The sequence below is a fragment of the Streptosporangium sp. NPDC001559 genome (assembly GCF_042893955.1).
Lineage (GTDB): Bacteria > Actinomycetota > Actinomycetes > Streptosporangiales > Streptosporangiaceae > Streptosporangium.
In genome coordinates this window covers 114487-171421 of record NZ_JBIAVG010000002.1, presented here as the reverse complement: position 1 = coordinate 171421, position 56935 = coordinate 114487, and the positions used below count along the sequence as shown (strand labels likewise).

Below are 56935 nucleotides of genomic sequence, written 5' to 3'. Positions count from 1 at the left end.
GACCGCAGTACTCGCGGTGACCCTGAGGAGGCCCCGATGAGTGCCGTGTGGTGGGCGGTGATCGCCACCTGCGCGGGGTGCTACGTGCTGAAGCTGGCCGGGCTCTCCGCGCCGCGCAGACTGCTCGACCACCCCCGGGTGCAGCGTTTCGCCGCGCTGGTCCCGGTCGCGCTGCTCGCCGCGCTGATCGCGGTGCAGACGTTCGCCCACGGCCAGTCGCTGTACCTGGACTGGCCGCGCACCGCCGGGCTGGGCGCCGCCGTCGTCGCGCTGCTGCTGCGCGCGCCCTTCCTGGTGGTGCTCGCCGGCGCGGCCGTCGTCACCGCTGCGCTGCGCTGGCTGATCGGCTGAGCGGAAACCGTACCCGGAGCGTGACGGTTACCCCAGGCGCCAACTATTGCGGTGATCTGCGTAGTTCATCCTGAATACCGGGGCACATCACGGGTAGACGAGGCCCATGTCCGACTCTGGAGAGGTCATCGGCACGCGTTACCGGCTGATCGCACCCATCGGCCGCGGGGGCATGGGCACGGTCTGGCGGGCGAAGGACGAGGTACTCGGCCGTGACGTCGCGGTCAAGGAGGTCATCCCCTCTCCGGACCTGACCGGCCCGGAGCGTGAGGTCTTCACGATCAGGACGCTCAGGGAGGCGCGGGCCGCGGGCAGGATCGGCCATCCCGGCGTCGCGACGGTCTACGACGTGATCGAGGAGCGCGGACGGCCGTGGATCGTCATGCAGCTCGTCGAGTCCAGGACACTCGGGGCGGTGGTCCGTGAGGACGGGCCGCTGCCCGCCTGCAGGGCGGCCCGCGTCGGGCTCGACGTGCTCGGGGCACTGGTGGCCGCCGGTCACGCGGGTGTGCTGCACCGCGACGTCAAACCGGACAACGTACTGATGGCCAGGGACGGCCGGGCCGTGCTGACCGACTTCGGCATCGCGGTGCTCGAAGGCGACTCCTCCGTCACCAGGACGGGCGCCCTGATCGGCACCCCGGCGTTCATCGCGCCGGAACGGGCGGGCGGGGGACCCGCGGTGTTCGCCTCCGACCTGTGGTCACTCGGGGTGACGCTCTACGTGGCGGTCGAGGGACGCTCCCCCTTCGAGCGCGCCCACCCGCTGGCCACGCTCAGCGCGGTCATGCACGAGGAGCCCGCCCCGATGCGGCTCGCCGGGCCGCTCGGACCGGTGATCCACGGGCTGCTTCGCAAGGACCCCGCCGAGCGGATGTCCGCCGAGGACGTACAGGTCGGCCTGCGCTCCATCGTGAACGGGATCGCCCCGCAGGAGACGATGCCGATCGACCTGCCCGTCCCCGCGCCGTCCTCCCCGCCGGAGACCGGACCGGTGGCCGGGCCCGTGAACGTGGCCGTGACCGGACAGGCGGCCGCGTCCGGTCCTCCCGCTCCCCGGAGGGGACGGAGAGGGGCGGCGGTCGTGGCCGCGGCGGCGCTCGCGGTCACCGCCACCGCGAGCGCGGCGGCCTGGGTCGCCATGAACTCCGTTCCCCCGGCGACCCGGGGACCGGTCACCCCGGCCGGGGTCTCTCCGAGCGGGCGCACCCCCGCGACGAAGCCGGAGCAGGCACGGCTGCCCGCGAAGAAGGATCCCGCCCCCGAGCGGACGCGGGAGAGCGGCGAACGCCGTACCGTCCCCGAGACGGCGCCCGAGACGCCGCAGAACCCGGAGAAGCCCGAGAGGACCGAGAAGCCGGAGCCGAGCGAGTCCCCCGCTCCCCCGAAGAAAGAAAAGCCTCCGAAGGACGAAAAGCCAGACAAAAACAAGGACGAGGGGCAGGAGGCCGGTCCGCCCGAGGAAGGTGGCGAGGACACTCCGAAGCCGGCCCCCGAGGACGAGCAGGAACAGGAACCGGTGGGCGAGGTGGCCCCGGGCGACGCCCTGAACGCCCTCGCCATACTCTCCTGACGCCTACCTGGCTACCAGGACTCTTCGCCGACGACCTTCAGCGCGTGCGCGAGATCGTCGGGATAGTCGGTGGTGAAGGTCATCCACTCGCCCGTGACGGGGTGCTCGAAGGCCAGGGAGACGGCGTGCAGCCACTGGCGGGAGACACCGAGCCGCGCGGCCAGCGTGGGGTCGGCGCCGTACATCATGTCGCCGACGCACGGATGGCGCAGCGCCGACATGTGAACCCTGATCTGGTGGGTCCGCCCGGTCTCCAGCTTGATGTCGAGCAGCGAGGCGGCCCGGAAGGCCTCGATCGTGTCGTAGTGGGTGACCGAGTCCTTGCCGCCCGCCACGACCGCGAAACGGCCGTCCCCCGCCGGGTGGCGGTCGATCGGCGCGTCAACGGTGCCGCGCAGCGGGTCGGGGTGCCCCTGGACCAGCGTGTGGTAGCGCTTGTCCACGGTGCGCTCCTTGAAGGCCCGCTTCAGCCGTGAGTAGGCGTGCTCGCTCTTGGCCACGACCATCGCGCCGGTGGTGTTGGCGTCCAGGCGGTGCACGATGCCCTGGCGCTCGGCGGCGCCGCTGGTCGCGACCCGGTGCCCGGTGCCGAGCAGGCCGCCGATCACGGTCGGCCCGGTCCAGCCCGTGGTCGGGTGGGCGGCCACCCCGATCGGCTTGTTGACCACGACGATGTCGTCGTCCTCGTAGACGATCGTCATTCCGGGGACCGGCTCGGCGACCGGGGTGGGCGCGCTCGGCGGAGGCGGGAGCGTGACGTCCAGCCACGCGCCGGCGTGGACCCGGTCGGACTTGGCCGCGGGCGAGCCGTCGACCAGCACGTCCCCGTCGACGATCAGCTCCGCCGCCCGGGTGCGCGACAGCCCGAACAGCCGGGACAGGGCCGCGTCGAGGCGTTCGCCCTCAAGCCCGTCGGGGACGGGAAGACTCCGCTGTTCAGCCATCATTCCTGCTCTCCGCCTTGTCCTGGGAACCTTCCTCGGCCTTGTGGATCTCCGGTGCCTTCTCCTGCCCGCCGTCGCGCGTGCCGTCGAGCTGGTAGCCGCGCCAGGCGAGGAAGACCGCCAGGATCCCCCCGCAGACGATCGCCGAGTCCGCGACGTTGAACACCGGGAAATGGCTGGGGAAGACCTCGACGAAGTCGACGACGTGCCCCTGCAGCCCGCCGGGGGCGCGGAAGAGCCGGTCGGTCAGGTTGCCCAGCGCCCCGCCGAGCATCAGGCCGAGCGTGACGGCCCACGGCAGGCTGCGCAGCTTGCGCGCGGTGCGCAGGATGGCCACCACGACGCCGGCCGCGATGATCGTGAAGACGATGGTCATGCCGGTGCCGATGCTGAACGCGGCCCCCGCGTTGAAGATCACCCGGAACTGCAGCAGCCCGGGGATCAGCACGAGCGGGTCCTTGCCCTCCAGGGTCCGCAGCACGGCCGTCTTCGTCGCCAGGTCAAGGCCGTAGACGACCACCGCGAGAGCCGCCAGCAGCGCGACACGCCGCCTCCTGTGCGGAGGCGTCGGCGAGTCGGCCTCTCCCGTCAGCGCCGCTCCTCCCGCTGCTTGCAGGCCACGCACAGCGTCGCCCTCGGGAACGCCTGAAGGCGCTCCTTGCCGATCGGCTTGTGGCACGATTCGCACACTCCGTAGGTCCCTGCGTCGATCCGGGCGATCGCCCGTTCGTTCTGCGCGACCAGGTCGCGCGAATTCAGGGTAAGGGCGATCTCACGTTCCCGCTCATATGTGCGGGCCCCCGCGTCTGCCTGATCGTCCCCGGCTCCGTCCGTGACGTCACCCGAGGCGATCTCGCTCTCGGCCTTGAGGATCTCCTCGTTCAGCTCGTCGATCTCCACGGTCAGCCTCGTGCGGACCTCGGCGAGCTCCTCGGCCGTCCAGGTGACGGTGCCGCCGTTCCCTGACGGGGCTACCGCGCTCTCGTCCGCGCGTACGGTCGCGGCCATGGCGGCCTCCTTGCTCGATCGGACCGTATCCGGTGTGGTAAACGGTGCGGGCAGCTTAGGTCCCCCATAACGGAACGGCAAACGACCCGCCGGGATGTTTACCACTCCCGTAACATCCGGCCCCCCTCACCGGATTCCGCCCGCGCCTTGACATCGCAGGAGAAAATCGGGAAGTTTCGCGCGGGCCCGTACGTTAGGGTGTGAGCCTGCAAGGCGTTGATGGGGACGAGTACCTCCGAGCCCCTCGCACGAGCGACCCGGGGACGGTGCGAGCCCGGGGCGATGCCCGGAGGGAAGATCACCCCTGAGCCGCCGGAGGAACGGCCGCGCGAACGGCGCCGCCCAGTAGAACCGGCAGCAGACTCAAAGGAAGAGGGCCTTCTCCCGAAGGCCAAGGAGGGTGGTACCGCGGGGCCCTACGGCCTCGTCCCTCCACGCCACTGCCAGCACCAGCGTGGAGGTCCAGCCCGGTCATGTCCGCCTATTTCCGCTCTCTTCCCGCGCAGGTCGATCTGCCCGCGCTCGAGCACGAGGTGCTCGGCCGCTGGCGAGACGGCAAGGTCTTCGAGCGCTCGGTCGAGCAGAACGCCGACGGCCCCAACTGGGTCTTCTACGAGGGTCCGCCGACCGCCAACGGCATGCCCGGCGTGCACCACGTCGAGGCCCGCGTCTTCAAGGACCTCTTCCCCCGCTACCGCTCCATGCTCGGCTACAACGTGCCCCGCAAGGCCGGCTGGGACTGTCACGGCCTGCCGGTCGAGGTCGGCATCGAGAAGGAACTCGGCCTGTCCGGCAAGAAGGACATCGAGGCGTACGGCATCGCCGAGTTCAACGCCAAGTGCCGCGAGTCGGTGCTGCGGCACGTGGACGCCTTCGAAGAGCTGACCGAGCGCATGGGCTACTGGATCGACCTCTCCCAGGCCTACCGCACGATGGACCCCTCCTACGTGGAGTCCGTCTGGTGGTCGCTCAAGGTCATCTTCGACAAGGGCCTCCTCAGCCGGGCCTTCCGGATCACGCCGTACTGCCCGCGCTGCGGCACCGGCCTGTCCGACCACGAGCTCGGCCAGCCCGGCGGCTACGAGACCGTGACCAGCCCGTCGGTCTACGTCCGCATGCCCGCGACCTCCGGCCCGCTGGCCGAGCTCGGCGCCTCGCTGCTGATCTGGACCACCACCCCGTGGACGCTGGTGTCCAACACCGCCGTGGCCGTGCACCCCGAGGTGACCTACGTCGCGGCGCGCCCCGCGGGCTCCGACGAGGTGCTGGTCGTCGCCGAACCGCTGCTGACCGCGGCCCTGGGCGAGGGCGCCGAGGTGCTGGCCTCCTTCCTGGGCGGCGACCTTGAGCACACCACCTACTCGCGCCCCTTCGACCTGGTCGACATCCCCGGCGCGCACTACGTGGTGCTCGGCACCTACGTCACCACCGAGGACGGCACGGGCCTGGTCCACCAGGCGCCCGCCTTCGGCGCCGACGACATGGCCACCTGCAACCGGTACGGCCTGCCCGTGGTCAACCCGATCGGCCCCGACGGGCGTTTCCTGGACGACGTGCCCCAGGTCGGCGGCCAGTTCTTCAAGGACGCCGACGAGGGCCTGACCGCCGACCTGCGGGAACGCGGCCTGCTGTACCGGGGCGATCACTTCGAGCACAGCTACCCGCACTGCTGGCGCTGCCACACCGCGCTGCTGTACTACGCGCTGCCCGCGTGGTACATCCGCACCACCGCGGTCAAGGACCAGATGCTCGCCGAGAACGAGAAGACCAACTGGTACCCCGAGACGATCAAGTGGGGCCGCTTCGGCGAGTGGTTGCGCAACAACGTGGACTGGGCGCTGTCCCGGTCGCGTTACTGGGGCACGCCGCTGCCGCTGTGGGTCTGCTCGGCCGACGACTCCCACATCACCTGCGTCGGCTCGATGGAGGAGCTCGGCAGGCTGGCGGGCCAGGACGTCTCCGCCCTCGATCCGCACCGCCCCTACGTGGACGACGTGACGCTGCCCTGTCCCACCTGCGGCGCCGAGGCGCGCCGGGTGCCGGACGTGATCGACGCCTGGTACGACTCGGGCTCCATGCCCTTCGCCCAGTGGGGCGCGCCGTACCGCAACGAGGAGATGCTCACCCAGGCCTACCCCGCGCAGTTCATCTGCGAGGCGACCGACCAGACGCGTGGCTGGTTCTACTCGCTGATGGCGGTCGGCACGCTGGTCTTCGGCAGGTCGTCCTACGAGAACGTGCTCTGCCTGGGCCTGATCCTCGCCGAGGACGGGCGCAAGATGAGCAAGCACCTGGGCAACGTGCTGCAGCCGATCCCGCTGATGGACAAGCACGGCGCCGACGCGCTGCGCTGGTACATGGCCTGCTCCGGCTCCCCCTGGGCCGCCCGGAGGGTCGGGCACGGCGCTCTTGAGGAGATCGTCCGCAAGGTCCTGCTGACCTACTGGAACACCGCCTCGTTCTTCACCCTCTACGCCAACGCCGAGTCCTGGTCGCCGTCCCGGCTCTCCGAGGCACTGCCGCACGGCGAGCGCCCGCTGATCGACCGCTGGGCGCTGGCCGAGCTGCACCGCACGGTGGCCGAGGTCACCGCGTCGATGGAGGAGTTCGACACCGCCAGGGTCGGGCGGCGGCTGGCCGACTTCCTCGACGACCTGTCCAACTGGTACGTCCGCCGCTCGCGCCGCCGTTTCTGGTCCGGCGACACCTCGGCGTTCGCCACGCTGTACGAGTGCCTGGAGACCGTCACCCGCCTGATGGCACCGGTGACGCCGTTCGTCACCGACTACGTCTGGGACGTGCTCCGCGACACCGGGGCCCCCTCCTCCGTCCACCTGGCCACCTGGCCCACGGTGGACGAGGAGCTGCTCGACGGGGAGCTGTCGGAGCAGATGGCGCTGGTGCGCCGCCTGGTCGAGCTGGGCCGCTCGGCCCGTGCCTCCAGCGGGGTGAAGACCCGCCAGCCCCTCGGCCGCGCGCTGGTCGGGGCCCGTGGCTGGGGCGCGCTCTCCCAGGAGCTGCGCGACCTGATCGCCGACGAGCTGAACGTGCAGCGGCTTGAGGACCTCGGCGGCGTCGAGGCCGACCTGGTCTCCTTCACGGTCAAGCCCAACTTCCGGGCCCTGGGCAAGCGGTTCGGCTCGCAGACCAAGCTGGTCGCCTCGGCCGTCGGCGCGGCCGACGCGGCCGGACTGGCCCGCGCGCTGCGCTCAGGATCGGCCGTCACGGTCGAGGCGGGCGAGCTGGGCACGGTCGAGCTGACGACCGAGGACGTGATCGTCACCGAGCAGCCGAAGGCCGGCTGGGCGGTGGAGACCGGGGCGATCGGCACCGGCACCGGCGAGACCGTCGCGCTCGACCTGGCCATCACCGACGAACTGCGCCGGGCGGGCCTGACCCGCGACGCCATCCGCCTGTTCCAGGACGCCCGCAAGTCCACCGGTCTGGCCATCACCGACCGGATCGAGGTGTGGTGGTCGGCCGCCGACGCCGAGCTGGCCGAGGCCCTGCGTGCCCAGGGCGCGACGGTCGCCGGTGAGATCCTCGCCGACTCCCTCACCGAGGGCACCGAGGACACAGCCGGAGACCTCCCCATCCACCACGACGCCGACCTGGGGTTGACCTTCCGGCTCCGCCGCAGCGTCTGATCCGGCTCAGGAGACCAAGGGGGCGGGTGGCGTCATCGGACGCCACCCGCCCCCTTGTCCGTCTCACGGAAGGTCACGCCTCCCGGGCCCCTCAGGGTTTTTCAGGTGATCGGCCGGCAGACGGAGCAGCTGCGCATGCCCGCCGCCTCTGCGTCGGCAAGGGAGATCGTCTCAAGGCCGCTGCCCTCGACGCCCTTTATGGCGTCCAGGCCCCTGATCAGGGGACAGGTGGGGCTGTGGAAGCGGCGGGTGCCGACGATGATCTTGACCATCTCGGGCTCGCCCGCGTCCGGCTTCTTCTCCGGCGCGGGACCGCCTTCTCCGGCCCCCTTCACGACCGGCACCTGGGTCTCCGGCTTCGCGGGACTCTCGGGTGCGGCGGCCCGCTCGGGGGCCGCGGGGGTGGAGCCGACCGGCACCGGCGGCCCGGCGCGCCCGGGTCCGGTCTCGGCCGGCTCCACCGGCTTGGTTCCCTCCGCGGGTGCCTGTCCGGCGGCGGCGGGCTTCGTGACGGCCGGTTCCGTGGAGGCGGGCTTCACAGGAGCGGACTCGGTCTGGGAGGGCTCGGCGGCCTTGGCCGGGGACGTCGTCTTCCTGGCGGACTCCGCGGGCTCCTTCTGAGCCTCGGCCGCTTCCCGGTCACCCGTCTCGGCGGGGGCGTCCTTCTTCTCCTGACCGGTCGCGGGCTCCTTGGGCTCCGCCGAGGCGTCGTCGGGCACCAGGTGCCGGACGACGTCACGGCTGAACCAACTGGTGGCGTTGGGGTCCTCCGCCTCCTCCGGGCTCTCCGCCTTCCCTGAGTCCTCTGTCTTCCCGGGACCGGGGGCGGGGGCCTGCGAAGGCTGGGGGTGGACGGGTGCTTCCGCGGTGCGAAGCGGCGGCACCGCCCGCTCCTCGGTCTGCGGCCGGTCAGGCCGTCCTGCCGAGGACGGCTGTGCGGGACCCGGCTCCGGCTCCGTCCTGCGGGTCTGCTCGGCGGGAGCCGAGGGACTCTGGACGTAGGGGCGGGTCACCGGGGTGTCGCGGGCGTCCGGCGGGACCGCGGCGTGGGAGGCGAGTCCGGCTGGGTCACGGACGCCCGCCTCTGCGGCGTCCGCCCTGTTGGAGGAGCCCGGCCCCCGGGGGGAAGGGGACACGGGTTCCCGGGTCTCCGGCGGGGCTCCCTGCTGGAGTCCTCCGGTGAACTCGGGCAGGCACGTGGTGCAGGGCGTGAAGCCCTCCTCCCGCGCCTCCTCGTGAGTGAGTTCCTCATGATCCCGTCCGGCCAGCTGGCGGCACCCTGCGACGTGGTACCGCTTACGGCCCGGGATCACCAGGACGATCGCGTCGTCACCAAGGTGACCCCGCCTCGCGGCCGCCGTACGGCCCGGCCCCTGCTGGGGGGCGACGGGAACCGTCTGCCTGACGCCGTGCGGCACCGTAGGCGGCGGTGTCCGCATGACGGGCTGGTTCGGCACGGGCGGCCCCTGCGGGACCGGTCCCCTCGACGGGGGCGGCGGAGCTGCCCCGCCGCGTCCGCCAGCGGGGAACAACTCGTGGCGGCGTAGCAACGCACCGATCACCAGGAAGACCGCGGACAGCACACTGACCGCGATCGACCACATGACCAGGAACGGCTGGGACATCACGAACCCCGCGATGAGCAGGACTATGGCCGTGAGCACCAGCCCAGCGCTGATAAGGATCACAGAGGAACTCCTGGATACGGGTCAGACGGATGACCCGAAACCCTAGCGGCGGCGGTCGTCAGCGGCGGTCGTTGTGCGGGCCGTCGACTCCCTGGAAGGCGCCCGAGTGCTGCGCGGGCTCTCCGCCGAACGGGCTGGCGGCGGCCGGAATGGACGGCTGAACACCGGGGGCGACGGCGTGGGACATCGCGGGCGGGCCGCCCACGATCGGGAACCCACCACTGCCCTCGGCGGCGACGGTCAGCTCGGCGAGCTGGTTCTCCAGGTACAGCTTCAGACGGCTGCGGTACTCCCGCTCGAAGCTGCGCAGCTCCTCGACCTTGCGCTCAAGCTCGTCACGGGTCTGCACCAGCGACCCCATGGCCTGCCTGTGGCGCTCCTGGGCGTCACGCTCAAGCGTCTCGGCGCGGGCGCGGGCGTCGCCGATGACCTGCTCGGCCTGGCGGCGCGCCTTCCCGAGGATGTCGTCGGCCTCGCGACGGGCCCTGGTCACCGTCTCGTCCGCCTCCCGGCGGGCGTCTGCGATCGCCTGGTCGGCGGTCTGCTGGGCGAGGGCGAGGACGCGCGCGGCGGTGTCCATGTTGTCCTCGGCGGGGGGCATGCCCATCGCGACGGGGACGGGCTGCTGGTGCGGCGCCGGCTCGGGGGGCCTGATCGGCTCGGGCTGCTGCATCATCATCTCGGGCTTGGGCTCGGCCACCGGGGCGGGCGCCATGGCCATGCCCATCCCGCCGGGCACCTTGCCCCTGAGGCACTCCGCCAGCTTGGCGCGGAGCTCCTCGTTCTCCTGGATGAGGCGGTCGAGCTCGGACTCGACCTCGTCGAGGAAGGCGTCAACCTCCTCCTCGTCGTAGCCCGGCCTCAGCCGGGTGGTACTGAATTGCTTGTTCCGCACATCAGCGGGCGTCAGCGGCATTTCGGTCTCCTTGGCGCGCTTGGAGTCTGTCCGGAGGACGGTACCCGATCAACGAAGCGCGGACACGAGTTGGATCAAGCCCAAGACCCCAATGAACAGCATGGTGAAGCTTAGGTCAAAGGCCACCGTACCCAACCGGAGTGGTGGAATGAAACGTCGGAGGAACTTGAGGGGTGGGTCAGTCAGTGTGTACACGACTTCCGCCAGGACCAGGACGACCCCGGTGGGACGCCACTGGCGGGCGAACGACTGCACCATCTCAAGCACGATCCTGCCGATCAGCAGAACCAGGTAGAGGGACAGGACGGCGACCACGATCTCGCTAATGATCCCCACGGCCCGTACCCACCTCCATTCCGCTGCTCCGCCGCCCCCGGTCTCGTACGGACCCGTCCGGCCGGTAACTGTTCATGGTGGAACTCTAGCTCTGGTTGAAGAACCCGCGTTCCGCTATTCGAGCCTTGTCCTCAGCGGTCACCTCGACATTGGCAGGGGACAGCAGGAACACCTTGTTGGTAACACGTTCAATGCTGCCGTGTAGGCCAAAGACAAGACCTGCCGCGAAATCCACAAGGCGCTTCGCGTCACTGTCAACCATCTCGGTCAAATTCATGATGACCGGAGTACCGTCGCGGAAATGCTCACCGATCGTACGGGCCTCGTTGTAGGTCCTGGGATGAAGCGTGGTGATGCGTGCCAGATCGGTCGTACGACGCTCCAGAACGGCCGTCGAAGGCCTCGGGGCGGGCACCCCCGGGTCGGTCTCGTCCTCACGGTCGTGGACCGTGCCAGGCCTCTCCTCGCCGGGTCTGCGCGAGTCTTCGAAATCCTCGTACTCGTCGTCGGGATAGCTGTCGTACCTCTCATAACGGTCGTCCTCGACAAGACCGAGGTAGACCGCCATCTTGCGCATCGCGCCGGCCATCGCTACTTCTTCCTCCGCCTTACCTCGACCTGTCTGGGGCGGTAGCCGCACCCCCTTGGAGCTCACCACCGAACGACCTCTGTGTGGGCATGTGGACGCCAAGGTCCACTTGGAGGGACATTACCTGACGAAGGGCTTTCTACGACCGAGCAACGCCGTACCGACACGCAGGTGTGTCGCGCCGTTCGCGACGGCCTCCGCCAGATCACCGCTCATCCCCGCGGAGATGACGACCGCCTCCGGGTGGTCCGCCCGTACGGCCTCCGCGATCTCCCGAAGCCTCGCGAACGCCCTGCCGGGCTCCTGTCCCAGCGGCGCCACGGCCATCACCCCGCCGAGCCGTACCCCCTCGGCCTCTGCGACGGCGTCCGCCAGGGCCGTGACCTGGGCGGGAACGACCCCGCCTCGCCCCGGGTCGTCGTCCAGGGCCACCTGTACCAGACATGTGATCTCCCTGCCCGCCCGGACCGCCTCGTGGCTGAGCGCGGTCACCAGGCGTGGGCGGTCGACCGAGTGGACGACGTCCGCGTAGCCGACCACGGAACGGGCCTTGTTGGTCTGCAACTGACCGATGAAGTGCCAGGTCAGCCCAAGGTCCGCGCACTCGCGAGCCTTGGCGGAGGCCTCCTGGTCACGGTTCTCCCCCACGTTCCGCACCCCGAGCGACGCCAGCAGGCGCACGTCGGAGGCGGGGTAGGTCTTGCTCACCGCGACGAGCGTCAACTCCTCGCGGGTACGGCCCGCGGCCTTGCAGGCCTCGGTGATGGTCGCCTCGACCGCGGCCATACCGGCCGCGATCTCGTCACGTCGTGTTGTCTCCGTCACATCTCCGCCGCTCGAACGCTGGGAAACCGGCGGAGCCCATTCTTCCCGCCACGGCCAGGTGGCCCGTCGCCCGCCTGGCCGTGAGCAATGTCACTTCAGGAAGTCGGGGACGTCGAGCTCCTCCTCCTGCTCCTCGAAGACCACCTGCCGCCGCCTCGCGGGGTCGGGGACCCTGGCGGAGATAGGGGTCGGCTGAGGCGGCTCGGGCGCCGGGCGCGGGATCGACACCGGCGGGGTGAGGGGCTCCTCCGCCCTGGGCGGCTCGGCCTGCTCAGCCGCGGGCGGCGTGTGGGGAACGTGCTGGACCGGCTGGGGTGTGTGGTGCGGCGGGGTCTCCACGACGGGCGGCGGAGGCGGAGGCGTGCTGACCACCGGCCTGACCTGGGCCGCGGGCTGCTCGGCCCTCGGCTCCGCCCTGGACTCGGCCTTCACCGTCGGCGCGGGCGGGCGCATCTGCACGCCCACGGAGGGAGGCGGGGGGACCTGGGCCGGGCGGCCCTGGGGCTGCTGACGCGGCGGCGGCTGCGCCGCGGCCTCCTTCTTGTCCTCCGCCACGGGCTCGTCGAACCCGGCCGCGATCACCGTGACACGCACCTCGTCACCCAGCGCGTCGTCGATGACCGTACCGAAGATGATGTTGGCGTCGGGCGCCGCCGCGCTCGAGACGAGCTGGGCCGCCTCGTTGATCTCGAAGAGACCGAGGTCGGAGCCGCCCGCGATCGACAGCAGCACGCCGTGCGCGCCGTCGATGCTGGCCTCAAGCAGCGGACTGGAGACGGCCATCTCCGCCGCCGCGACCGACCGGTCGTCGCCACGCGCGTGCCCGATGCCCATCAGGGCCGAGCCCGCCCCGGACATGACCGACTTCACGTCGGCGAAGTCCAGGTTGATCAGGCCGGGGGTGGTGATCAGGTCGGTGATGCCCTGGACACCCGAGAGCAGCACCTGGTCGGCCGCCTTGAAGGCGTCGAGCACGCTCACCTGCCGGTCGGAGATCGACAGCAGCCGGTCGTTGGGGATCACGATGAGGGTGTCGACCTCCTCGCGGAGCGTCTCGATGCCCGCCTCGGCCTGCATCGCCCGCCGCCTGCCCTCGAAGCTGAAGGGCCGGGTCACCACGCCGATGGTCAGCGCGCCGAGGGAGCGCGCGATGTTGGCCACGACCGGAGCGCCGCCCGTGCCCGTGCCACCGCCCTCTCCGGCGGTGACGAACACCATGTCGGCGCCCTTGATGACCTCTTCGATCTCCTCACGGTGGTCCTCGGCCGCCTTGCGCCCGACTTCGGGGTTGGCCCCCGCGCCGAGGCCGCGGGTGAGTTCGCGCCCGACGTCGAGCTTGACGTCGGCGTCACTCATCAGCAGCGCCTGGGCGTCGGTATTGATGGCGATGAACTCGACGCCCTTGAGTCCCTCCTCGATCATCCGGTTGACGGCGTTGACTCCGCCTCCGCCGATTCCTACAACCTTGATGACCGCGAGGTAGTTCTGCGGTGCTGCCACGACGAGGGGCCTTTCCGCTCGTTGACTTGCAATTTCATGCGGCACGGGGCCCGTGCCGTCGTTTCCAAAACCCTCACCCTCAAGTTGAGATTTAGATTTATGTCAACCTGAGGAGTGATACGGACAGTAGGAGTTGCCTCCAGGTGGGTCAACTAACCGCGCCGCAAGGCGTGCCCGGCGTGTCGCGGGCCGTCCTTTTCCAGGAAGGCCCGTCCTGCCGTGGATCACTTCACCGTCACGACGTCCGGGGAGCTCACGTCGTAACTGTCGGCAGGACGTTTCAGCAGCGTGAGGAGGATGTCCGCCTTGTCGGCCGGACGGTCGGGACCCCCCCACACGACCTCCCTGCCGTCCTTGAGGCGCAGCGAGACCGTCTCCGATGAGGGCGCGAGAACCTCCGCCACCCTCGGGGCCAGACTCGGCGGCAGCGCGCCTATGACGCTCAGCGCGGCCAGCGTGGCCGGGTCGCCCGTCTGCGGACGGTCGACCCGCAGCAGCGGAAGCATCGGCGGCCTGACGACTGCGACCTCGGTGACCACGCCGTGCCGGTCCACGACCGCGAACTTCCCGCCGACCGGGATCGCGGCCACCGGCTCGCGCTCGACCACCTTCACCCTCAGGGTGCCCGGCCAGTCCCGGCTGACCGAGGCCGACTCGATCTGCCTGATCTGCCTGAGCCTGCCCGTGACCTCGGCCACGTCGACGGTGGCCAGCGGCGCGCCGTCGGCCACCCCCGTCGCCTGCCGGATCTGCTCGGCGGGGATGGTCAGGTTGCCGGCCACCTGGATGTCCCGCACCCCCAGAACAGGGGAGAGGAACACCAGCCAGGCGGCGCTGCCGACCACCCCCGCGGTGAGCAGCGCCAGGAAGGCGGGCCGCCACACGCCGTTCATCGCCTCACCCCGTCCCGCCCCCCGGCCCGGGTCACCGTACGGCCAGCTCCGCCACGATCAGGGGGCCGAGTTCGGTCACGTCACCGGCGCCCATGGTGAGCACGATGTCGCCCGGCCTGGCGCGCCCCGCGATCAGGGCGGGGACGCTCTCCCGCTGCGGCGCGTAGACCACCTGTTCCCCGGGGAGCGGCACCCTTTCCGCGACCATGGCGCCGGAGACACCCGGTTCCGGATCCTCGCGGGCGCCGTAGACGTCCAGGACGACGGCCTCGTCGGCCAGGCCGAGGGCGGCGCCGAACTCGTCGGCGAAGAACCTGGTGCGCGAGTAGAGGTGGGGCTGGAAGACCGCGATCACCCTCCCCGAGCCGGAGAAGGACGCCACGACGTCACGCGCCGCCCGCAGGTCGGCCGCCAGCTCGGTCGGGTGGTGCGCGTAGCTGTCGAAGACCGCCACTCCCCCCGCCTCGCCCTTGGCCTCGAAACGGCGCTTGGCCCCGGTGAATGCGGCCAGCCCGTCCCGGATCTCGTCGAAGGACACCCCGAGCTCCGCCGCGACCGCGACGGCCGCCGCGGCGTTGAGCGCGTTGTGACGGCCGGGGACCGAGAGCCTGACCTCCCCGTGGCCGACGACCGTGAAGCACACACCCAGGCCGTCGGGGACGACATCGGTGATCCTGAGGTCGGCCTCCTCCGCCGCGCCGTACGTGGTCACCTTCAGGCCGCGCGCGCGGGCGATCGGGATGAGGGCGGCCGAGCCGGGGTCGTCGGCACAGACGATCATCGATCGTCCTACCCGCTCGGTGAACCTGGCGAAGCTGTCGTACACCGCCCTGGGGTCGCCGTAGTTGTCCAGGTGATCCGGCTCGACGTTGGTCACCACCGCGATGTCGGGGGCCAGCATGAGGAAGGAGCCGTCGCTCTCGTCGGCCTCGGCGACGAACACCCCGCCCGCGCCCTCGTCCGCGCCGAGACCGGTGGTCACCAGCTGGCCGCCGACACAGTAGGACGGGTCGGTGCCGCACTTCTGCAGCGCGACCGTGAGCATCGAGGTCGTGGTGGTCTTGCCATGGGTCCCCGCGACGGCGATCCCGGTACGGCCCGCCATGACGGAGGCCAGCGCGGCCGCCCTGGGGATCACCCGCAACCCCTGCCGCAGCGCCTCGCCGAGTTCGGGGTTGGAGTCGCGGATCGCGGTCGAGACCACGACGGTGTCGACGTTCTTGATGTGCGAGGCGGCGTGACCGATGTGGATCCTGCCGCCCAGCTCCCGCAGCTCGGTCACCAGCTCCGAACCGCGCGAGTCGCTGCCCGAGACGGGCACGCCGCGCTTGAGCAGGATGCGGGCGATGCCGGACATCCCCGCGCCGCCGATCCCGATGAAGTGCACCCGGCCGAGATCCTCGGCCGCGACCGGGTCGACCAGTTTGACCAGGCTCATCGCTCGCCCGCCCCTCCTCGTCCGCCACGCGGGCGTTCCCGCCCTTCGAGGACCCGCCTTCCCGCCATGAACCGCTCCCCCCGCTCGCTCACCACTCGGCCGGCCTCGTCCCTCGACCGCCCGCTCCACTCACTCCACGGAGCTCGTTCCCCACCCATGGGTCACTCCCCCGCTCGCTCACTCCGCGGCCGGCCTCGTCCCTCAGCCGCCCGCTCCACTCACTCCACGGAGCTCGTTCCCGTCCGTGGGTCACTCTCCCCGCTCGCTCCCGGCTCACCGCTTCGCCTCGGCCGCGATCTGCAGCACCCTGCGGGCGAGCGTCACGTCGGCGTCCTTGCGGCCCATCCGCACCGCGGCCTCGGACATGGCGACCACGCGCTCGGGGTCGGACAGGATGGGCAGCACGTTCTGGATGATCCACTCCGGCGACAGGTCCGCGTCGTCGACCATGAGACCACCACCCGCCTGCACGATCGGCTCGGCGTTGAGCCGCTGCTCGCCGTTGCCGTGCGGAAGCGGGATGTAGGCCGCGGGCAGGCCGACGGCGGTCAGCTCGGCGCAGGTCATCGCGCCGCTCCGGCACAGCGCGAAGTCGGCCGCCGCGTAGGCCAGGTCCATCCGGTCGACGTACTGCAGCACGACGTACTGCGGATCACCGCGAGGCGGCTCGTACTCAAGTGTGTTCTTCGGGCCGATGACGTGCAGCACCTGCACCCCCGCCCTGCGCAGCGCGGCGGCGGCGCCCAGGGCCGCCCCGTTGAGGGACCGCGCGCCCTGCGAGCCGCCGGTGACCAGCAGCGTCGGCAGGTCGGCCTCAAGACCGAACCAGGAACGCGCCTTGTCCCCCATCGAGAGCCGGTCCAGTCCCACGATCTCCCGGCGAAGCGGGATGCCCACGTGCTGCGCCTTGGGCAGCGGCGTGTTCGGGTGCCCGGTGAACACGTGGTCGGTGAGCCGGGCGCCCAGCCGGTTGGCCAGGCCCGGCCTCGGGTTGGCCTCGTGGACCACGATCGGCACACCACGTCTGCGCGCCCCCAGGTAGGCGGGGGTCGCCACGTAACCGCCGAAGCCGACCAGCACGTCGGCCTGGACCCGCTCCATGATGCTCGCGGCCGTGTTGATGGCCCCGGCCAGGCGTCCCGGCACGGTGAGCAGCTGGGGCGTGAGAGCCCTGGGCAGCGGGACGGCGGGCACGAGCTGTAGCTCGTAGCCCCGGGCGGGCACCAGCCTGGTCTCCAGGCCACGCTCGGTGCCGAGGCAGGTGATCCCGATGTTCGGGTCCAGTTGGCGCAGCGCGTCGGCCAGAGCCAGCGCCGGTTCGATGTGACCGGCCGTCCCGCCGCCTGCGAGGACCACCCTCATGTCGGTCCTTTCACTTATCGTCTCTCTCGGGCCGGCCGTCGTTTCCGCGCCGGACCACCCAGGCCAAGCCAGCTTAGGCCCCGCGCAACCGGTCCGGGGCCACGCAGGGCGAGAGCCTCGCGCGCTCCGGGTTCCTGTTTGGCGAAGGAGAGCAGCATGCCGAGGGCGGCCAGGGTCGGCAAAAGCGCCGACCCTCCGTAGGACACCAGGGGCAACGGGATGCCGGTGATGGGCAGCACCCCGATGACCGCCCCGATGTTCACGATCGCCTGTCCGGCGATCCAGGCGACGGCGGCCGCGGAGGCCAGACGGACGAAGGGGTCCTTGACCCTGGTCGCCACCCGCAGTCCCGCGTAGCCGAGCAGGCCGAACAGGGCGATCACCACGAGGGTGCCCATCAGGCCGAGTTCCTCACCGAGGATGGAGAAGATGAAGTCGCTCTCCGCGTGCGGGAGCCTGCCCCACTTCGCCCTGCTCGACCCGAGCCCCAGCCCGAACCAGCCGCCGCTGCCGATCGCGATCTGTCCCTGGACCGCCTGGTAGCCGGTCGTCTGGGCGTTGGCCCACGGGTTGAGCCAGCCCTCGATGCGGTCCGAGCGGTAGCCCTCGGTGCTGATCATGATGACGGTCGCGAGCGACGCGACCGCCAGCACGCCTCCGAACAGCCGCAGCGGGGCGCCGACCACCCACAGCAGCGACAGGAAGATCAGCAGCAGCACCAGCGTGGTGCCGAGGTCGCTCCCCAGCATGACCATGACGGCCAGGATCACGGTGCCCGGCATCAACGGGATGAACAGGTTGCGCCACTCGATCATCCCGCCCCGCGCCTTGCGGGCCAGTAGATCGGCGCCCCACAACAGCAGCCCCAGCTTGGCCGGCTCCGAGGGCTGCAGATAGACGGGGCCCAGGTCGATCCAGCGCTGCGCGCCGAGCTGGGAGGTGCCGACGAACAGCACCAGGACCAGCGCGAGCACCGACAGGACCATCAGCGGGTATCCGGCGAGCCTGAAGAACCGCTGGGGCAGCAGCGAGCAGATCCACATGAGCGGGATGCCGAGGCCGACCGAGATCGACTGCTTGAAGAACCAGTAGAACGGGCTCCCCATCTCCTGCATGGCCTCGACGCTCGACGCGGAGAGCACCATCATCAGACCCAGGGCCAGCAGCAGCGCGCTGCAGCCGAGGATCAGATAGTAGGAGGTCAGAGGACGGTTGAGCAGCTCACGGAAGGCGGTCAGGTGCTCATGGGTCCTCGCCGTCCCCCCGGCCTCCGCGCGGCGCGCGGTCCTGCGGCGCCCGACGTCCTCCTGCGCCGCGGTGCTCACTCCGGCCCGCCGTCACGTCCGTCCGCGAGCCGGTGTACGGCCCGCGCGAACGCCTCCCCCCTCGCTGGGTAGCCGGCGAACATGTCGAGGGAGGCTCCCGCCGGAGCCAGCAGCACGGTGTCCCCGGGGGCTGCGAGCCTGGCGGCTTCGGTGACGACGCGGTCCATGACCCCAGTGTCTTGCCCCGCCACCTCAACCACCGGAACATTCTCGGCGTGTCGCGCCAGAGCCTGACGAATTCGCTCACGGTCGGCGCCCAGCAGCACCGCGCCACGCAGGCGGGGGGCGGCCCGCCGTACCAGGTCGTCCACCTCGGCGCCCTTGAGCTGCCCTCCGGCGACCCAGACGATCGACGGATAGGCGGCCAGAGAGGCCGCGGCGGCGTGCGGGTTGGTCGCCTTGGAGTCGTCCACGTAGTCGACCTCGCCGACCCGGGCGACGTGCGCGATCCTGTGCGGGTCGGGGGCGAAGTCCAGCAGGCCCCGCCGTACGGCCTCGGGGGGGACCCCGTAGGACCTGGCCAGCGCCGCAGCGGCCAGGGCGTTGGCCACATTGTGCGGCGCGAAGGGCCTGACGTCGGACAGGGAGGCGAGTTCCTCGGCCGCACGGGCCGGGTCGGCCACGAAGGCCCGGTCGACGAGCAGGTCCTCGACCACCCCGACCTGTCCCGGCCCCGGCACGCCGAGGGTGAACCCCACCGCCCGCCCCTCCCCCAGGTACGGCAGCGCCAGCCGGGCGGGCCAGTCGTCGTCGGCGTTGTAGACGACCGTGCCCGCCCTGGCGAAGATCTCCCCCTTGACCCGGGCGTACTCCTCAAGGGAGCCGTGCCAGTCGATGTGGTCGGGGGCGACGTTGAGCAGGGCCGCGGCGTGCGGGGCCAGGCCCGGCGAGCGGTGCAGCTGGAAGCTGGACAACTCGACCGCCAGCACGTCCCAGGGGCCGGTGACCGCCTCGACGACGGGGGTGCCGACGTTGCCGACGGCCAGCGCCCGGTGCCCGGCCGCGTTCAGCATCGAGGTGAGCATCCTGACCGCGGTGGTCTTGCCGTTGGTGCCGGTCAGTGCCAGCCACGGCGCGGCGCCCTCGGGCCGCAGCCGCCAGGCCAGCTCGACCTCGCTGACGACCTCGACGCCCGCCCGCGCCGCGGCGAGCATCAACGGGTGGCTCGGCGGCCAGCCGGTGGTGACCACCAGGCCGGTGCCCTCGGGAAGCTCCTGCGCGGGGGCGCCGAGGCGGACCTCGACGCCCGCCTCGGCCAGCTCGGCCGCGGTCTTCCTGACCCGTTCGCCGTCGCCGCTCTCGACGACGACCACCTTCTCTCCCCTGGCGGCCATGGCACGGGCGGCGGCGGCGCCCGAGACGCCGAGTCCGGCGACGCAGATCATCACTGCTTCGGCATCCATTCCACGTAGAACAGCCCGAGACCGGCGGCGGCGCACAGGGCCGCGATGAGCCAGAAGCGGACCACGATGGTCGTCTCGGCCCAGCCGGACAACTCGAAGTGGTGCTGGAGGGGGGCCATTCTGAAGACGCGTTTACCCGTCATCTTGAACGAGCCCACCTGGATGATCACCGACAGGGTGATGAGCACGCACATACCGGCCAGGATGATCAGCAGGAGCTGGGTGCGGGTGGTGATGGCCAGGCCCGCGATCACACCGCCCAGCGCCAGCGACCCGGTGTCGCCCATGAAGATCTTGGCGGGCGGGGCGTTCCACCACAGGAAGCCCAGCAACGCGCCGAGCACGGCCGCCGCGACGACGGCCACGTCCAGCGGATCACGGACCCAGTAACAGTTGGGACCGAGCTGGGTGGTGCAGTTGTTGCGCAGCTGCCAGTTGCCGATCAGCACGTAGGAGGCGAGCACGACGCCGGTCGCGCCGCTGGCCAGACCGTCCAGGCCGTCGGTGAGGTTCACCGCGTTCGAGAAGCCCACGATCATGATGAGCACCCAGATCGTGAACCCGACGATGCCGATGGAGGGCCCGAAGTCCCGCAGGAACGACACGCGGGTGTCGGCCGGGGTGATCAGGTGGCCGTCGGGGAAGCGGGTCACCAGGATCGCGAAGACGGCGCCGACGACGAGCTGGCCCAGGGCCTTGGCGCCGCTGCGCAGGCCGAGGCTGCGCTGCTTGTAGATCTTGATGAAGTCGTCGAGGAAGCCGACCGCGCCCAGGCCCGTCATCAGGAACAGCACCAGGCTCGCGGAGGGGGTCGGCAGGGTCCTGCTGTACAGGTGGGCGCAGGTGAAGCCGAGCAGCGCCGCGATCACGATGACGGTGCCGCCCATGGTCGGCGTGCCGCGCTTGTCGTGGTGGCCGGAGGGCCCCTCCTCCCGGATGCTCTGGCCGTAGCCTCTTCTGGAGAACAGGCGGATCGCCAGCGGAGTGCCGAACATCGACAGCAGCAGTCCGACCGCCGCCGCGATGAGGATCTCCATCATTGGCGCTCACCCCCGGTCAGGGCCTGCGCGACGCGTTCGAGGCCGGTGACGCGCGGTCCCTTGACCAGCACCACGTCGCCGGGGGCGAGCAGCGCCGTGAGCCCGGCCGAGGCCTCCTCGACGTCGGCCACGTGAACGACTCTGGTGCGGGGCGGCCCTCCCGGCGGCGTCTCCTGAGGTGCCCCCGGTGGCGCCCCCGCCTCGGGCCCGTCCGTGACGGACGCCGCGCCCGCCAGAACCGGGGCGGCGTCGGAGCCGACCACGAACAGGGCCTCCAGGCCCGAGCTCGCGGCCATCCGCCCGACCTCGGCGTTCAGCGCGTCGCCGTCCTCACCGAGCTCCCGCAGGGCGGCGATGACCGCGAACCTGCGCCTGCCGCCCGCCAGGGCGTCCAGGGCGCCGAAGGCGGCGCGCATGGAGTCGGGGTTGGCGTTGTAGGCGTCGTTGATCACGGTGACGCCGTCCGGCCTGTCGCTGACCGCCATCCGCCAGCGGCTGCGCGGCTCGGCCTCCGACAGTTCCTCGGCGATGGCGGCGACCGGCAGGCCGAGCTCGTAGGCGACGGCCGCGGCGGCCAGCGCGTTCTCCACGGCGTGCTCGCCGTACAGACGCAGGGCGACCGGCGCGGTCCCCGACGGGGTGCGCAGCGTGAAACGGGCCCGGCCCCGCTCGTCGAGGGTCACCTCCTCGGCGCGTACCGTCGCCCGCGGCCCCCTGCCGAACCAGGTGACGCGGGCGGCGGTGCGCCCGGCCATCCCGGCGACCAGCGGGTCGTCGGCGTTCAGTACGGCCACGCCGTCCGCGGGCAGCGCCTCGACCAGCTCACCCTTGGCCTGCGCGATGGCCTCCTTGCCGCCGAAGACGCCCAGGTGGGCGGTTCCGACGTTGAGGACGACGCCGATCCTGGGCGGCGCGATGCGGGCGAGGTCCGCGATGTGACCCGCGTGCCTGGCGCTGAGTTCGAGCACCAGGTAACGGGTCTCCTCATCGGCCCTCATGACGGTCAGGGGGTGGCCGATCTCGTTGTTGAACGACTCGACGGGGGCGATCGTCGGACCGAGCCTGGCGGCGAGCCGGGCCAGCAGGTCCTTGGTCGTGGTCTTGCCCGCCGATCCGGTCACGCCGATGACGGTGGCCAGCGGCAGCTCGGCGGCCACGGCGGTGGCCAGCGCGGCGAGCGCCGCCAGGATGTCGCCGACGACGACCGCGGGGGCGTCGACGGGCCTGGAGGCCAGAACCGCGGTGGCTCCCGCCTCGACGGCCCCGGCTGCGAAGTCGTGCCCGTCCGCCCGCGTGCCCTTGATTGCCACGAACAGCGACCCCGGCTCCACGGCCCGGGAGTCGATGACGACCGGGCCGCGCACCACGGCACGGGGATCGGCCATGCCGGCGAGGGCGCCCGAGGTGATCTCGGCGATCCTGGCCAGCGGCAACGGGATCATGATGAGTCTTCCCTACTCTCCATACGTGCTTGCGTGCCCGGGCCGGTCGCGTCGCCTGACGATCGCGTCGGCGACGACCCGCCTGTCGTCGAACGGGAGCACCTGGTCCCCGACGTACTGGCCCTGTTCGTGCCCCTTGCCCGCCACGACGACGACGTCGCCGTGGCCCGCCCCGGCGACGGCGAGGTCGATGGCGGCGGCCCGGTCCGGCTCAATGATCACATGTGCGCGTTCGTGCGGGGACACGGCGAGGACCCCGTCCAGCATCTCGGCGAGGATCCGCAGCGGGTCCTCGGAGCGCGGGTTGTCACTGGTGAGGATGGCCACGTCCGCGAGCCTGGCCGCCGCCTCCCCCATCATCGGCCGTTTCCCCTTGTCGCGGTCGCCGCCGCAGCCGAGCACCACGGTCAGCCTGCCCGTGGTGACCTCGCGCAGGGCGTTCAGCACCGACTCGACCGCGCCGGGTTTGTGGGAGTAGTCGACGATCGCCTGGAAGCCGTCGCCGCCCGGCACCCGTTCCATCCGGCCCGGTACTCCGGTCAGCGTCGCGACGCCCGCGACCGCGGCGCGCAGCGGTGCCCCTGACTCGACGAGGGCGACGATCGCACCCAGTGCGTTGGCGACGTTGAACGGCCCCGGCAGGGCCACCGTCGCCTCCTCCTCGACCCCTCCCGGACCCACCACGCGGAAGGCGCCGCCCTCGGCGTCCAGCCGGACGTCCACGGCCCGCCAGTCGGCCTCGGCCGCGCCCGACGCGGAGAAGGTGGTCATCGGGATCTTGCCGATGGCGAGAAGCTCCCGCCCGTGGGCGTCGTCGATGTTGACGACGCCCACCCGGCTCATCTCCGGGGTGAAGAGCCGGGTCTTGGCGGCGAAGTAGTCGTCGAGGTCCTTGTGGAAGTCGAGGTGGTCCTGCGACAGGTTGGTGAACAGCGCGACGTCGTAGAAGACCCCGTCGACGCGGCCCAGTGCCAGGGCGTGGCTCGAGACCTCCATCGCCGCGGCCGTCACTCCCTGCTCCCGCATGAGGGCGAACAACCCCTGCAGGTCGCTGGCCTCGGGAGTGGTGAGCTTCGGGGTGATGCGCAGCTCGCCCGCGTGGATCTCGACCCCGCCGATCAGGCCCGCCCGGTGGCCCGCGGCCCGCAGCCCCGCCTCCAGCATGAAGGCGATCGTGGACTTGCCGCTTGTCCCGGTCACACCGATGACCGTCACGGCGTCGGCGGGCCTGCCGTACACCCAGGCGGCGACCCTGCCGAGGACGGCGCGCGGGTCCGGCACGACGAGGACGGGCAGGCCGGTCGCGGCCGCCGTCTCACGCCCCTCGGGGTCGGTCAGGATCGCGCAGGCTCCCGCGGCCAGAGCCTGCGCGGAGAAGTCCGCGCCGTGGGAGGTGTTTCCCGGCAGGGCCACGTAGAGATCGCCGCGCTGGACCTGACGCGAGTCGATGGTGACCCCGGAGACCGGGGCCAGCGGCGCCCGCGACGCGCCCGAGGGCGCGCCGAGCAGGCTCGCCAGTCCCGAGAGCGGGCGGGGTGAGTTGTTCGAAGGTCGCATGGACGACGGGAAACGCACGGCGAGAGCGTACCTTCCCTGCTCATTCCCCGGCGCGTATCCGCACCGCGGGCGGCTTGGTTCCGGTCGGCGGGATCTTCTTGCTCTTCAACGCGAACGTCATCACTTTCTTGAAGACGGGAGCGGCGATCTCCCCACCGTAGTACCCCCTGTGGGGGTCCTGGACCACCGCGAGAACGACCAGGCGGGGCTTGTCCGCGGGGGCGAAGCCCACGAATGTCGCAGTGTATCCGCAGTAGCCCTGACATTTGGCGTCATAGCGCATCGCGGTGCCGGTCTTACCGGCCACACGGTAACCGTCGATGGCGGCGAGGTTGCCGGTGCCCTCCTCGCTCACGGCGGCCTCGAGCATGCCCGAGATCTGCGCCGCGGTGTCCTGCCCGATCACCCGGGTCCGCTCGGCGGGCGCCGCGGGGGTGAAGGCGCCCTCGGCGCCGGTCGTCCCCGCCACGATCTGCGGGGTGACGCGCACTCCGCCGTTGGCGATGGTCTGGTAGACGCTGGCGGTCTGCAGCGCGGTCACCGAGACGCCCTGGCCGTAGGCGACCGTGCAGCGCTGGCTGCCCGACCACTTGCGCCAGTCGGGCAGCAGCCCCGCCTCCTCGCCCGGCAGGCCGGTGCCCGGCTTGGCACCGAAGCCGAAGCGCTTCAGCATCTCGTAGAGCTTCTGGTCGCCGACCTTCTGCGCGGCCAGGATCGTGCCGACGTTGCTCGAAGTGGCCACGACACCGGAGAAGGTCAGCCGCTCGACCGGGTGCGGATGGGAGTCCCTGAGCACCTGGTCGGCGCAGCGGATGTTGTCTCTGACCGAGAACACGCTGTCCGGGTTGACCGCCCCGGACTCCAGGGCGGCCGCGGCCGTGATGACCTTGTTGGTGCTGCCCGGCTCGAACACGTCCGTCACCGAGCGGTTGACCCAGTCCTCCGGGGCGGTCTTCTGCCAGTTCTTCAGGTCGAGCTCGGGCGCGTTGGCCATGGCGAGCACGTGCCCGCTCGGCACATCCAGGACGATGGCGCTGCCCGTGCGCGCGCCGACGGCCTTGACCTGGTCGGCGATGGCCTTCTGCGCGGCCCACTGGATGTCGCGGTTGATGGTCAGGCGCACGCCCCCGCCGTCCACCGGCGTCTGCAGCGTGTTGCCGGTCATCGGGATGCGCTGCCCGCCGGCGCCCGTCTCGACGAGTTGCTCCCCGTCACGGCCTGCGAGCAGTTTGTTGTAGGTGCTCTCCAGCCCGCTCAGGCCGCTGCCGTCGGCGCCGATGAAGCCCAGCAGGGTGCCCGCGAGGTCACCGCCCGGGTAGTCGCGCCGGTAACGGTGCTTGCTGCCGACGCCCTTGAAGTCACGGTCCATGATCCGCTGGGCGACGACGGGGTCGACCGCCGCCGCCACCTGCTGGTAGCGGCCGCCCGCGGTGAACTTCGCCATGATCTGCTCTTTGGGCACGCCGAGTTCCGTGGCCAGGGCCGTGGCCACCCGGTCGCGCTGCTGCGGGGTGGTCACCACGCCGGGGTCGACGAAGATCTCGCGCGCCTCCAGGGTCAGCGCGAGTTCGTGGCCGTTGACGTCGGTGATCGACCCGCGCCGCGCGGGCAGCTTCTCCGGCCTGATCCGCTCGGCCGCCTTGGCCGCGTAGACCTTGGAGTCGAGGCCCTGAAGCTGGATCAGCCGCCCGGCGAAGATGGACAGCACGAAGGTCATCCCGATCAGGCCGATGCTGATCCGCCGTCCCGGGTTGCCCAGGCGCAGTACGGCGGGCGGACGCGCCGGGGGCCTGCCCCTGCCGGAGCCGGGATCGCCCGTCCAGCCGGCCCTGGAGACGAGTCCCTGGACCATCTGGGAGAAGGGCGAGGGCCGCGGAGGTCTGGGACCTCGCGGCGGGCCCGGTCTGCCCGGCGCCTCCGCGCGTGCCTGCCCCGCCGCCCTCGGTCGTGCCGAGCCGCCGCCCGCCTGCCCCGGTCCGGACGCCTGGCGGGACTGGCGGGCCTGCCCGGAGACGGGAGGAGCCTCCGCCCGTGACCCGGTCGTCCTGGAGCCCGCCGGCCTGCCGCCCCGCGTGGAGCCGTCCTGGGGGGTCCCCTGACGCGGACGGCCCGGCTGCCCGTTCGCGGGCCTGCCCGGAGAACCGCCCTGAGGCCCGCCCCGGCCGGCCGCCGGCCGTTCCTGGCGCGGCCTGCCCGCCGCCTGGGACCCGGTGCCCCTGTCCGGGGAGCCGCTCTTGGAGCCGCCCTGCTTACCGGGAGCGCCCTGCCTGGCCTGCCTGCCGGGGGCGCCCGGCCTGCCCGAGGTGCCCTCCGGGCGGGCCTGCCTGCCCGAGCCGCCCTGGGCTCCCTGCCCGTCCTGCCGTGCCGTACCGCCCGGCCTGCCGGTCGCGCCGTCGGGGCGCGGCCTGCCCGTACCGTCCTTGCGGCCGGAGGCGCCCGGCCGTCCTGAGCCCTGCTTCCTGCCGCCGTCGTGCCCGTCCTGCCCCTCAGGGCGCCGGGGACGGCCGGGCTCGCCCTGCCCGTCCTGACGGGGAGGGCGGCCCTGCGGACCCGGCTTTCCCGTGCCGTCCTGGCCCGAGGGTCTACCGGTACGGCCCGGCCCGCCCGGTCCCCTGCGGCCCGGGTTTCCGGCGGAACCGCCGCCCGAGCCGCCTCTGCCGGGTCTCGGGCCCCGCCCGCCGGTCTCTCTCACCGGCCCGTGCCCGGCGCTCGCTCCTGCCCCGCGGGCGTCTGGCCGTCGTTTCCGGCGGCGCCCACGGGGCTCTCCCCCGCGGCCCCCACCGGGGCGCCCTCCTTGGGCGTTCCCGGAGTCGGGCGGCCGGGGATCATGACGTTCGGGTTGTCCCAGTCGGGTTCGAGTCCCTGCTTCGCGGCGTTGCCCGCGAGCCATTCCGGGGTGTCCATCAGGGCGTTCTGGTGCTTGAGCGACTCCTTCTTCTGACGGAGCTGGTTGTTGCCGTTACGCAGCTCGTTGGCCCTGAAGGAGTCCTGGTTGAGGATCGTGTTCAGCAACTGGAGGCTGACCAGGCCGCCACAGAGCAGGCCGATGACGAGCAGCACGAACGGCGTGCGCGGCGCCTTCCGCCCGCGGGCCGCTGACGGTTTGGCCGCCCCCGCCGTCCCCGTCGCGGGAACGTTCCTGGCCGGACGCGTCCTGCGCACCTGGGGCATCGTGCGGGGAACGCGCGTGGGCCGTCCGCCGCGGACCGGTGCACCGCGGCGGACGTCTTGCTCACTCCTCGTCAACTGCCTCACGAATCCTCTCTGCCGCCCGGCACCGGGCGGAGGCGGCCCGCGGGTTGCGGGCGACCTCCTCTTCGCTCGGGAGCTCGGCTCCCCTTGTCAGGAGGGCGAACCGCGGCTGGTGAGCCGGCAGCGGGACGGGCAGCCCTGGAGGGCCCGTCTCCTTGGTCCGCGCCGCGAGGACCCGTTTGGTCAGCCGGTCCTCAAGGGAGTGGTAGGCGAGCACGACCACGCGCCCGCCGAGCGTCAGCGCGTCGAGCGATGCGGGGAGGGCGCGTTCCAGTGCCGTCAACTCCGCGTTCACCTCGATCCGCAACGCTTGGAAGGTCCTTTTGGCGGGGTTGCCCCCGGTTCGTCGAGTGGCGGCGGGGATGGCCTCACGGACAATCTCCGCAAGCCGCTTAGTCGACGTTATGGCCTCCTTGGCCCGTTCCTTGCCGATTAGGTGCGCGACACGCGGGGCGAATCGCTCCTCGCCGTAATCCCGGAGAATCCGGATCAGCTCGGGGATCGGGTAGGTGTTGACCACGATCTCCGCGGTCAGCTCCTGCCCCCCGTCCATCCGCATGTCCAGCGGCGCGTCGTAGGAGTAGGCGAAGCCGCGCTCGGCCTCGTCGAGCTGAGGAGAGGAGACACCCAGGTCGAACAGCACCCCGTTGACCCGGGGACGCCCGAGGTCGGCCAGCACCTCGGGCAGCTCGTCGGAGACGGCCTTGACCAGCGTGATCCTGTCGGCGTACGGCGCGAGCCTGGCGGTGGAACGTTCGATGGCGGTGGGATCCCGGTCGATTCCGACCAGGTGCAGCGCGGGGTGGGCCGCGAGCAGTGCCTCCGCGTGACCGCCGAGGCCGAGGTTGGCGTCGACCACGACGGCGCCGGGTCCGGAGAGCGCGGGCGCCAGCAGCTCGAGCACCCGGTCGAGCATCACGGGAACATGGCCGCCCCGGCCCTGGGAATCCCTCTTGTCGTCTTCGGCGCGCATGAAGCGCCAACCCCCCTCTCGCCGCGTCTCCCGCGCGGTCACGCGGCGGACGCCCATCGGTGTCTTTCTCCTGGCTCCCACCCCCGGGGGCCGTCCGGCCAGGTCCCCATCCGCACCCGCGTTCCTTCACCACCTGACACCGGGGAAGGTGCATCAGCTGACGAACATGTGGTTGCGGGTGGAGACCTCGCCGAACGACGTTTTCACCGATGAGTCGACCGTGCAGTCACAGAATCCCTGGCAGCACCTCCTCCGACAGGTCGGAGAATGCCTGCTCCTGGTCGGCCAGGTACTTGTCCCAGGCCTGGGCGTCCCAGATCTCCAGCCGGGTGTTGGCGCCGATGACGGCGCAGTCACGGCCGAGTCCGGCGTAGTCGCGCAGGGCCTGTGGGACGGTGACCCGACCCTGTTTGTCGGCGACCTCGTCAGAGGCGCTCGCGAAGAAGACGCGGCTGTAGTCACGGACCGCCTTGGCGGTCACCGGCGCTGTGCGCAGAGCCTCGGTTATGCGCTGGAACTCCTCTACGGGGAAAACGTAGAGGCAGCGCTCCTGGCCTTTGGTGATCACCAGACCCTCCGCCAGCTCCTCACGGTACTTCGCCGGCAGGAACAGCCGTCCCTTGTCATCGAGGCGCGGGTAGTGGGTGCCGAGGAACATCGGCCTCACCTCCCGTGCCTAGCGGAGCACCTGGCGCTGTGGCCCCTGCCCTCCACTGCGCACCACCATACTCCACTTCTCTCCACCGTCAACTGATTCCGCGGCTCTTAGCGATGGGTTTCGCCGCCATTTTCCCAGCTCAGAACAGGTGGAGCGGAGTGGAGGGGCAAGGCGCCTCCGGTATGTCACGGGCGTGTCGAGAAGGTAAGCGATAGTCGGACAATCGAGGAATGAACCAATCGGCGGCACCGCGGCGGGAAAGTGGAGCGCGCGACCGCCGGAAGGCCTTGCCCCACGGCCCGTCACAAGATCCGGACACGCCCTCAACACGAACAGAACGCTCAGCTCACACACTGTGGCTGTCCACCCGGAAACAGCCCTAATACCCACATAGAGTCGCTCTGGAACCTCCAGCGTCGTAGTGTCGGTACGCACAATGGAAAAGGGCCTATAAAGACCCCCAAATACCAACCCCCGGCGTGAAACCGCCGCAGCTTCATGGAGGCCTGGTGGCAGTAACCCATGACATCTCACCTCGGCTCGATGATCTGGTCGTCACGGCGCATCGCATCCGCCAGGCGATCGAGTCGGTGATCGAGGGCAAGGGGGACGCCGTCCGCCTGACCTTGACCGTTCTCCTCGCGGAAGGGCACCTTCTCATCGAGGACGTGCCCGGTGTCGGCAAGACGATGCTCGCCAAGGCCCTGGCCCGTTCCATCGACTGTCCGGTCCGCCGTATCCAGTTCACTCCCGACCTGCTGCCGAGCGACATCACGGGGGTCAGCGCCTACAACCAGCAGACCAGGGAGTTCGAGTTCAAGCCCGGCCCGGTCTTCGCCAGCATCGTGGTCGGGGACGAGATCAACCGCGCCTCGCCGAAGACGCAGTCCGCGCTGCTCGAGTGCATGGAGGAGCACCAGGTCACCGTGGACGGCGCGACCTACGCGCTGGAGAGCCCCTTCATGGTGATCGCGACACAGAACCCCATCGAGATGGAGGGCACCTACCCCCTCCCCGAGGCGCAGCGCGACCGCTTCACCGCCAGGATCGCGATGGGCTACCCCGAGCCCGGCGCCGAGCTGGAGATGCTCGACGTTCACGGGGCGGCCTCTCCGCTGGACAAGCTGGAGCCGGTCGCCACGACCGCGGAGGTGCGGGCGCTCATCGAGGCGGTGCGCGCGGTCTACGTCTCACAGCCGATCAAGAAGTACGCCGTTGACCTGGTGACCGCGACCCGGCAGAGCCCCGACCTGCGTCTGGGCGCCTCCCCGCGCTCGACCCTGCAGCTGGTCAGGGCGGCCAGGGCGCACGCCGCGCTGGCCGGGCGTGACTACGTCATCCCCGACGACCTGCAGGACCTGTGCGTCCCGGTGCTGGCGCACCGGCTGCTGCCCAGCGTCGAGGCCCAGGGACAGCGTCGCATGCCGGAGCAGGTGGTGGCAGACCTGGTTCGCCGGGTGCCCGTGCCCGAGGTCCAGACGAAGTGACCTCGGGCCTCAGAGCGCTCACCGCCCGCGGCTGGTCATTTCTCGCCTCCGGCGCCGCGGCGCTGCTGTGCGCCTTCTTCCTCGGCGAGCACGACCTGCTCAGGATCGGGGTGCTGATCATCTCGCTGCCGCTGCTCGCGGCGATGGTGGTCAGCCGCACCCGCTACCGGCTGAGCTGCGCGCGCCGCCTTGACCCGCCCCGGGTCCCTGTCGGCGGCGAGACCACCGTGACGCTGCGACTGGAGAACGTCACCCGGCTGCCCACCGGTCTGCTGATGATCGAGGACACCGTCCCGTACGCCCTGGGCGCCCGTCCCAGGTTCGTCCTGGACCGGGTGGAGGCACTGGGAATCCGCGAGATCGACTACCGGGTCAGGTCCGACCTGCGCGGCCGGTTCGGCATCGGCCCGCTCACGGTGCGGATCACCGACCCGTTCGGCCTCGTCGAGCTGACCAGGTCCTTCACCATCAGCGACACGCTTGTGGTGACGCCCCAGGTCGTCCCGCTGCCCCGGGTCCGCCTCTCCGGGGAGCTCGCGGGCGGGGGCGAGAGCCGTACCAGGAGTGTGGCGGCGGCCGGTGACGACGACGTCGCGCCGCGCGAGTACCGGCAGGGCGACGACCTGCGGCGGGTGCACTGGCGCTCGACCGCCAGGTACGGCGAGCTGATGGTGCGACGCGAGGAGCAGCAGTGGCAGAGCAGGGGCGCGCTGCTGCTGGACACCCGCAGGTACGCCCACCGGGGTGAGGGACCCCGCTCCTCCTTCGAGGTCGCGGTCTCCGCCGCGGCCTCCATCGGGCTCCATCTGGCGCACGAGGGGCTCGGCCTGCGCCTGGTGACCGACCAGGGCGCGGAGCGGCTCCCGGAGACCGGGCTGAGCTGGGCGCTGCTCGACACCCTCGCCGAGGTCCGCACCAGTTCCGCCCGCTCCCTGGAGTACGGCGTGGCCGCTCTGCGGCAGGGCGGCGGCGAGGGTCTGATCATCGCCGTGCTCGGCGCGGTCGACGCCGAGCAGGCCCGGGAGCTGGCCCGGCTCAGACACGGCAACATGACCGGGGTCGCCGTGCTGCTGGACATCGCCGGCTGGGAACGGCCGGAGCTCGGCGAGGGTGAGGGCCACCAGGCGGCCCAGGCCGTGCTGGCCGGGGCCGGATGGCGTGTCGTGCCGCTGTCCTCGGGCGCGACGATCGCGAACGTGTGGCCGAAGGCGGCGCAGGGCGGGCGATTCGTACTCAGTGGGGGCGGCTCATGAGACTTCCGATCGCGGCGGGCGCGGCGACCATGGCGGTCACCGTCTCGCTCTATCCCCTCTTCCAGGGGGGCGCCTGGTTCTGGGCGAGCCTGGGGGCCGTCGTCGTCGTGACGGCGGTCGGCGTACCGGCCAGCCGCTACAGCCTGCCTGGCTGGCTGGCGCCGCTTGGCCAGGTCGTCGCGACCTGGATCTACCTGACGGCCGTCTTCACCCCGGAGAAGGCGTGGGGCAGGGTCGTCCCGACCAGGGAGTCGGTCGTCGCGCTGGCCAGGATGCTGGTAGCCGGCTTCGCCGACATCCAGCGCTTCGCGGCGCCCGTGCCCTCGACGACCTCCATCACCCTGCTGACCTGCGGGGGCGTCGCCCTGATCGCCGTCCTGGTGGATCTGCTCGCCTCCCGCGCGCGCAGGGCGGCGCTGTGCGGGCTGCCGCTGCTGGCGCTGTTCACCGTCCCCGCCGCGGTGGCGACCGAGCCGATCAGCTGGCCCGCGTTCATCGTCGCGGCCGCCGGCTACCTCGGGCTGCTGGTCGCCGACGGCAGGGAACGCGTGGGTCACTGGGGCAGGGCCGTACTGGTGCGCCGTGCCTCGGTGACGGCGCGGACCGTCGCCGACGTCGGCCCGCTGCGCCTGTCCGGCAAGCGCATCGGGCTCACCGCGGTGGTGCTGGCCGTCCTGCTGCCCGCGCTGATGCCCACGCTCGAACCCTCCCCGCTGTTCGGTTTCGGCGTCGGCAACGGCAGGGGGAAGGGCAACAACTCGATCAGCATCTCCAACCCGATCGTCGGTCTGCGGGGTTCGCTGTCGCTGCCGAGCAACGCCGACATCCTCAGCTACACCACCAGTGACAACCTGCCGCGCTACCTGCGGATGTACTCGCTGGACATCTTCGACGGCCAGCAGTGGACGATGGCGGGACCCAGCGGTCTTCCCGAGGACCGGATCTCACGCGGACCGCTGCCCCCGCCTCCCGGCCAGAGCCGTGAGACGCCCGTCGCGACCGTGACGACCAGGATCACGGTGAGCAAGACCCTCAAGGGGCTGGAGTTCCTGCCGCTGCCGTACCCGCCGAACCGCATCGGGATCGAAGGCGACTGGCGGCCGGACCGTGACTCCCTGATGGTCTTCTCCACCGAGGACACCGCGGAGGGGATGACCTACACGGTCGTCAGCGACGAGCCCAGGCCGACCGCGGAGAGGCTGAGGTCGGCCGCGGCCGCGCCCCCGCAGATCACCGACCGTTACCTGCAGCTGCCCAGGGACCTGCCCAGGGAGGTCAAGGAACTGGCGGTGAGGGAGACCAAGGACGAGAGGACCCCCTACGATCAGGCGGTCCGGCTCCAGGAGTTCTTCACCAGCAAGGGCGGATTCGTCTACACCCTGGCCGCTCAGGGACACGGCGGGCAGGCGCTGACGGACTTCCTGATCCGCAACAAGGCCGGATACTGCGAGCAGTTCGCCGCCGCGATGGCGGTGCTGGCCAGGGTGCTCCACATCCCCGCCAGGGTGGCCGTCGGCTACACCGGCGGCAGCAGGGTCGGCGACCATTGGCAGGTGGGCACGCACGACTCCCACGCCTGGCCCGAGCTCTACTTCGAGGGGACGGGGTGGCTGCGCTTCGAGCCGACCCCCACGGGCCTCACCGGACAGGGCAGCGCCACGGTTCCCTCCTACAGCCGTGCGCGGACGGCGGACGAGCCCGGCGACCAGCCCTCGGCCGCTCCCGCGATCGGTTCCGGCTCCTCCGATCCGGCCAACGGGTCGGCGAGCAACCCCCGCAACCGCAGGCCCGAGCTCGACTACGGCGGCAGCGGGCCCATCGTGGTCGAGGAGGGGACCCCTCTCGCGGTCAGGATCGGCCTCGGTGTCGCGGCCGTGGCGTTCATCGTGCTGATCCCGGCGATGCTGCGGCTGCGGCTGCGCGGGCACCGCCGCCGGATCTGCTCCCGCGCGGCGCGGCCGGCCGTCGTCCTGGCGGAGGCGCCGGGCACCGTCACGGTCAGGACGGGTCTGTGGAAGCAGGCGACGACGGCCGTCTGGGCGGAGCTCGGTGACACGCTGTACGACTACGGGGTGTCTCGCGGGCCGAGTGAGACCCCCAGGGCGCTGGCCGTACGGCTGACCGCCCAGCACGGGTTCGACACGGACGCGGAGGCCGCCGTGACGCGGATCGCCGCCTCGGCCGAGCGGATGCTCTTCGCCAGGACCCCCGGCGAGACCGGCTCCCCGCGTGAGGACCTGCGCGTGGTACGGCGGGCACTGGCGGCCTCCGCGCCCCGGGGCAGGAGGATCCGCGCGGTGCTGCTGCCGCCCTCGACGCTGACCGGGATGCGGACCCTGGGCACGCGTCTGCTCGACGTCTTCGACCGGCTGGAGAACCTCCGCCTCACCGGCAGGAAGGCCTGACCCCACCGCGGAGCACCCACACGCCCGCGTCCGGACGATCCGGGCGCGGGCGTGGTCCGTTCGGCGGCACCGGCCGGAGGACGGCCACGGGGAGACGCTCACGGGGGACGGTTCGGGGAGACGTCCGGACGGCATGACCCAGGTGGCACGGTCCAGCCGGGACAGGACCCGGCCGGACTCCGTGCCCTGAGGTCGTGCCGTCCCAGGGGAGGACGCGGGGAGGGGCTCAGCGCTCGTCGTTACGACGACGCCAGCGCTCCTCCATCCGCTCCATGAAACTCGGCTTGGGACCACTCCTGCGGCCCGCCCTGCCCGTCTGGCGGGAGGGGCCGGACCCGGAGGTTTCACCGAAGCCGTTCATGCGCTTCCAGCTGGACAGACCCCACAGACACGCGGCGAGCATGACCACGAAACCGCCGACTCCGAGCGGGATGTAGTTCACGACGCCGACCATCAACAGGACGACGCCCAGGACGAAGCCGATGGAGGCCTTCACCAGGCGGCGCTTGTAATGGCTGCGTGGATCACTGATCCTTACGGTATTGGCCCACTTCGGGTCCTCGGCGTAGAGGGCCTGCTCGATCTGGTCGAGCAAGCGCTGCTCGTGCTCAGAGAGCGGCACGGCGCCTCCCAAGGACAGCCCCAGTACGGGGAAGACGGTGACGGACGACACGGGGTGTCCGAACCTCGCGGTCGGTTATCCCCAGAATACGAGGCTGTAGACGTAGACGAAAGAAAACGTCCAACGTAGTCCAAACCGGAGGCGGTGTCATAGATCTATTTCACCAAACGACGGGCGAACAAGCGACGCCGGGAGCACCGCATCCGGACCGAACCTGCGGGCCGCCCTGTCCATCGCCTGCTCGGCCTCCCGCCAGCCCGTCTCGCGCTCTCCCAGGCCGAGTTGCCTGGTCACCCCGGACGCCGGAACGAGGTTCTCGACCCGCACCCCGACCAGGCGCAACCGCACTCCCAGCAGGCCGGAGGCGCCGTAGAGGTCGCGGGCCGTGGCGTACAGGACGCGGGCGACGTCGGTCGGCTCTCTGAGGGTGCGGGACCTGGAGATGGTGGTGAAGTCGGCCCTGCGGAGCTTGACGCTGACCGTGCGGCCCGCGTGACCGGCCTGCCTGAGCCTGGCCGCGACCCGCTCCGACAGGCGCAGCAGCTCCCGGTGGATCCGCTCCGGGTCGTCGACGTCTGTGGCGAATGTCTCCTCGGCGCCGATGCTCTTGTCCGGCGTGTGCGGGGTGACCCGGCGCTCGTCACGGCCCCAGGCCAGCGCCGCCAGGTGGGTTCCCACGGCCTGGCCGAGCTCGTGCCGGAGCGTCTCGACGGGGATCTTGGCGAGGTCGCCGACCGTCCTGACACCCAGACGCGCCAGAGAGCGCTCGGTGCGCTCCCCCACGCCCCACAGCGCCGCGATGGGCAGCGGGTGGAGGAAGTCGACGACCTGGTCCGCGGGAACGACCATCAGGCCGTCCGGTTTGCAGTGCTGTGAGGCGAGCTTGGCCACGAACTTGCTGTTGGCGACCCCGACGGAGCAGGTGATCCCGTGCTCACCGGCGACCCGTTCACGGATCATGGCGGCGATCGCGGCGGGCGGGCCGAGCCTCCTGCGCGCTCCGCCGACGTCCATGAAGGCCTCGTCGGAGGCGATCGGCTCGACCTCCGGAGTGAAGGTCCGGAAGATCTCCATGACGCCCCTGGAGACCTCGGAGTACTTTCCCCGGCTCGGCGGGATGATCACGGCCCTGGGGCACAGGCGCCGGGCGCGGATCATGGGCATGGCCGAGTGCACCCCGAACCGCCTGGCCTCGTAGGTGGCGCTGAGCACCACCCCCCGCGGGCCGGGGGCGCCCACGATGACGGGCAGGCCGCGCAGCTCGGGACGCTCACGCAACTCGACGCTGGCGAAGAAGGCGTCCATGTCGACGTGGAGGATCGGACAACCGGTGTCGTCCGTGCCCAGCGCCGAGACCGGACGCGGCACCTGCTGTTTCCTCGACACGAGGTCATTGTACGAGACGCATGGGAACACACGTTCGGCGGGAACTCACTTTCTGCCGAGGACGTGGAGCTGGGTGGCGATGTCCCTGAGCACGGGGTGGGCCGCAGCGGCCTGTTCGAGGGCTACCAGGGCGCGCGCGGCCCCCGGTTCCCCGTCCAGCAGGCGGCTGGGCACCAGGTCGGCGAAGATCCGTACGCCGTGGACCTCGCCGGGGGTGAGCCCGGCGGCGGACAGGAGCACGGCCAGGGTCTCGCGGGTGAACCGCCGCGGCGTGGGGTCACGGTCGCCCCAGCGCCCCTGTGGGTCGTCCAGGACCTGCAGCGCCTCGTCGAACCGGCCCGCGATGGAACGATGCAGGGCCGCGGCGAGCGGATTGGCGGCCAGCACACTGATCGCCCCTCCCTCGCGCAGCAGGCCCGCGATGGCGCCCAGGGCGCCCGCCGGGTCCTCGACGTACTCCAGGACGCTGTGGCAGAGCACCAGGTCCGCCCCGTCCGTGGGAAGGATCTCCTTCAGGTCTGCCGCGTCCCCCTGCAGGGCGCGGACGCCGACCCCGGCCTCGGCGGCCCGGCGTTCGAGCGCGGCCAGCGAGTCGGGGCTGGGGTCGACGACGGTGACGGCGTGCCCGAGCCCGGCCAGCGGCACGGCGAAGCCGCCCGTGCCTCCTCCGGCGTCGACGATGTCGAGCCGATCCCTGCCGGTCGCGGCCACCCGGTCGGCGAGCACTGCCCGCAACACGTCCCACACGACGGCGGTGCGGACCGCCGGAGTGGCCGACGGGCGTGAGATGCCTACGGCGCGCAACTTAAGATCGCCTCCTCTTTCGCGGTACGAGCCCCAGCCTACGCCGGGCCGTACCCGGTGCCGTCCGGGGAGGAACCGGGGCCGGGCCTGATCGTCTCTTTCCCCGGCGTGGAAGGAGTCCGGACCGGGGCCGCGTGATTCACGAGGTCAGAACGGGAAAGTCCGTGTGCGGCTCCCGCGGGCGCGTCCGTGGAGAGGACCGGAGAGGGTCCTCTCCACGGATGTGGCCTACAGCTGTGGCCTACAGCGCCAGAGACGGCTTGAGCTGCTTGAACCGGGCCATGAGGCCGTTGACGAACTGCGGGGACTCGTCGGTCGACAGCTCGGAGGCAAGCCCGACCCACTCGCTGATGACGACGCCCTCGGGCACGTCGGGCATCCACAGCAGTTCGTAGGTGCCGCCGCGCAGGAGGTTGCGGTCGACCGCGGGCATGCGGTCGAGCGTCCATCCCTCGGCGTAGGTGGTGATCAGCTCGTCGATGCGCGCGCGATGCCTGCACACGCCCTCGACGATGGTCGCGGTGTACTCGTTGACGGGCGGCTCCGCCCTTTCGAGACGCTCGGCCAGGACCGCGAGCGGGTCCTGGCTGCGCGCCTCGGCCTCGAAGAGGATGTCCAGCGCGCGCCTGCGCGCCTTACCCCGTGCGGACATCAGGCGCGGCCGAGGTATTCGCCGGTGCGGGTGTCGACCTTGACCTTCTCGCCGGTCGTGATGAACAGCGGCACCTTGATCTCGGCGCCGGTCTCCAGCTTGGCGGGCTTGGTGCCGCCGGTGGAGCGGTCGCCCTGCAGGCCCGGCTCGGTCTCGGCGATGATCAGGTCGACGGCCGCGGGCAGCTCGACGTAGAGCACGTTGCCCTCGTTGACCGCGACGGTGGCGAGCATGTTCTCCAGCAGGTAGTTGGCGCTGTCGCCGACGGCCACCCGGGAGACGTTGAGCATGTCGTAGGTCTCGGTGTCCATGAAGACGAACTCTTCGCCGTCCATGTAGGAGAACTGCATCTCGCGCTTGTCGACGTTGGCCACCTCGACCTTGACGCCCGCGTTGAAGGTCCTGTCGACGACCTTGCCCGACTTGATGTTCTTCAGCTTGGTGCGGACGAACGCACCGCCCTTGCCGGGCTTGACGTGCTGGAACTCCACAACCGTCCAGAGCTCACCGCCGTCGAGCTTGAGCACCAGGCCGTTCTTGAGGTCGTTCGTCGTCGCCACTAGTTTCTCCTGCGTACGGCCGCTCTTTAAAGGACAAGCAGCTCTTTGGTCGTCCGTGTGAGAAGCTCCGGTCCGACATCACGCGTCACGAGCGTGTCCTCGATGCGGACGCCGCCCATACCCGGCAGGTAGACGCCAGGCTCAACGGTGACCGGAACTCGATCCTCTAGTCTAGCGTGCCCGGCATCACTGTCTGGCTTCGGCGGAGCCAGGAACGGCACCTCGTGGATCTCCAGCCCGACGCCGTGGCCCAGGCCGTGCCCGAAGCGCTCACCGTGTCCGGCCGCGGTGATCAGATCGCGGGCCGCGGCGTCCACCTCGTGGGTGAGCGCACCAGGCCGTACGGCATGGCGGCCGGCCCGCTGGGCGGCCCTGACCAGGTCGTAGAGCTCTCGCTGCCAGGCTGCGGGCTCCCCGATCGCCACGGTCCTGGTCATGTCGGCGTGGTAGCCGTCGTACAGCGCCCCGAAGTCCATGGTCACGAGGTCTCCCCGCCGCAGGGGGCGCTCCGACGGCGAGTGGTGCGGGATCGAGCCGTTCGGGCCCGAGGCGACGATCGAGTCGAAGGCGGGCTTGTCCGCGCCCAGCTCGATCATCCGGGTCTCCAGCGCCCTGGCGACCTCCCGTTCGGTCACTCCGGGCCGCAGACCGGGCAGCACGTCGGCGAAGGCCTGGTCGGTGAGCGCGCAGGCGGTGCGGATGAGGTCGATCTCCTCCTCGTCCTTGACCCTGCGCACCGACTCGACCAGCCCGCTCAGCCGCGGCAGGTCCCCGCCGAGACGGAAGTAGTCGGCCACGGACATGTGGTGCGCCTCGACGCCGACCCGGCCTGCCGCCGTCGCGACCAGGCCTCCCGTGACGTCGCGTTCCTGACGCACCTCGACGTCCGGGCACAGGCGCCTGGCGGTCTCGGTGTAGCGGGAGTCGGTGGCCAGCGTGGCGGTGCCGTCCGCCGTGACCAGCACCGCGGCGTTCGAGCTCGCCAGGCCGGTCAGGTAGCGCACGTTCACCCCCTGGGTGACCAGGACGGCGTCCACCTCGTGGGCGGGCAGCAGCTCCGCGAGACGCGCACGGCGCGTGGCGTGGGTGGCGGTCATGCCTCGCATGCTATTGACCTCGTCCGTCCCTGTCTCCACCCCGCCCGCCACACCTTGGGCGGTGGCGGGCGGGAGAGGCGGTGGCGGGCCGGAGGGGAGGCCCGCCGCCTCGGGGCGTCAGGCGGGGGCGGGGGCTCCCCCGGCGACCAGCGGCCTGGCGGGCGCCTCGTCCAGGGGCAGCGGCGGGGCGTTCAGCACCGCCTCGTCGAGACGGCCCTCGGAACGGGCGACGAGCACGGGCACCACGATCTGCCCGGCCACGTTCGTCGCCGTGCGGATCATGTCGAGGATCGGGTCGATGGCCAGGAGCAGGCCGACGCCCTCAAGCGGCAGGCCGAGCGTGCTCAGGGTGAGGGTGAGCATCACGACCGCGCCGGTCAGGCCCGCGGTCGCGGCGGAGCCGACCACCGAGACGAACGCGATCAGCAGGTACTGGCCGAGGCCGAGCGGGACGTCGTACACCTGGGCCACGAAGATCGCGGCGAGAGCGGGATAGATCGCGGCGCAGCCGTCCATCTTGGTGGTCGCCCCGAAGGGCACCGCGAAGGAGGCGTAGTCGCGGTCGACGCCCAGGCGTTCGACGGTGACCCGCTGGGTCAGCGGCAGGGTCCCGATCGAGGAGCGGGAGACGAAGGCCAGCTCGATCGCGGGCCAGGCGTTGCGGTAGAAGGTCAGCGGGCTGATCCGGCCGACGAGGGCGAGCAGCAGCGGGTAGCTCACCAGCAGCACCAGCAGGCAGCCGATGTAGACGCCCGCTCCAAGCTTGGCCAGCGGGGCCAGCAGGTCCCATCCGTAGGCGGCGACGGACTTGCCGATCAGGCCCGCGGTGCCGATCGGGGCCAGCCTGATGACCCACCACAGGGCCTTCTGCACCAGTTCGAGCACCGAGCGGCTGAGGACGAGGAACGGCTCGGCCGCCTCGCCGACCGCCAGGGCCGCCGCGCCGAGGACGACCCCGATGAAGACGATCTGCAGGACGTTGAGCTCGGTGAAGGCCGTGACGACGTTGGTCGGGATGATCCCGGTCACGAAGTCGAGCCAGGTCCCCGCGCCGTCGAGGTCGGGGGCCTTGGCTCCGACGGTGGAGATCGTGACGCCCTCGCCGGGGTTGATGACCAGGCCGAGGCCGAGGCCGATGACCACCGCGATCAGCGAGGTGACCAGGAACCACAGCAGTGTCTTGCCCGCGAGCCTGGCGGCTCCGCCGACGTTGCGCAGGTTGGCGACGCTGACCACGACCGCGGTGAGGACCAGCGGCGGGACGGCGAGTTTGAGGAGCTGGACGAAGAGCCTGCCGACCTCGGTCAGGGTGGTGGTGAGCCAGGCGATCTCGCCCGCGCGGGCGAGGAAGCCGAGGGCGGCGCCGGCCACCAGGCCGAGCAGCAGTTGCAGGGAGAAGGAGACTTTCTTCATGAACGCGACTCCGACGTGAGAACGTGCCCGCGCGGGGCGGGAGGGGAGCGGGAAATGCGTTCAGCGACAGAGCTGGCCGTTCAGGCGGCACAGATCCACATACGGCCGCCCGACGAGCAGGGGGGTCACCGGGGAGAACCTCACAGGGCGTGAAACCACCTATTCTGGTAGGAAATTTCATCTATACCTGTGATCAGTATCACGTTCTCCCCGGCCAGAGAAGGCCCGGACATGGGCTCAGGAGGCGAGTTCCCCGACCTTCTCGACGAGCCGGACGCGCTCGGCGTGGGTACGGCCGAGCGGGGTGACGTTGACGGTCGTGACGCCGGAGTCGCGCATCGCCTGCAGGCGGTCGCGCACGTGCCCCTCCGGCCCGATCAGCGAGACGGCCTCCAGCAGCTCCCTGGGGACCAGCGCCGCCGCCTCCTCCTTCTTGCCCGCGAGGTAGAGGTCCTGGATCTCCTCGGCCTCCTTCTCGTAGCCGTAGCGGCGGGCCAGGTCGTTGTAGAAGTTCCTGCCCTTGGCGCCCATGCCGCCGATGTAGAGGGCCGCGACGGGACGGCCGAGGTCGATCAGGCCGGACACGTCGTCGCCGATGGCCAGGGGGGCCTGGGCGATGACGTCGAGGGCTCCCAGCGAGGGGTCGCGCCTGGCCCCGCCCGCGGCCAGGGAGTCCCCCCAGACCTCGGCGGCCTTCTCCGGCATGTAGAAGATCGGCTCCCAGCCCTCGGCCAGCTCGGCGCACAGCTCGACGTTCTTCGGGCCGATGGCCGCGATCACGATGGGGATGCGCTCACGGACGGGGTGGTTGATGAGCTTCAGGGACTTGCCCAGCCCCGTCCCCTCCCCCTCGGGCAGCGGAAGAGTGTAGTGCCTTCCCTCGTACTCCAGGCGCTCACGCCGCCACACCTGCCTGCAGATCTCGACGACCTCCCGGGTACGGCCGAGCGGCGCGGTGTACGGCACACCGTGGAAGCCCTCGATCACCTGCGGCCCCGAGGCGCCGAGGCCCAGGGTGAAACGGCCGCCCGAGACGTAGTCCATGCCGGCCGCGGTCATGGCCAGCAGGGCGGGGGTGCGCGAGTAGATGGGCAGGATGCCCGAGGCGATCTGCAGCCGCTCGGTCCTGGCCGCGATGTAGCCCATCTGGCTGACCGCGTCGAAGCTGTAGGCCTCGGCGACGAAGACGATGTCCAGCCCCGCCCTCTCGTAGTCGGCCAGCTCGTCCACGGTCTCCTTGAAGCCCCCCGCGTAACTCAGGGCCATACCGATACGCATCGTCAGGATCGTCCTTCCCGCACCACAGGAACCGAATGTTATTCCGTTCTCTCTGCCCAGAAGGCTATCGACTCCCTCCGGCCCGCTCCAAGACCCGCGCCGCCCGCATGAGGCCGGTAGCGTACGGGTCTCGGGCTCGGGAGGCCCGTGCGGGCGGGGGACGGCCCGCGATGGCGGCGCGGACGAGGAGCGGTGTGCTGAGGCGGGCGATCATGGTGCTTGCGGGGGCGCTCGCCCTCGTTCTCGGCGGCCACGGACTCCTGCCCGACCTCGGAGGGTTCACCCCGGTGCTGGAGAGCCTGCTGCCCTGGCTCGGCGTCACCGTGCCCTTCCTGCTGATCGGCGCCCTGGTCACCCGGTCGTGGCCGGTGATCGTCGCCGCACTGCTGCCCGCGACCGTCTGGGGAATCATGTTCGGTCCCACGCTGCTGCGCACCGTCCCCGGCGGTCCGAGCGACGTCTCGGTCGCCACGATCAACGTGGGGGCGGCCAACGGCGACTCGGCGCGGGCCGTACGGGCCGTCTCCGGCGGACGGGACCTGGTGGCCGTGCAGGAGCTGACCGAGGGGGGTCCCGCGGCCAAGGAGCTCGACGCCCGCTTCCCGCACCGCTACCAGGTGAACACGGTCGGCCTGTGGAGCAGGTTCCCGATCCTGCAGGCTCGCAGGGTGGACATCGGCCTCGGCTGGGCCAGGGCGCTGCGGGCGGTCGTCCAGACGCCGAAGGGCAGGCTGACCGTCTACGTGATGCACCTGGCCTCGGCCCGTCCCGGCCAGACCGCCCAGCGGGACGAGACCCTCACCCAGGCGGGAAGGCTCGTCGAGCGCGACCGCAGCGAGCGCCTTCTCCTGCTCGGCGACCTCAACACCGCCACGACCGACCGTAAGCGCGCCGGCCTGGTGCCGCCGCTCCTGGACGCCCAGCAGGAGGCCGGCTCCGGGTTCGGCTTCACCTGGCCCGCGTCCTTCCCCGTGACCAGGCCAGACCACATCCTCTACCGGGGCCTCACCGCGGCCACCGCGGGCGTCGAGGCCGCGGCGGGCAGTGACCACCGCGCCGCCGTCGCCTCCTTCCGGCTGCGCCGGGGGACCCCCTGATCTCAGCCCCGCCGCCGTCGCCAGGCCGCCAGGTCGCCGGGGGTGTCGATGTCGGCCGGATCGCCCACGTCGTCGCAGGGCACCTCGACGACCAGTTCGGGGTGCGCGCGGAGGAAGGCCCTCGCGCCCGTGTCGCCGACCGCGAGCCCGGCGACCTCGGCGAAGTGCTCCCTGGCGACCAGCACCGGGTTCCGCCGCCTGCCCGCGTAGGTCGCGACGGCCACGGAGGCCCCCAGCCGCGCGGCCTCCACCAGCCGGAGCACGGCCCGCGGCCCGATGGACGGCTGGTCGGCAAGGGCGATCACCACCCGCTCCGCGTCGCCGGGAAGCGCCGCCAGGCCGGTCCTGAGTGAGGAACCCATGCCGGTTCGCCAGTCCGGGTTGCGCACGACGACCGCCCCGCGCACCTGAGCGTCCGCGGCCCCGAGCACGACGACCACGGGATGGCAGCCTCCCTCGCGCAGCAGCCTGACCCCCCGGTCGACCAGCCGCTCGCCGTCCAGCTCGACCAACGCCTTGGGGGCGCCGAGCCGGGAACCGCCGCCCGCGGCCAGCAGCAGCCCCGCGCTCGCCCCCCGCGTCATGTCCGGCGACCGGGCGCGTGGATGCGGCCCGAGCCGTCGCTCAGCGGCCGTCCCGAGCCGCCCCAGCGCAGCTGGATCAGCTCGGCGGCGATGGAGACCGCGGTCTCCTCCGGTGTCCGCGCGCCCAGGTCGAGGCCGATCGGCGAGCGCAGCCGCCCGAGCTCCTCCTCCCCCAGGCCCGCCTCGCGCAGCCGCGCCAGCCGGTCCTCGTGCGTACGGCGTGAGCCCATCGCCCCGACGTATCCCGCCGGGGTGCGCAGCGCCACCTCCAGCAGCGGGACGTCGAAGCGGGGGTCGTGGGTGAGCACGCAGATCACGGTCCGCTCGTCCACGGTGACCGAGCTGAGATAGTCGTGCGGCCACTTGACGACCACCTCGTCGGCCTCGGGGAAGCGCCTGGCCGTGGCGAAGACGGGGCGTGCGTCGCACACCACCACGTGGTAACCGAGGAACTTGCCGATCCTGGCGACCGCGGCGGCGAAGTCGATGGCGCCGAAGACCAGCATCCTGGGCGGCGGGGTGAAGGAGTGCACGAAGACCGCCAGGTCGTCGAGGCGCCGCTCACCGTGCGGGCCGTACCGGCGGATCCCGGTGAGGCCCTGGGCGAGCATGCCGCGGGCGTCGTCGTCGACCGCGTCGTCCAGCCTGGCCGTGCCCAGCGAGCCGGAGGCGCGCTCAGGGCCGACCACCCGGCGGGCCCCGACGGCGCCTGGACCGGACAGCACGGTCGCGACCGCGACCGGCTCGTGTTCCCGCACCGCCGCGGCGACCTCCCCCAGCTCGGGGAACGTCCCGCGCGAGACCGGCTCGACGAAGACGTCCAGAATCCCCCCGCAGGTCAGCCCGACGGAGAAGGCGTCGTCGTCGCTCACCCCGTAGCGCCGCAGCACCGGGGTCCCCGAGGCGGCCACCTCGCGGGCCAGCTCGTAGACGGCGCCCTCGACGCAGCCGCCGGACACGCTGCCCGCCGCCTCCTCCCCGAGGACGGCCATCGAGGCTCCCGGGGGCCGGGGCGCGCTGCGGAAGGTCTCGACCACGGTCGCCAGGCCGAACGTCTCGCCCGCCTCCCACCAGCGCGTGATCTGCGAGAGGATGTCACGCATTCCGCCCTCCAAGCAGCCGGGCCAGCGCCTCGAAGGCCGCCAGGCTGTGCCCGGCCACGAAGTCGTCCACGTACGGCAGCGCCGCCCGCATCCCGGCGGTGAGCGGGCGGTAGCCCTCCTGCCCCTTGTGCGGGTTCACCCAGATCACCCGGTGGGCGGTCCTGGACAGTCTGGCCATCTGCGCACCGAGCAGCGAGGCGTCGCCCCGCTCCCACCCGTCGGAGGCGATGACGACGGTCGCGCCCGCCGCGTCGTGCAGCCGCAGAAGACTTCGCAGTTCCTCACCGAGGCGGGTGCCGCCGCTCCAGTCGGGGATGGCGGCGGAGACGGCCTCCATCGCCGCCGCCGGGTCGCGCGGGCGCAGCTCGGCGGTGATCCTGGTCAGGCGGGTGCCCACGCTGAACACCTCGGTCGCCCTCGGCTCCGCGCGCACCAGGGCGTGTCCCAGGCGCAGCAGCGTGTCGGCGTAGGGGGCCATGGAGCCGCTGACGTCGACGAGCAGCACGACCCCGCGAGGCCTGGTGCGGTGGGCGCGGTGGCGCAGCCGTACGGTCTGGCCGCCGTGCCGCAGGGTCTCGCGGATCGTCGCCCCGCCGTCGAGGCGCCCCCTGCGGGAGGGGCCGAACCGTCGTGACCCGCGCCGCTCGCGATCCACCCGCAGCAGGGCGAGCAGGCGCCGTACCTCGGCCAGCTCGGCACCGGTCATCGCGGCCACGTCCCTGTTGCGCAGGACCTCCGCCGGGCTGGCGGCCGCCGCCCGCTCCTCACCGTCCCCCGCCTGTCCCCGGGTGCCGGTCAGGATCGTGACGCCCCGGGTGACGTCGGCCACGGGCGGGGGCGTCGGACGTGCCCGCGTGCCGCCAAAGTAGGCGTCGAAGACACGGTCGTAGCGGGGCAGGTCGTCGGGACAGGCGCACAGGGTGAGTCTGCCCGCCCAGTAGACCCCGCGCGGGGCGGCCGCGCCGAGGACGGCCAGCGCGCGCAGCAGGGCCTGGGTCCGCTCGTGGTCGGCGGGCACCCCGGCGGCGCGCAGCGTCCTGGCGAATCCCGTCATGACCGCGACCATGTCGCGCTCCGCCTCCCCCACCGCGCCCTCCACTGTGTCCTCCGCTGTGCCCTCCAGGGGGCCCTCAGTCACGGGAGACATCGAAGAACCCGTTCCCGAGGACCATCTCGTGGTCCTCGCGGTGCTTGAGCAGGGCTCCCAGCGTCGCCGCGGCCAGGCCGGGGTCCAGCTCCCGGGCGCCCAGGGTCAGCAGGGCCTCGGCCCAGTCGAGGCTCTCGGCGACGCCGGGCGGCTTGACCAGACCGGCCCCGCGCAGCCGGCCCGCGGCCCCGGCCACCTGCTCGGCCAGGGTCCTGGAGCAGCCGGGGAGCCTGCGCAGCAGGATCGTCACCTCCCGCTCGAAGGAGGGGTGTTCGAGCCAGTGGTAGAGGCAGCGGCGTCTCAGCGCGTCGTGCAGCTCGCGGGTGCGGTTGGAGGTCAGCACGACGACCGGCGGGCTCTGCGCCCGGATCGTGCCGAGCTCGGGGATGGAGATCGCGAAGTCGGACAGCACCTCGAGCAGGATCGCCTCGAACTCCACGTCGGCCCGGTCGACCTCGTCGACGAGCAGCACGCTCGGCTGGGTCTCCACCGCCTTGAGCAACGGCCTGGGGATCAGGAAGCGCCGGTCGTAGACCTCCCCCTCGAGCCGCGCCGCGTCGGTGATCCCGCTCGCCTCCGCGGCCTTGAGGTGCAGCAGCTGGCGGGCGAAGTCCCAGTCGTAGAGCACCTGGGGACCGTCGAGTCCCTCGTAGCACTGCAACCTGATCAGCGGCGCGCCGAGCACCGTGGCGAGCGTCCTGGCCAGCTCGGTCTTGCCGACCCCTGCCTCACCTTCGAGCAGCAACGGGCGGCCCATCCGCAGCGCCAGGAACGCCGCCGTGGCCAGCCCCTCGTCCGCGAGGTAGGCGCACCGGTCGAGGAGTTCCCCCAGATGTCCCGGTGACTCCACGTCAGAGGCCTTGGCCGTCCCCCTCAGCATCACCTCAGGCTACGCCGCGGGGGCCACTGACGGGGCAGGGCATGTGGGGCGGGACGTGGCGGTCGTCTCCCCGGCGTATTCTCACCCCTCGTGAAGAACGTTCTGCGGCGGATCAACACGCCGTCGAGAGTCGTCGTGGCCGCCTTCCTGGTCGTGGTCACGACGGGCTCGGCGCTGCTGTCGCTGCCCGTCGCGGTCGAGGCCGGGCAGGCGGCGGCGTGGACGTCCGCGCTCTTCACCGCGACGTCGGCGGTCTGCGTGACCGGCCTGGCCGTACAGGACACCGCGACGCACTGGTCGGTCTTCGGTGAGCTGGTGATCCTGGCGCTGATGCAGATCGGCGGGTTCGGGATCATGACGATGGCCTCCATCCTGGCGCTGGTCGTCTCCGGCAAGCTCGGCCTGCGCGCCAGGCTCAACGCCCAGGCCGAGACCAGGACCCTGGGCCCCGGCGAGGTGCGCCGCCTGATCGCGGGCGTCGCCAAGGTGACGCTGGCCGCCGAGGCGCTGACCACCGCCGTGCTGGCCGCCCGCTTCCTCATCGGGTACGGCGAGTCGCCCGGCCGCGCCCTGTACCAGGGGCTCTTCCACGCGGTCTCCTCCTTCACCAACGCCGGGTTCACCCTGTGGCCGGACGGCATCGCGCGCTTCGTCCACGACCCGTGGATCTGCCTGCCGCTGGCGATCTCCGTGGTCGTCGGGGGGCTCGGCTTCCCCGTCTACACCGCGATCCGCCGCGGCTGGCACAGTCCCAGGCGCTGGTCGCTGCACGCCAGGATCACCGTGGGGATGACCGCGGTCCTGCTGTTCGGCGGGGCGCTGGCCGTCGCCCTCACCGAGTGGGAGAACTCCGCGACCCTGGGGGGCCTGCCGCCCTGGCAACGGATCATGGCGGCGTTCTTCCACAGCTCCATGACCCGCAGCGGCGGCATGAACTCCGTGGACGTCTCCCAGATGCACGAGACCACCTGGCTGATCAGCGACGTGCTGATGTTCATCGGAGCGGGCAGCGCGAGCACCGGCGGCGGCATCAAGGTGACGACGTTCGCGCTCCTCGGCTACGTCATCCTGGCCGAGCTGCGCGGTGAGCCCGACGTCACGGTCGGCCGCCGCCGCCTGCCCGAGCAGCTCCAGCGTCAGGCGCTGACCATCGCCCTGCTCAGTGTGGCCTCGGTGGCGCTGGGCACGTTCGTCCTGATGGCCCTCACCCCGTTCAAGCTCGACCGGGTGCTGTTCGAGGTGGTCTCGGCGTTCGGCACGGTCGGCCTGTCCACCGGGATAACCGGCGATCTCGGTACCCCGGGGCACCTGGTGCTGACGGTCCTGATGTTCGTCGGCAGACTGGGGCCCGTGACACTCGGCGCGGCGCTGGCGCTGCACGTCCAGACCCGCAGGTTCCGTTATCCGGAGGAGGGCCCTCTCGTTGGCTGACAGGAAGGACCGCGGCGACGCGGTCGCGGTGATCGGTCTCGGCCGGTTCGGCAGCGCGCTGGCGCTCGAACTGGCGGAGCGCGGCGTCGAGGTGCTCGGCGTGGACAGCGACCCCAAGATCGTGCAGCAGCTGTCCGGGCAGCTCACGCATGTGGCCTGCGCCGACTCGACCGACCCGGACGCGCTGACCCAGTTGGGCGTCGAGGAGTTCGGCAGGGTCGTGGTCGGCATCGGCGGCGACATCGAGGCGAGCATCCTGACCACCTCGATCCTGGCCGACTTCGGTGTGCCGGACATCTGGGCCAAGTCGATCAGCCGCCAGCACAGCCGGATCCTGGACCGGGTCGGCGCGCATCACGTGGTGCAGCCCGAGTACGACATGGGAGAGCGGGTCGCGCACCTGGTGACCGGGCGGATGCTCGACTACGTCGAGATCGACGAGGGCTACGCCCTGGTCAAGACCAAGGCGCCGGGCTGGGCGGTGGGCAGGACGCTGGGCGAGCTGGGCATCCGCACGAAGTACGGCGTGACCGTGGTCGGGATCAAGAGCCCCGGTGGCCGGTTCACCTACGCCACCTCGGACACGGCCATCCACGGGAACACGGTCCTGCTGGTCGCGGGTGAGACGGGCATGGCCGAGCGTTTCGCCGAGGAGACCTGACACCCCACGCCGGCCGGGTCTCAGCCGTCGTCCCCGGCCCGGCCGCCGTGCCCGTCGTCGTCCCTGGCCTCGCCGCGTTCCCTGATCAGCGCGGCGAGCTGACGGACCTGCTGGACGGTCCGCTCCTTCTCCGAACCCTGCAGCCCCATGGCGCCGATCGTCGCGCCGTCGGTGAAGTCGATCTTCGCCCAGGGCTCGCTGTCGGTCAGCGTCACCGCGAGCACCTCCGGCCACTCGTAGCGGTGCACCCGCAGCGCGTTGACCAGGGTGACGCCCGTCTCGTCCGCCTCGACCCGGCAGCGGCCGAGCAGGTGCAGCACCCCGGCGACGGCGGCGCCGAGCACCACCATCGCGACCTTGTCGACCACGGTGAACGGCGGCGGCAGGAGGATCGCCAGGACCACGGCTCCAACGACGATCAGCCCGGCGAAGCCGTACGCCACGACGCGTCCCTTCCTCGGCCGCCACACGACGGGCAGCTCGGGGGGCGAGACGTTCTCTTGACTCACCTGGAGATCACGTTCCTTTGGGAAAACCACCGGTCACGGCGATAGGAAACCTATCGCACGCCCCGGCCGGCCCCGCGTCCGAGACGCTCGGGGACCTCAGGCGTCCCTGAGGTCCCGCAGCAGCAGCGCCGTCTCCAGGGCCGCGACGGTGGCCTCGTAGCCCTTGTCCTCGTGACTGCCGGGCAACCCGGAGCGGTCGAGGGCCTGGTCGAGGGAGTCGCACGTCAGCACCCCGTTGCCGACCGGCGTGCCCTCGTCGAGCGAGACACGGGTGAGCCCCGAGGTGACCGACTCGCAGACGTAGTCGAAGTGGGCGGTCTCCCCGCGGATCACCGCGCCCAGGGCGACCACGGCGTCGCAGCGCCTGGCCAGCGCCTGGGCGACGACCGGGATCTCCAGGGACCCGGCGACGCGGATCACCGTCGCGCTCGCCCCGCTGTCCGCGCTGGCCAGCACCGCCCGCGCCACGAGCTGATCGGTGATCTTCTCGTGCCAGCGGGCGGCCACGATGCCGACGGTCAGCCCGGACGCTTTGACGGCCTCGGCCTGGGGACGTCCCGCGCCGCTCATGCGTTCTCCTTGTTGATCTCGTGGCCCAGACGGTCGCGCTTGGCCGTCAGGTACTTCTCGTTGTGGGGGTTCATCGCCACGGGCATCGGCTCACGGCCGAGGACCTTGACCCCGTAGCCGTCCATGCCCCGCAGCTTGGCGGGGTTGTTCGTCAGCAGTCTGACCGACTTCACCCCCAGGTCGGCGAGGATCTGGCCGGCGTTGGAGAACTCCCTGGCGTCGACCGGCAGGCCGAGCTCCAGGTTGGCGTCCACGGTGTCGCTGCCCGCGTCCTGCAGGCCGTAGGCCTTCAGCTTGGCCAGCAGCCCGATGCCACGGCCCTCGTGCCCGCGCAGGTACACCACGACACCACGGCCCTCGGCGGCGATCTCCGACATCGCGTGGTCGAGCTGGACCCCGCAGTCGCACCGCAGGGAGCCGAACACGTCCCCGGTCAGGCACTCGGAGTGCGCCCTGACCAGGATGTTCTCCCCGTCCTCCAGATCGCCGTAGACCAGGGCGACGTGCTCGCCGCCGTCCAGGGCGCTGGCGTAGCCGTAGGCGCGCCACATCCCGTACGCGTTGGGCAGGCGGGTCTCCGCGACCCTGCTCACCATCCGTTCGGTGCGGCGCCGGAACTCGACCAGCTGCTCGATGGAGACCAGCGCCAGGTCGTGCTCGTCGCAGAACTCGCGCAGTTCGGGCAGCCGCTTCATGGTCCCGTCGTCGTTGACGACCTCGGCGAGGGCTCCGGAGGGCCGCAGCCCCGCCAGCCTGGCCAGGTCCACGGCCGCCTCGGTGTGGCCGCGCCTGACCAGCACGCCGCCCTCGCGGTAGCGCAGCGGGAAGACGTGGCCGGGCCGTACCAGATCGTGGGGCTCGGTGGCCGAGTCGCACAGGGTGCGGATCGTCCTGGCGCGGTCGGAGGCGGAGATGCCGGTGGTCACCCCGTCGCGGGCGTCGACGCTGATCGTGTAGGCGGTGCGCAGGCGTTCCCTGTTCTCGCGCACCATCAACGGCAGGCCGAGCCTGTCGAGGTCCTCACCGGGCAGCGAGACGCAGATCACGCCGCTGGTGTGCCTGATGGTGAAGGCCAGCAGCTCCGGTGTCGCCTTGGCCGAGGCGAAGATGATGTCGCCCTCGTTCTCACGGTTCTCGTCGTCGACCACCACGACGGGCCTGCCCTCGCGAATGTCGGCGATCGCCCGCTCTATGGGGTCAAGCTCGGTCACACAGCCTCCTTGGGGACGAGCACGGTCCTGGACCGGTACTCCTTGAGCCAGTTGAAGAATCCGATGAGGACGAGGACGAAGAAGACCCCGTAGACGGCCCCCGAGACGACGAGACCCGAGCTGAAGGCCAGCGGCACGCCGACCAGGTCCACGGCCACCCAGATGATCCAGAAGTCCACCAGCGCGCGCCCCTGGGCCCAGGTGGCGACGGCGCTGCCGACGAAGATGTAGGCGTCCGCCGCGACCAGCAGGTAGCCCCTCGGCGGCGGCACCAGCGCGCCCCAGGAGAGCTTGGTCACGAAGAACAGCACGCCGACGGCGGCCGTGCCCAGCAGCATCGTGCCCGCCATCGCCAGCCGTTCCCAGCCGGTCGCGGGCCGTACGGCCAGGCCCTGGCCCGATCGGGTGCCGCGGGTCCAGCGCCACCAGCCGTAGACGGCCAGGCCGCCGAACATGAGCTGTTTGAGGGCGTTGCCGGTGATGTGGGCGCTGAGGGAGGTGACGAACAGCAGGACCGCGGCGGTGAGCTGCACCGGCCAGGTCCATATCGATCTGCGGATCGCCAGCAGCACGGTGGCCAGCGCGGCCACGTTGCCGACCAGGTCGGTCCACAGGACCTTGACCCCGAGGAGCTGGAAGCCCTCGTTCACCCAGTTCATGACCCGTTCCCCGGGGCGTAGGCGCCGACGAGCCGCTCCACGTGCTTGGCGATCACGTCGACTTCGAGGTTCACCGGGTCGCCCGGCTGCTTGGCGCCGAGGGTGGTCAGCCGCAGCGTGGTGGGGATGAGGCTGACGGAGAAGCCCTCGTCGTCCACGCCGACCACGGTCAGGCTGACCCCGTCGACGGCGATCGAGCCCTTCTCCACGACGTAGCGGTTGAGCGCGGCGGGCAGGGAGATCCGCACGACCTCCCAGTGTTCGTCCGGCTCGCGCGCGAGCAGCACGCCGGTACCGTCCACGTGGCCCTGCACGATGTGGCCGCCGAGGCGCTGGTCGGCGCGGACCGCGCGCTCCAGGTTGACCCTGGAGCCGGGGCGCAGGGCCCCCAGGCTGCTGCGGTCCAGGGTCTCCTTCATCACGTCGGCGGTGAAGACCTCCCCCTCCACGTCGACCACGGTCAGGCAGACCCCGTTGACGGCGATCGAGTCGCCGTGCCCGGCGTCGCCGGTGACGACCCCGCCGCGGATCGACAGCCTGGCGGCGTCGCGCAGCGTCTCGATCTCCGCGATCTCGCCGAGTTCCTCAACGATTCCGGTGAACATTCACAGCTCCTTCGCAGGGCGTGCGTAGATGACATCGGGAGTGAACCCGCGCGGGGCCGCCCGTCTTCCTGGCCCCGCGGGGCCTCCCGGGACCGGGGAACCGGCGCGGCGGGCTTTTCCCAGGACGCGGGCACGTGGAAGCAGGCGAGGCCGTACGGGCTCACCGGGAGAGGCCGTGGAGATCGCGGGGACACGGCGGGCGAGACGGAGGAAGGGGCCGGCGGCGGCGCGACCACACGCGGGCACGCCGATCGGCTGGCGCGGGTGCGCCCGACCACACATCCGGGACTCCTACTCGCCGGTAGCTTTCTGCCACGGCGGGCCCCGGGGGATCACAGGCACGTACACCCATTGGCGGCGAGGCGTCCCGCCAAGGGACGTCCCTGCCGCCCGCGCGCTTCCTCCCATCCGGACTTTGACCGTCGGTCCTGGAGTTTCACCAGGTCAACCGGCCGATGGCTTCGGACGGGTCGCGGACTGTAACCGCCGGCTCGGAATTTCACCGACCCCGGAGCACGCTGCTCTCCCTCCAGTGTGCCACGTCCGGCAAAAGATGACGTGTCCCCCTCCCACCAGATGGAACAGCCGGGCATCGAGGAGAGGCTCACCGCGCGCCCTCGCGCCCGGCCGGGCACGGTGGTACGAAGGAAGCAGGGGCGGAAGCAGGGGGCGAAGGGGCGCGGGACCTCAGGGGGGCCGGAGGGGGACTCCGATCGGGTCACCCGCAGTCAACACGCTTTCACCGCACTCACCCGGCGGACGGGCCGCCCTCCGCCCGGCCTGCGGACACACACACGACGAGAGGTGACACGACGGCCACACAGACCGTCATGGTCGTGTCATAGGTATGTCACAAATCCGTGAATAAGAGACGGTGGGGAATCTCATCATTCCATCCGACCCCCCACCCAGGTCAATGGAATTGCAGCCACAACCTGATCTATATTGCACAACAAAAAAACAAGTAACAGCTAGGCCATTGATTTGCCCCTGACTGTTTTGCAATGGTTCCCCCAGATCCCGCTCAGTCATGCTCGTTGGGGGCTCCCGCACGATGACCATCCCTGCACCTGCCGCGACCACCGCCGATGAGGCGCCCGTGGTGAAGGCACCGGAAACGGTGGGCCGCTCACCAGGGCAGCTGATGTGGCTCCGCTTCCGCCGCGACCGGACCGGGGTCGCCTCGGCCATCGTGGTGATTTTCTTCATCCTGGTAGCGATACTCGCGCCGGTGATCTCCTGGCTGTACGGCAAGGACCCGTACACCCTCTACGGCCAGGACACCCCGGGCCTGCTCAATGACTTCGGCTATCCGATCGCCCCGAACGGCGGCATCAGCTCGGAGTTCTGGTTCGGCATCGAGCCGAACCTCGGCCGTGACGTGTTCACCCAGCTGGTCTACGGAATCAGGACCTCGCTGCTGATCGCGCTCATCACGACGATCCTCACCACGCTGATCGGCATCGTGATCGGCATCGTGGCCGGATACTCCGGCGGCAAGACGGACTACGTCATCGGCCGCGTGATCGACACGGTGCTGTCCTTCCCCTCGGTGCTGTTCATCATCGCGTTCATGCCCGTCGTGGAGAACCTCTTCGTCAGTCCCGACGAGGAGACGCCGGTCTGGCTGCGCGCCGTGACGCTGGTGCTCGTGCTGACATTGTTCGGCTGGGCCGGTCTGGCCCGCCTGCTGCGCGGCCAGGTCCTCACGCTCCGCGAACGCGAGTTCATCGAGGCCGCCCGGGTGACCGGCGCCTCCCCCGCGCGGATCGTGTTCAAGGAACTGCTGCCCAACCTGTGGACGCCGATCCTCATCCAGGCGACGCTGCTGCTGCCCGCGCTGGTCACCTCTGAGGCCGCCCTGTCCTTCCTCGGCGTCGGCATGATCGAGCCGATCCCCGACTGGGGCAGGATGTTCCGGCGTGGCACCGAGGTCTACCAGAACGACATCACGTACCTGATCTTCCCGGGCGTCGCGCTGGTGATCTTCGTGATCGCCTTCAACCTTCTCGGCGACTCCGTCCGCGACGCCTTCGACCCCAAGCTCAAGCGCTAGCCCCAGCTCAAGCGCTGAACAGATAGGAGAGAGATGACAGTCAGAAAGCGGTCAGCCGTGGCCGTCCTGGCCATCGGTATGCTGGCCGTCACCAGCGCCTGCGCCGAGGGCAACCAGGGGGCTCCGGCCGCCCAGTCGTCGGGCGGCTCCAACGGTGCCTCCTCGGCCCCCGCAGCGGCCTACAAGCCGGCGGTCATCACCCAGGGCACCCCGGAGGACTCCAAGGGTCCCGCGATCCCGCCGGAGGGCGTCGTCAAGGGCGGAACGGTCACGATGATCGACCGTGACGACTTCTCCCACCTCGACCCCGCGCAGATCTACGTCAACACCGAGGCGAACTTCTTCCGGCTGATCGGCCGTACCCTGACGGGCTACAAGCGCGTCGCCAAGGGCGAGTTCAAGCTGGTCGGCGACCTCGCCACCGACACCGGCACCCAGTCCGACGGCGGCAAGACCTGGAAGTTCACGCTGAAGGACGGCGTGAAGTGGCAGGACGGCACGCCGATCACCTCCGCGGACGTCAAGTGGAGCATGGAGCGGACCTTCGCGCCGTTCGTCACCCAGGGCCCCACCTACATCCAGCAGTGGCTGACCGACGTCGACTTCAAGAAGGCCTACCCCGGCCCGTACGACGGCAAGGAACTCGACGCGATCGAGACGCCGGACGACAAGACGATCATCTACAAGTTCAAGACGCCGCACGCCGACGCGGCCTACGCCTTCGCCATGGCCGGTTACGGCATCGTGCCCAAGGCCAAGGACACCAAGGAGCAGTACGACAAGGAGCCCGTCTCCAGCGGGCCGTACATCATCAAGTCGCACGTGGTCGACAAGACCATCGACCTTGAGCGCAACCCGAACTGGGACCCGGCGACCGACCCGATCCGCGGCGCCTACCCGGACAAGTGGCACCTTGAGTTCGGCTTCGAGGCCCTGCAGGTGACCGACCGCCTCATGGCGGACTCGGGCGCCGACCAGACCGCCTTCACCTTCTACGCCTCGACGCCGCCGGAGCGTCTGCAGCAGGTGCTGGGCGACACCAACCTGGCCTCCCGCCGGATGAACAGCCCCTCGCCGTACGGCAACTACTACTACTTCAACCTTGACCGGATGAAGGACCCCAAGGTCCGTCAGGCCATCAACTACGCCTGGCCGTCCAAGCAGATCCAGCAGGTCCTGGGCGGCCCGGCCGCCGCGGCGCTGCCGACCACGATCCTCAACGAGAACACCACGGTCGGCTACCAGTCCTACGACCTGTTCAACAAGGAGACCAAGCCCGACGGCGACATCGAGAAGGCCAAGGAGCTGCTGGCTCAGACGAGCACCCCGACTCCGACCATCGTCTACGCCTACAACCAGACGCCGGTCCAGGAGCAGGTCACCGTCGCGATCAAGAGCGCCCTGGCGAAGGCCGGCATCAACGTCGTGGCCAAGCCGCTCGACCGTAAGACCTACTACGACTCGATCGGCAAGCTCGGCAACCAGTTCGACCTGTACTGGGGTGGCTGGGGCGCCGACTGGCCGTCCGGCTCCACGGTGCTCCCGATCATCTTCGGCCCGGTCGCCGACGGTGCGCCCAACTACTCGCACCTGAAGGACCCGGCGCTCACCGCCGAGATGGACAAGATCACCGCCATGACGGACATCGACGCGGCCAACGCCGCGTGGATGGCGCTCGACAAGAAGATCCAGGAGACGATCACCCCGCTGGTCGTCGCGGAGAACCGGATCGCCACCATGCTCCACGGTTCCAAGGTGGGCGGCGCCGAGATCGACCCGCAGCAGTGGATCGTTCAGCCGGACACCATCTTCGTGAAGCCGTAGAGACGGCAAAGGCCGTGGTCCCGCCGACAGGCGGGGCCACGGCCCGCGGGGGCTTCACCGCCCCCGCGGCGGTCTCCCAGCAACCGTCGGGAAACGGGCAATGTTTCGATTCATCACTCGCCGCACCCTGGGCGCCGTGGTCACCCTGCTGATCATCGCCGCGTGCACGTTCTTCCTCTTCTTCGCCGTTCCAGCCGACCCCGCCCGGCTCGCCTGCGGCAAGGTCTGCCCGCCCGAGCTGCTGGAGCAGGCGCGGCACAACCTGGGACTGGACCAGCCGCTGTTCGTGCAGTTCCTGACCTGGGTCGCCGGCATCTTCGTCGGCCGCAACTACGAGGGCCTGGGCGACTGCTCCGCCCCCTGCCTGGGGTTCTCCTTCGTCAACAAGGCCCCGGTGCTGGACACGATCCTCGACCGCATGCCGTTGACCGTCTCGCTCACGATCGGCGCGGCCATCGTCTTCCTCCTGTTCGGAGTGGCGACCGGTATCGTCGCGGCGCTCAGGCAGGGCAAGGCGCTGGACAAGATCGCCAGCGTCTCCTCCCTGATCGGCGCCTCGCTGCAGATCTACTTCGTCGGCACGCTGGCGCTGTACTTCCTCGTCTACCAGAACCACATCCTGCGGCAGCCGAGCTACGTCCCCATCACCGAGAACCCACTGGACTGGGCGATGGGGCTGATGCTGCCCTGGGTGGTGCTGGCGATCATCTTCACCGCCAACTACACCCGTATGACCCGTTCGACGATGGTGGAGCAACTCTCCGAGGACTACGTCAGGACGGCTCGGGCCAAGGGCATGCAGAACCGCTCGGTCGTGATGAGGTTCGCGTTGCGCGGCACCCTGATCACCATCGTCACCATCCTCGGCGTCGACCTGGGCACCCTGATCGGCGGCGCGATCATCACCGAGCAGACCTTCGG

At 71.1% G+C, this 56935-nt stretch carries 51 protein-coding genes and 1 riboswitch (2 of these 52 running past the window's edge); of the genes, 13 read left to right on the top strand and 38 right to left on the bottom strand.

From position 1 onward, the window contains the following. The 3 genes from ACFYY8_RS04835 to ACFYY8_RS04825 all read left to right on the top strand — a co-directional run. Positions 1 to 40 carry the end of an AzlC family ABC transporter permease gene (locus ACFYY8_RS04835; protein ID WP_352009015.1) on the top strand. The gene continues 641 nt to the left of window position 1, outside the view, so 40 of the gene's 681 nt are visible here — the last part of the coding sequence; its start codon lies beyond the left edge, outside the window; its stop codon occupies positions 38 to 40. After that, a complete protein-coding gene (locus tag ACFYY8_RS04830; protein ID WP_390037195.1) occupies positions 37 to 351 on the top strand; it encodes an AzlD domain-containing protein in 315 nt (104 codons plus the stop codon). The genes ACFYY8_RS04835 and ACFYY8_RS04830 overlap by 4 nt, the downstream gene beginning before the upstream one ends. Before the next feature lie 106 nt (positions 352 to 457). Then, complete coding sequence (locus tag ACFYY8_RS04825) at positions 458 to 1924, top strand: protein kinase (protein WP_390037194.1); 1467 nt, start codon at positions 458 to 460, stop codon at positions 1922 to 1924. 11 nt (positions 1925 to 1935) lie between these two features. Here ACFYY8_RS04825 and ACFYY8_RS04820 read toward each other — a convergent pair whose 3' ends face one another. The 3 genes from ACFYY8_RS04820 to ACFYY8_RS04810 are packed head-to-tail and all read right to left on the bottom strand — an operon-like array spanning position 1936 to position 3876. Next, a complete protein-coding gene (locus tag ACFYY8_RS04820; protein ID WP_390037999.1) occupies positions 1936 to 2868 on the bottom strand; it encodes an RluA family pseudouridine synthase in 933 nt (310 codons plus the stop codon). Further along, positions 2861 to 3493: a signal peptidase II gene (lspA, locus tag ACFYY8_RS04815; protein ID WP_390037193.1), complete on the bottom strand. Its 633-nt coding sequence runs from the start codon at positions 3491 to 3493 to the stop codon at positions 2861 to 2863. The genes ACFYY8_RS04820 and lspA overlap by 8 nt, the downstream gene beginning before the upstream one ends. Continuing rightward, entirely contained in the window at positions 3457 to 3876 is a 420-nt protein-coding gene (locus ACFYY8_RS04810) for a TraR/DksA family transcriptional regulator (protein WP_390037191.1), read from the bottom strand. The genes lspA and ACFYY8_RS04810 overlap by 37 nt, the downstream gene beginning before the upstream one ends. A 473-nt stretch (positions 3877 to 4349) precedes the next feature. Between ACFYY8_RS04810 and ileS the strand changes: the two genes are divergently transcribed. Further along, complete coding sequence (gene ileS, locus ACFYY8_RS04805; RefSeq protein ID WP_390037189.1) at positions 4350 to 7523, top strand: isoleucine--tRNA ligase; 3174 nt, start codon at positions 4350 to 4352, stop codon at positions 7521 to 7523. A gap of 101 nt (positions 7524 to 7624) precedes the next feature. On the opposite strand, the gene ACFYY8_RS04800 is transcribed toward ileS, so the two are convergent. From ACFYY8_RS04800 to mraZ, 18 genes are all read right to left on the bottom strand, one after another. Further along, positions 7625 to 9211 (bottom strand): hypothetical protein, encoded by a 1587-nt coding sequence (locus tag ACFYY8_RS04800; protein WP_390037187.1) that lies wholly within the window; start codon positions 9209 to 9211, stop codon positions 7625 to 7627. 58 nt (positions 9212 to 9269) lie between these two features. Beyond that, positions 9270 to 10127 carry a DivIVA domain-containing protein gene (locus ACFYY8_RS04795; RefSeq protein ID WP_390037185.1) on the bottom strand — a complete coding sequence of 286 codons (858 nt, stop codon included), beginning with the start codon at positions 10125 to 10127 and terminating at the stop codon, positions 9270 to 9272. A 48-nt stretch (positions 10128 to 10175) separates the two neighbouring features. Next, positions 10176 to 10463, bottom strand: coding sequence for a YggT family protein (locus ACFYY8_RS04790; protein WP_352009007.1), 288 nt, complete (start codon positions 10461 to 10463; stop codon positions 10176 to 10178). Between the two features lie 85 nt (positions 10464 to 10548). Further along, positions 10549 to 11052, bottom strand: coding sequence for a cell division protein SepF (locus tag ACFYY8_RS04785; RefSeq protein WP_352009006.1), 504 nt, complete (start codon positions 11050 to 11052; stop codon positions 10549 to 10551). Positions 11053 to 11172: 120 nt separating this feature from the next. After that, positions 11173 to 11838 carry a YggS family pyridoxal phosphate-dependent enzyme gene (locus ACFYY8_RS04780; RefSeq protein ID WP_390037997.1) on the bottom strand — a complete coding sequence of 222 codons (666 nt, stop codon included), beginning with the start codon at positions 11836 to 11838 and terminating at the stop codon, positions 11173 to 11175. 129 nt (positions 11839 to 11967) lie between these two features. Beyond that, positions 11968 to 13377, bottom strand: coding sequence for a cell division protein FtsZ (gene ftsZ, locus ACFYY8_RS04775; RefSeq protein ID WP_390037182.1), 1410 nt, complete (start codon positions 13375 to 13377; stop codon positions 11968 to 11970). 224 nt (positions 13378 to 13601) lie between these two features. Beyond that, a complete protein-coding gene (locus ACFYY8_RS04770) occupies positions 13602 to 14270 on the bottom strand; it encodes a cell division protein FtsQ/DivIB (RefSeq protein ID WP_390037180.1) in 669 nt (222 codons plus the stop codon). A gap of 31 nt (positions 14271 to 14301) precedes the next feature. After that, the gene (murC, locus tag ACFYY8_RS04765) at positions 14302 to 15708 is read right to left on the bottom strand and encodes a UDP-N-acetylmuramate--L-alanine ligase (protein WP_390037178.1); all 1407 of its coding nucleotides are present in this window, start codon (positions 15706 to 15708) and stop codon (positions 14302 to 14304) included. Positions 15709 to 15981: 273 nt separating this feature from the next. Continuing rightward, positions 15982 to 17070 (bottom strand): undecaprenyldiphospho-muramoylpentapeptide beta-N-acetylglucosaminyltransferase, encoded by a 1089-nt coding sequence (gene murG / locus ACFYY8_RS04760; RefSeq protein ID WP_352009002.1) that lies wholly within the window; start codon positions 17068 to 17070, stop codon positions 15982 to 15984. 14 nt (positions 17071 to 17084) lie between these two features. Beyond that, complete coding sequence (gene ftsW / locus ACFYY8_RS04755) at positions 17085 to 18395, bottom strand: putative lipid II flippase FtsW (RefSeq protein ID WP_390037176.1); 1311 nt, start codon at positions 18393 to 18395, stop codon at positions 17085 to 17087. Then, positions 18392 to 19798: a UDP-N-acetylmuramoyl-L-alanine--D-glutamate ligase gene (gene murD / locus ACFYY8_RS04750; RefSeq protein ID WP_390037174.1), complete on the bottom strand. Its 1407-nt coding sequence runs from the start codon at positions 19796 to 19798 to the stop codon at positions 18392 to 18394. Before murD ends, ftsW begins: the two co-directional genes overlap by 4 nt. After that, on the bottom strand, positions 19780 to 20838 hold the full coding sequence (gene mraY, locus ACFYY8_RS04745) for a phospho-N-acetylmuramoyl-pentapeptide-transferase (RefSeq protein WP_390037172.1): 1059 nt from the start codon (positions 20836 to 20838) through the stop codon (positions 19780 to 19782). The genes murD and mraY overlap by 19 nt, the downstream gene beginning before the upstream one ends. Next, a complete protein-coding gene (murF, locus tag ACFYY8_RS04740; RefSeq protein ID WP_390037170.1) occupies positions 20835 to 22280 on the bottom strand; it encodes a UDP-N-acetylmuramoyl-tripeptide--D-alanyl-D-alanine ligase in 1446 nt (481 codons plus the stop codon). The genes mraY and murF overlap by 4 nt, the downstream gene beginning before the upstream one ends. Positions 22281 to 22292: 12 nt before the next feature. Next, a complete protein-coding gene (locus tag ACFYY8_RS04735; RefSeq protein ID WP_390037995.1) occupies positions 22293 to 23837 on the bottom strand; it encodes a UDP-N-acetylmuramoyl-L-alanyl-D-glutamate--2,6-diaminopimelate ligase in 1545 nt (514 codons plus the stop codon). 40 nt (positions 23838 to 23877) lie between these two features. Further along, positions 23878 to 26529 (bottom strand): penicillin-binding transpeptidase domain-containing protein, encoded by a 2652-nt coding sequence (locus ACFYY8_RS04730; protein ID WP_390037168.1) that lies wholly within the window; start codon positions 26527 to 26529, stop codon positions 23878 to 23880. Further along, entirely contained in the window at positions 26526 to 26999 is a 474-nt protein-coding gene (locus ACFYY8_RS04725) for a hypothetical protein (protein ID WP_390037166.1), read from the bottom strand. Before ACFYY8_RS04725 ends, ACFYY8_RS04730 begins: the two co-directional genes overlap by 4 nt. 70 nt (positions 27000 to 27069) lie before the next feature. Then, positions 27070 to 28062, bottom strand: coding sequence for a 16S rRNA (cytosine(1402)-N(4))-methyltransferase RsmH (gene rsmH / locus ACFYY8_RS04720; RefSeq protein ID WP_390037164.1), 993 nt, complete (start codon positions 28060 to 28062; stop codon positions 27070 to 27072). Positions 28063 to 28288: 226 nt separating this feature from the next. After that, entirely contained in the window at positions 28289 to 28720 is a 432-nt protein-coding gene (gene mraZ, locus ACFYY8_RS04715; protein ID WP_390037162.1) for a division/cell wall cluster transcriptional repressor MraZ, read from the bottom strand. A 509-nt stretch (positions 28721 to 29229) separates the two neighbouring features. Between mraZ and ACFYY8_RS04710 the strand changes: the two genes are divergently transcribed. From ACFYY8_RS04710 to ACFYY8_RS04700, 3 genes are read left to right on the top strand one after another with little or no spacing between them, the layout of a single operon-like run. Continuing rightward, positions 29230 to 30207: an AAA family ATPase gene (locus tag ACFYY8_RS04710; RefSeq protein WP_390037160.1), complete on the top strand. Its 978-nt coding sequence runs from the start codon at positions 29230 to 29232 to the stop codon at positions 30205 to 30207. Further along, a complete protein-coding gene (locus tag ACFYY8_RS04705; RefSeq protein ID WP_390037158.1) occupies positions 30204 to 31460 on the top strand; it encodes a DUF58 domain-containing protein in 1257 nt (418 codons plus the stop codon). Before ACFYY8_RS04710 ends, ACFYY8_RS04705 begins: the two co-directional genes overlap by 4 nt. Next, complete coding sequence (locus ACFYY8_RS04700; RefSeq protein WP_390037156.1) at positions 31457 to 33865, top strand: transglutaminaseTgpA domain-containing protein; 2409 nt, start codon at positions 31457 to 31459, stop codon at positions 33863 to 33865. The genes ACFYY8_RS04705 and ACFYY8_RS04700 overlap by 4 nt, the downstream gene beginning before the upstream one ends. Positions 33866 to 34091: 226 nt before the next feature. Here ACFYY8_RS04700 and ACFYY8_RS04695 read toward each other — a convergent pair whose 3' ends face one another. The 8 genes from ACFYY8_RS04695 to ACFYY8_RS04660 form a co-directional block, all read right to left on the bottom strand. Beyond that, complete coding sequence (locus ACFYY8_RS04695; RefSeq protein ID WP_390037154.1) at positions 34092 to 34487, bottom strand: DUF3040 domain-containing protein; 396 nt, start codon at positions 34485 to 34487, stop codon at positions 34092 to 34094. A 147-nt stretch (positions 34488 to 34634) separates the two neighbouring features. Continuing rightward, positions 34635 to 35873 carry a DNA polymerase IV gene (gene dinB, locus ACFYY8_RS04690; protein ID WP_390037152.1) on the bottom strand — a complete coding sequence of 413 codons (1239 nt, stop codon included), beginning with the start codon at positions 35871 to 35873 and terminating at the stop codon, positions 34635 to 34637. Between the two features lie 45 nt (positions 35874 to 35918). Next, the gene (locus ACFYY8_RS04685) at positions 35919 to 36677 is read right to left on the bottom strand and encodes a class I SAM-dependent methyltransferase (RefSeq protein WP_390037150.1); all 759 of its coding nucleotides are present in this window, start codon (positions 36675 to 36677) and stop codon (positions 35919 to 35921) included. 241 nt (positions 36678 to 36918) lie between these two features. Beyond that, positions 36919 to 37329, bottom strand: coding sequence for a transcription antitermination factor NusB (nusB, locus tag ACFYY8_RS04680; protein ID WP_352008987.1), 411 nt, complete (start codon positions 37327 to 37329; stop codon positions 36919 to 36921). Further along, positions 37329 to 37889 (bottom strand): elongation factor P, encoded by a 561-nt coding sequence (gene efp / locus ACFYY8_RS04675; protein WP_352008986.1) that lies wholly within the window; start codon positions 37887 to 37889, stop codon positions 37329 to 37331. The genes nusB and efp overlap by 1 nt, the downstream gene beginning before the upstream one ends. 26 nt (positions 37890 to 37915) lie before the next feature. Next, complete coding sequence (locus ACFYY8_RS04670; protein ID WP_390037147.1) at positions 37916 to 38986, bottom strand: M24 family metallopeptidase; 1071 nt, start codon at positions 38984 to 38986, stop codon at positions 37916 to 37918. Between the two features lie 117 nt (positions 38987 to 39103). Continuing rightward, on the bottom strand, positions 39104 to 40399 hold the full coding sequence (locus ACFYY8_RS04665) for a dicarboxylate/amino acid:cation symporter (protein WP_390037145.1): 1296 nt from the start codon (positions 40397 to 40399) through the stop codon (positions 39104 to 39106). A 237-nt stretch (positions 40400 to 40636) separates the two neighbouring features. Then, entirely contained in the window at positions 40637 to 41677 is a 1041-nt protein-coding gene (locus tag ACFYY8_RS04660; protein ID WP_390037143.1) for an LLM class F420-dependent oxidoreductase, read from the bottom strand. 194 nt (positions 41678 to 41871) lie between these two features. Between ACFYY8_RS04660 and ACFYY8_RS04655 the strand changes: the two genes are divergently transcribed. Next, entirely contained in the window at positions 41872 to 42774 is a 903-nt protein-coding gene (locus tag ACFYY8_RS04655; protein ID WP_390037140.1) for an endonuclease/exonuclease/phosphatase family protein, read from the top strand. 2 nt (positions 42775 to 42776) lie between these two features. On the opposite strand, the gene ACFYY8_RS04650 is transcribed toward ACFYY8_RS04655, so the two are convergent. Genes ACFYY8_RS04650 through ACFYY8_RS04635 form a run of 4 tightly spaced genes read right to left on the bottom strand, consistent with a single transcriptional unit; the run spans position 42777 to position 46488 of the window. Then, positions 42777 to 43358, bottom strand: coding sequence for an NTP transferase domain-containing protein (locus ACFYY8_RS04650; protein ID WP_390037138.1), 582 nt, complete (start codon positions 43356 to 43358; stop codon positions 42777 to 42779). After that, on the bottom strand, positions 43355 to 44461 hold the full coding sequence (locus tag ACFYY8_RS04645; RefSeq protein WP_390037136.1) for an XdhC family protein: 1107 nt from the start codon (positions 44459 to 44461) through the stop codon (positions 43355 to 43357). Before ACFYY8_RS04645 ends, ACFYY8_RS04650 begins: the two co-directional genes overlap by 4 nt. After that, positions 44454 to 45599, bottom strand: a complete 1146-nt coding sequence (locus tag ACFYY8_RS04640; protein ID WP_390037134.1) for a VWA domain-containing protein — start codon at positions 45597 to 45599, stop codon at positions 44454 to 44456. The genes ACFYY8_RS04645 and ACFYY8_RS04640 overlap by 8 nt, the downstream gene beginning before the upstream one ends. Next, positions 45592 to 46488: an AAA family ATPase gene (locus ACFYY8_RS04635; RefSeq protein WP_390037132.1), complete on the bottom strand. Its 897-nt coding sequence runs from the start codon at positions 46486 to 46488 to the stop codon at positions 45592 to 45594. The genes ACFYY8_RS04640 and ACFYY8_RS04635 overlap by 8 nt, the downstream gene beginning before the upstream one ends. 90 nt (positions 46489 to 46578) lie before the next feature. Here ACFYY8_RS04635 and ACFYY8_RS04630 point away from each other — a divergent pair, with 90 nt between their 5' ends. Both ACFYY8_RS04630 and ACFYY8_RS04625 read left to right on the top strand, forming a co-directional pair. Continuing rightward, positions 46579 to 47919, top strand: a complete 1341-nt coding sequence (locus tag ACFYY8_RS04630; RefSeq protein WP_390037130.1) for a TrkH family potassium uptake protein — start codon at positions 46579 to 46581, stop codon at positions 47917 to 47919. Beyond that, positions 47912 to 48580, top strand: a complete 669-nt coding sequence (locus ACFYY8_RS04625; RefSeq protein WP_352008976.1) for a TrkA family potassium uptake protein — start codon at positions 47912 to 47914, stop codon at positions 48578 to 48580. Before ACFYY8_RS04630 ends, ACFYY8_RS04625 begins: the two co-directional genes overlap by 8 nt. Before the next feature lie 20 nt (positions 48581 to 48600). Here ACFYY8_RS04625 and ACFYY8_RS04620 read toward each other — a convergent pair whose 3' ends face one another. The 5 genes from ACFYY8_RS04620 to ACFYY8_RS04600 all read right to left on the bottom strand — a co-directional run bounded on the left by ACFYY8_RS04620 (position 48601) and on the right by ACFYY8_RS04600 (position 52134). Beyond that, complete coding sequence (locus ACFYY8_RS04620) at positions 48601 to 49089, bottom strand: PH domain-containing protein (RefSeq protein ID WP_390037128.1); 489 nt, start codon at positions 49087 to 49089, stop codon at positions 48601 to 48603. 96 nt (positions 49090 to 49185) lie between these two features. Beyond that, positions 49186 to 49659: a 6,7-dimethyl-8-ribityllumazine synthase gene (gene ribH, locus ACFYY8_RS04615; RefSeq protein WP_390037126.1), complete on the bottom strand. Its 474-nt coding sequence runs from the start codon at positions 49657 to 49659 to the stop codon at positions 49186 to 49188. Next, a complete protein-coding gene (locus ACFYY8_RS04610) occupies positions 49656 to 50870 on the bottom strand; it encodes a bifunctional 3,4-dihydroxy-2-butanone-4-phosphate synthase/GTP cyclohydrolase II (protein WP_390037124.1) in 1215 nt (404 codons plus the stop codon). Before ACFYY8_RS04610 ends, ribH begins: the two co-directional genes overlap by 4 nt. Further along, on the bottom strand, positions 50867 to 51529 hold the full coding sequence (locus tag ACFYY8_RS04605; protein WP_390037122.1) for a nicotinamide riboside transporter PnuC: 663 nt from the start codon (positions 51527 to 51529) through the stop codon (positions 50867 to 50869). Before ACFYY8_RS04605 ends, ACFYY8_RS04610 begins: the two co-directional genes overlap by 4 nt. Further along, positions 51526 to 52134: a riboflavin synthase gene (locus ACFYY8_RS04600; protein WP_352008971.1), complete on the bottom strand. Its 609-nt coding sequence runs from the start codon at positions 52132 to 52134 to the stop codon at positions 51526 to 51528. Before ACFYY8_RS04600 ends, ACFYY8_RS04605 begins: the two co-directional genes overlap by 4 nt. 390 nt (positions 52135 to 52524) lie before the next feature. Then, positions 52525 to 52655: riboswitch (FMN riboswitch) on the bottom strand. Positions 52656 to 53188: 533 nt separating this feature from the next. On the opposite strand from ACFYY8_RS04600, the gene ACFYY8_RS04595 reads away from it, so the two are divergent. The 3 genes from ACFYY8_RS04595 to ACFYY8_RS04585 form a co-directional block, all read left to right on the top strand. Then, entirely contained in the window at positions 53189 to 54190 is a 1002-nt protein-coding gene (locus tag ACFYY8_RS04595; protein ID WP_390037120.1) for an ABC transporter permease, read from the top strand. Between the two features lie 33 nt (positions 54191 to 54223). Beyond that, complete coding sequence (locus tag ACFYY8_RS04590) at positions 54224 to 56014, top strand: ABC transporter substrate-binding protein (protein ID WP_390037118.1); 1791 nt, start codon at positions 54224 to 54226, stop codon at positions 56012 to 56014. Positions 56015 to 56114: 100 nt separating this feature from the next. Beyond that, positions 56115 to 56935, top strand: partial view of an ABC transporter permease gene (locus ACFYY8_RS04585; protein ID WP_390037116.1) — the 5' portion only. It continues 160 nt past the right edge of the window; the window shows 821 of its 981 coding nt (coding positions 1-821); it begins with the start codon at positions 56115 to 56117; its stop codon lies beyond the right edge, outside the window.

Bases quoted from the DNA above. Each gene is read 5' to 3' on its own strand.
- ACFYY8_RS04635 (WP_390037132.1), bottom strand. From the start codon at position 46,488: ATGCTGAGGGGGACGGCCAAGGCCTCTGACGTGGAGTCACCGGGACAT.
- ACFYY8_RS04770 (WP_390037180.1), bottom strand. From the start codon at position 14,270: ATGAACGGCGTGTGGCGGCCCGCCTTCCTGGCGCTGCTCACCGCGGGG.
- ileS (WP_390037189.1), top strand. From the start codon at position 4,350: ATGTCCGCCTATTTCCGCTCTCTTCCCGCGCAGGTCGATCTGCCCGCG.
- ACFYY8_RS04605 (WP_390037122.1), bottom strand. From the start codon at position 51,529: ATGAACTGGGTGAACGAGGGCTTCCAGCTCCTCGGGGTCAAGGTCCTG.
- ACFYY8_RS04795 (WP_390037185.1), bottom strand. From the start codon at position 10,127: ATGCCGCTGACGCCCGCTGATGTGCGGAACAAGCAATTCAGTACCACC.
- ACFYY8_RS04825 (WP_390037194.1), top strand. From the start codon at position 458: ATGTCCGACTCTGGAGAGGTCATCGGCACGCGTTACCGGCTGATCGCA.
- ACFYY8_RS04590 (WP_390037118.1), top strand. From the start codon at position 54,224: ATGACAGTCAGAAAGCGGTCAGCCGTGGCCGTCCTGGCCATCGGTATG.
- ribH (WP_390037126.1), bottom strand. From the start codon at position 49,659: ATGAGCGGCGCGGGACGTCCCCAGGCCGAGGCCGTCAAAGCGTCCGGG.
- murD (WP_390037174.1), bottom strand. From the start codon at position 19,798: ATGGATGCCGAAGCAGTGATGATCTGCGTCGCCGGACTCGGCGTCTCG.
- mraY (WP_390037172.1), bottom strand. From the start codon at position 20,838: ATGATGGAGATCCTCATCGCGGCGGCGGTCGGACTGCTGCTGTCGATG.
- ACFYY8_RS04670 (WP_390037147.1), bottom strand. From the start codon at position 38,986: ATGACCGCCACCCACGCCACGCGCCGTGCGCGTCTCGCGGAGCTGCTG.
- ACFYY8_RS04660 (WP_390037143.1), bottom strand. From the start codon at position 41,677: ATGCGTATCGGTATGGCCCTGAGTTACGCGGGGGGCTTCAAGGAGACC.
- murG (WP_352009002.1), bottom strand. From the start codon at position 17,070: ATGAGGGTGGTCCTCGCAGGCGGCGGGACGGCCGGTCACATCGAACCG.
- ACFYY8_RS04650 (WP_390037138.1), bottom strand. From the start codon at position 43,358: ATGACGCGGGGGGCGAGCGCGGGGCTGCTGCTGGCCGCGGGCGGCGGT.
- ACFYY8_RS04600 (WP_352008971.1), bottom strand. From the start codon at position 52,134: ATGTTCACCGGAATCGTTGAGGAACTCGGCGAGATCGCGGAGATCGAG.
- murF (WP_390037170.1), bottom strand. From the start codon at position 22,280: ATGATCCCGTTGCCGCTGGCCAGGATCGCCGAGATCACCTCGGGCGCC.
- ACFYY8_RS04830 (WP_390037195.1), top strand. From the start codon at position 37: ATGAGTGCCGTGTGGTGGGCGGTGATCGCCACCTGCGCGGGGTGCTAC.
- rsmH (WP_390037164.1), bottom strand. From the start codon at position 28,062: ATGCGCGCCGAAGACGACAAGAGGGATTCCCAGGGCCGGGGCGGCCAT.
- murC (WP_390037178.1), bottom strand. From the start codon at position 15,708: ATGAGCCTGGTCAAACTGGTCGACCCGGTCGCGGCCGAGGATCTCGGC.
- ACFYY8_RS04785 (WP_352009006.1), bottom strand. From the start codon at position 11,052: ATGGCCGGCGCGATGCGCAAGATGGCGGTCTACCTCGGTCTTGTCGAG.
- ACFYY8_RS04810 (WP_390037191.1), bottom strand. From the start codon at position 3,876: ATGGCCGCGACCGTACGCGCGGACGAGAGCGCGGTAGCCCCGTCAGGG.
- ACFYY8_RS04595 (WP_390037120.1), top strand. From the start codon at position 53,189: ATGACCATCCCTGCACCTGCCGCGACCACCGCCGATGAGGCGCCCGTG.
- ACFYY8_RS04735 (WP_390037995.1), bottom strand. From the start codon at position 23,837: ATGCGACCTTCGAACAACTCACCCCGCCCGCTCTCGGGACTGGCGAGC.
- mraZ (WP_390037162.1), bottom strand. From the start codon at position 28,720: ATGTTCCTCGGCACCCACTACCCGCGCCTCGATGACAAGGGACGGCTG.
- nusB (WP_352008987.1), bottom strand. From the start codon at position 37,329: ATGTCCGCACGGGGTAAGGCGCGCAGGCGCGCGCTGGACATCCTCTTC.
- ACFYY8_RS04645 (WP_390037136.1), bottom strand. From the start codon at position 44,461: ATGCGTGACATCCTCTCGCAGATCACGCGCTGGTGGGAGGCGGGCGAG.
- ACFYY8_RS04780 (WP_390037997.1), bottom strand. From the start codon at position 11,838: ATGGCCGCGGTCGAGGCGACCATCACCGAGGCCTGCAAGGCCGCGGGC.
- ACFYY8_RS04820 (WP_390037999.1), bottom strand. From the start codon at position 2,868: ATGGCTGAACAGCGGAGTCTTCCCGTCCCCGACGGGCTTGAGGGCGAA.
- ACFYY8_RS04665 (WP_390037145.1), bottom strand. From the start codon at position 40,399: ATGAAGAAAGTCTCCTTCTCCCTGCAACTGCTGCTCGGCCTGGTGGCC.
- ACFYY8_RS04700 (WP_390037156.1), top strand. From the start codon at position 31,457: ATGAGACTTCCGATCGCGGCGGGCGCGGCGACCATGGCGGTCACCGTC.